Source organism: Streptomyces sp. 12E (genome assembly GCF_055633275.1).
This window is the reverse complement of record NZ_JBVNCJ010000001.1, coordinates 283,579-340,380: the sequence shown is the minus strand read 5'-3', so window position 1 is coordinate 340,380 and position 56,802 is coordinate 283,579. Positions and strand designations below refer to the sequence as shown.

The 56,802-nt window shown below is 74.1% G+C and carries 45 protein-coding genes and 4 pseudogenes (2 of these 49 cut by a window edge); 28 read left to right on the top strand and 21 right to left on the bottom strand.

All coding sequences use genetic code 11. The features are described 5' to 3' along the window. The 3 genes from ACZ8ZB_RS01610 to ACZ8ZB_RS01600 form a co-directional block, all read left to right on the top strand. Nucleotides 1-563, top strand: partial view of a SulP family inorganic anion transporter gene (locus ACZ8ZB_RS01610; RefSeq protein WP_470741396.1) — the 3' portion only. Its footprint begins 928 nt before the window's first position; only the last 563 of its 1,491 coding nucleotides appear in the window; the start codon falls outside the window, past its left edge; its stop codon occupies nt 561-563. Nucleotides 564-1,042: 479 nt separating this feature from the next. Then, nucleotides 1,043-1,285, top strand: a complete 243-nt coding sequence (locus ACZ8ZB_RS01605; RefSeq protein WP_470735917.1) for a hypothetical protein — start codon at nt 1,043-1,045, stop codon at nt 1,283-1,285. A 445-nt stretch (nt 1,286-1,730) separates the two neighbouring features. Next, nucleotides 1,731-1,898 (top strand): hypothetical protein, encoded by a 168-nt coding sequence (locus tag ACZ8ZB_RS01600; protein WP_179167568.1) that lies wholly within the window; start codon nt 1,731-1,733, stop codon nt 1,896-1,898. Nucleotides 1,899-1,991: 93 nt separating this feature from the next. On the opposite strand, the gene ACZ8ZB_RS01595 is transcribed toward ACZ8ZB_RS01600, so the two are convergent. Further along, complete coding sequence (locus tag ACZ8ZB_RS01595; RefSeq protein ID WP_470735916.1) at nt 1,992-2,867, bottom strand: PhzF family phenazine biosynthesis isomerase; 876 nt, start codon at nt 2,865-2,867, stop codon at nt 1,992-1,994. A 273-nt stretch (nt 2,868-3,140) separates the two neighbouring features. On the opposite strand from ACZ8ZB_RS01595, the gene ACZ8ZB_RS01590 reads away from it, so the two are divergent. The 3 genes and pseudogenes from ACZ8ZB_RS01590 to ACZ8ZB_RS01580 form a co-directional block, all read left to right on the top strand. After that, nucleotides 3,141-3,977: an endonuclease/exonuclease/phosphatase family protein gene (locus ACZ8ZB_RS01590; protein ID WP_470735915.1), complete on the top strand. Its 837-nt coding sequence runs from the start codon at nt 3,141-3,143 to the stop codon at nt 3,975-3,977. Between the two features lie 146 nt (nt 3,978-4,123). Next, nucleotides 4,124-5,563 carry a cytochrome P450 gene (locus tag ACZ8ZB_RS01585; protein WP_470735914.1) on the top strand — a complete coding sequence of 480 codons (1,440 nt, stop codon included), beginning with the start codon at nt 4,124-4,126 and terminating at the stop codon, nt 5,561-5,563. 456 nt (nt 5,564-6,019) lie between these two features. Beyond that, nucleotides 6,020-6,139: pseudogene (locus ACZ8ZB_RS01580) on the top strand (IMP dehydrogenase); the annotation flags it as partial. A gap of 27 nt (nt 6,140-6,166) precedes the next feature. Here ACZ8ZB_RS01580 and ACZ8ZB_RS01575 read toward each other — a convergent pair. Together ACZ8ZB_RS01575 and ACZ8ZB_RS01570 are read right to left on the bottom strand one after the other, a co-directional pair. Beyond that, on the bottom strand, nt 6,167-6,721 hold the full coding sequence (locus ACZ8ZB_RS01575) for a GNAT family N-acetyltransferase (RefSeq protein WP_470735913.1): 555 nt from the start codon (nt 6,719-6,721) through the stop codon (nt 6,167-6,169). Between the two features lie 203 nt (nt 6,722-6,924). Then, nucleotides 6,925-7,221 (bottom strand): GlsB/YeaQ/YmgE family stress response membrane protein, encoded by a 297-nt coding sequence (locus tag ACZ8ZB_RS01570; protein WP_470735912.1) that lies wholly within the window; start codon nt 7,219-7,221, stop codon nt 6,925-6,927. A 276-nt stretch (nt 7,222-7,497) separates the two neighbouring features. Here ACZ8ZB_RS01570 and ACZ8ZB_RS01565 point away from each other — a divergent pair, with 276 nt between their 5' ends. Continuing rightward, complete coding sequence (locus ACZ8ZB_RS01565) at nt 7,498-8,367, top strand: SCO4651 family lipoprotein (RefSeq protein ID WP_470735911.1); 870 nt, start codon at nt 7,498-7,500, stop codon at nt 8,365-8,367. Between the two features lie 60 nt (nt 8,368-8,427). Here ACZ8ZB_RS01565 and ACZ8ZB_RS01560 read toward each other — a convergent pair whose 3' ends face one another. After that, a complete protein-coding gene (locus tag ACZ8ZB_RS01560; protein WP_470735910.1) occupies nt 8,428-8,961 on the bottom strand; it encodes a hypothetical protein in 534 nt (177 codons plus the stop codon). Between the two features lie 136 nt (nt 8,962-9,097). Between ACZ8ZB_RS01560 and ACZ8ZB_RS01555 the strand changes: the two genes are divergently transcribed. The 3 genes from ACZ8ZB_RS01555 to ACZ8ZB_RS01545 are packed head-to-tail and all read left to right on the top strand — an operon-like array spanning nt 9,098 to nt 11,455. Beyond that, nucleotides 9,098-9,562: a hypothetical protein gene (locus tag ACZ8ZB_RS01555; protein ID WP_470735909.1), complete on the top strand. Its 465-nt coding sequence runs from the start codon at nt 9,098-9,100 to the stop codon at nt 9,560-9,562. After that, nucleotides 9,559-10,734 carry a zinc-dependent alcohol dehydrogenase gene (locus ACZ8ZB_RS01550; protein WP_470735908.1) on the top strand — a complete coding sequence of 392 codons (1,176 nt, stop codon included), beginning with the start codon at nt 9,559-9,561 and terminating at the stop codon, nt 10,732-10,734. The genes ACZ8ZB_RS01555 and ACZ8ZB_RS01550 overlap by 4 nt, the downstream gene beginning before the upstream one ends. Nucleotides 10,735-10,747: 13 nt before the next feature. Beyond that, the gene (locus ACZ8ZB_RS01545; protein ID WP_470735907.1) at nt 10,748-11,455 is read left to right on the top strand and encodes a phosphodiesterase; all 708 of its coding nucleotides are present in this window, start codon (nt 10,748-10,750) and stop codon (nt 11,453-11,455) included. Nucleotides 11,456-11,581: 126 nt separating this feature from the next. On the opposite strand, the gene ACZ8ZB_RS01540 is transcribed toward ACZ8ZB_RS01545, so the two are convergent. The 3 genes from ACZ8ZB_RS01540 to ACZ8ZB_RS01530 form a co-directional block, all read right to left on the bottom strand. Beyond that, nucleotides 11,582-12,268 (bottom strand): hemerythrin domain-containing protein, encoded by a 687-nt coding sequence (locus ACZ8ZB_RS01540; RefSeq protein WP_470735906.1) that lies wholly within the window; start codon nt 12,266-12,268, stop codon nt 11,582-11,584. Next, nucleotides 12,265-12,432, bottom strand: a complete 168-nt coding sequence (locus ACZ8ZB_RS01535; protein WP_470735905.1) for a hypothetical protein — start codon at nt 12,430-12,432, stop codon at nt 12,265-12,267. Before ACZ8ZB_RS01535 ends, ACZ8ZB_RS01540 begins: the two co-directional genes overlap by 4 nt. A gap of 294 nt (nt 12,433-12,726) precedes the next feature. Beyond that, entirely contained in the window at nt 12,727-13,245 is a 519-nt protein-coding gene (locus ACZ8ZB_RS01530) for an SRPBCC family protein (protein ID WP_470735904.1), read from the bottom strand. Between the two features lie 347 nt (nt 13,246-13,592). Here ACZ8ZB_RS01530 and ACZ8ZB_RS01525 point away from each other — a divergent pair, with 347 nt between their 5' ends. The 4 genes from ACZ8ZB_RS01525 (at nt 13,593) to ACZ8ZB_RS01510 (ending at nt 20,375) form a co-directional block, all read left to right on the top strand. Next, a complete protein-coding gene (locus tag ACZ8ZB_RS01525) occupies nt 13,593-15,905 on the top strand; it encodes an FdhF/YdeP family oxidoreductase (RefSeq protein ID WP_470735903.1) in 2,313 nt (770 codons plus the stop codon). Between the two features lie 326 nt (nt 15,906-16,231). Continuing rightward, entirely contained in the window at nt 16,232-17,200 is a 969-nt protein-coding gene (locus ACZ8ZB_RS01520) for a DUF1152 domain-containing protein (RefSeq protein ID WP_470735902.1), read from the top strand. Nucleotides 17,201-17,638: 438 nt separating this feature from the next. Beyond that, a complete protein-coding gene (locus ACZ8ZB_RS01515) occupies nt 17,639-19,048 on the top strand; it encodes a DEAD/DEAH box helicase (RefSeq protein WP_470735901.1) in 1,410 nt (469 codons plus the stop codon). A 523-nt stretch (nt 19,049-19,571) separates the two neighbouring features. Next, nucleotides 19,572-20,375, top strand: a complete 804-nt coding sequence (locus tag ACZ8ZB_RS01510; protein WP_470735900.1) for an SAM-dependent methyltransferase — start codon at nt 19,572-19,574, stop codon at nt 20,373-20,375. Nucleotides 20,376-20,454: 79 nt separating this feature from the next. On the opposite strand, the pseudogene ACZ8ZB_RS01505 reads toward ACZ8ZB_RS01510, so the two are convergent. Beyond that, nucleotides 20,455-20,858 (bottom strand): annotated as a pseudogene (locus ACZ8ZB_RS01505) (transcriptional regulator); the annotation flags it as partial. A gap of 133 nt (nt 20,859-20,991) precedes the next feature. Between ACZ8ZB_RS01505 and ACZ8ZB_RS01500 the strand changes: the two are divergent. Both ACZ8ZB_RS01500 and ACZ8ZB_RS01495 read left to right on the top strand, forming a co-directional pair. Further along, nucleotides 20,992-21,600, top strand: a complete 609-nt coding sequence (locus ACZ8ZB_RS01500) for a TetR/AcrR family transcriptional regulator (protein WP_470735899.1) — start codon at nt 20,992-20,994, stop codon at nt 21,598-21,600. Beyond that, entirely contained in the window at nt 21,597-22,604 is a 1,008-nt protein-coding gene (locus tag ACZ8ZB_RS01495; RefSeq protein WP_470735898.1) for a DMT family transporter, read from the top strand. Before ACZ8ZB_RS01500 ends, ACZ8ZB_RS01495 begins: the two co-directional genes overlap by 4 nt. 96 nt (nt 22,605-22,700) lie before the next feature. Here ACZ8ZB_RS01495 and ACZ8ZB_RS01490 read toward each other — a convergent pair. Then, nucleotides 22,701-23,064 (bottom strand): annotated as a pseudogene (locus ACZ8ZB_RS01490) (helix-turn-helix domain-containing protein); the annotation flags it as partial. Between the two features lie 132 nt (nt 23,065-23,196). On the opposite strand from ACZ8ZB_RS01490, the gene ACZ8ZB_RS01485 reads away from it, so the two are divergent. Continuing rightward, nucleotides 23,197-24,441, top strand: coding sequence for an MFS transporter (locus ACZ8ZB_RS01485; protein ID WP_470735897.1), 1,245 nt, complete (start codon nt 23,197-23,199; stop codon nt 24,439-24,441). Nucleotides 24,442-24,665: 224 nt separating this feature from the next. Here the strand turns inward: ACZ8ZB_RS01485 and ACZ8ZB_RS01480 are convergent, their stop codons facing one another. Beyond that, nucleotides 24,666-27,488 (bottom strand): SpoIIE family protein phosphatase, encoded by a 2,823-nt coding sequence (locus ACZ8ZB_RS01480; protein ID WP_470735896.1) that lies wholly within the window; start codon nt 27,486-27,488, stop codon nt 24,666-24,668. Between the two features lie 420 nt (nt 27,489-27,908). Between ACZ8ZB_RS01480 and ACZ8ZB_RS01475 the strand changes: the two genes are divergently transcribed. Together ACZ8ZB_RS01475 and ACZ8ZB_RS01470 are read left to right on the top strand one after the other, a co-directional pair. Next, on the top strand, nt 27,909-28,166 hold the full coding sequence (locus ACZ8ZB_RS01475) for an HU family DNA-binding protein (protein ID WP_470735895.1): 258 nt from the start codon (nt 27,909-27,911) through the stop codon (nt 28,164-28,166). Between the two features lie 71 nt (nt 28,167-28,237). Further along, on the top strand, nt 28,238-28,771 hold the full coding sequence (locus ACZ8ZB_RS01470) for a 2'-5' RNA ligase family protein (protein ID WP_470741395.1): 534 nt from the start codon (nt 28,238-28,240) through the stop codon (nt 28,769-28,771). Between the two features lie 127 nt (nt 28,772-28,898). Here the strand turns inward: ACZ8ZB_RS01470 and ACZ8ZB_RS01465 are convergent, their stop codons facing one another. The 4 genes from ACZ8ZB_RS01465 to ACZ8ZB_RS01450 all read right to left on the bottom strand — a co-directional run bounded on the left by ACZ8ZB_RS01465 (nt 28,899) and on the right by ACZ8ZB_RS01450 (nt 33,073). After that, nucleotides 28,899-29,105 carry a hypothetical protein gene (locus ACZ8ZB_RS01465; RefSeq protein WP_470735894.1) on the bottom strand — a complete coding sequence of 69 codons (207 nt, stop codon included), beginning with the start codon at nt 29,103-29,105 and terminating at the stop codon, nt 28,899-28,901. Nucleotides 29,106-29,554: 449 nt separating this feature from the next. Then, complete coding sequence (locus tag ACZ8ZB_RS01460; RefSeq protein WP_470735893.1) at nt 29,555-30,400, bottom strand: cytochrome c oxidase assembly protein; 846 nt, start codon at nt 30,398-30,400, stop codon at nt 29,555-29,557. Next, complete coding sequence (locus tag ACZ8ZB_RS01455; RefSeq protein WP_470735892.1) at nt 30,397-30,885, bottom strand: DUF2243 domain-containing protein; 489 nt, start codon at nt 30,883-30,885, stop codon at nt 30,397-30,399. Before ACZ8ZB_RS01455 ends, ACZ8ZB_RS01460 begins: the two co-directional genes overlap by 4 nt. A 289-nt stretch (nt 30,886-31,174) precedes the next feature. Next, complete coding sequence (locus ACZ8ZB_RS01450) at nt 31,175-33,073, bottom strand: CASTOR/POLLUX-related putative ion channel (protein ID WP_470735891.1); 1,899 nt, start codon at nt 33,071-33,073, stop codon at nt 31,175-31,177. Nucleotides 33,074-33,365: 292 nt separating this feature from the next. Here ACZ8ZB_RS01450 and ACZ8ZB_RS01445 point away from each other — a divergent pair, with 292 nt between their 5' ends. Continuing rightward, the gene (locus ACZ8ZB_RS01445) at nt 33,366-35,360 is read left to right on the top strand and encodes a flavin monoamine oxidase family protein (protein WP_470735890.1); all 1,995 of its coding nucleotides are present in this window, start codon (nt 33,366-33,368) and stop codon (nt 35,358-35,360) included. Between the two features lie 307 nt (nt 35,361-35,667). Here the strand turns inward: ACZ8ZB_RS01445 and ACZ8ZB_RS01440 are convergent, their stop codons facing one another. Together ACZ8ZB_RS01440 and ACZ8ZB_RS01435 are read right to left on the bottom strand one after the other, a co-directional pair. Next, a complete protein-coding gene (locus tag ACZ8ZB_RS01440) occupies nt 35,668-36,009 on the bottom strand; it encodes a hypothetical protein (RefSeq protein WP_470735889.1) in 342 nt (113 codons plus the stop codon). 44 nt (nt 36,010-36,053) lie between these two features. Continuing rightward, complete coding sequence (locus ACZ8ZB_RS01435) at nt 36,054-36,218, bottom strand: hypothetical protein (protein ID WP_470735888.1); 165 nt, start codon at nt 36,216-36,218, stop codon at nt 36,054-36,056. Here ACZ8ZB_RS01435 and ACZ8ZB_RS01430 point away from each other — a divergent pair. From ACZ8ZB_RS01430 to ACZ8ZB_RS01415, 4 genes are all read left to right on the top strand, one after another. Beyond that, on the top strand, nt 36,202-36,633 hold the full coding sequence (locus ACZ8ZB_RS01430) for a hypothetical protein (RefSeq protein WP_470735887.1): 432 nt from the start codon (nt 36,202-36,204) through the stop codon (nt 36,631-36,633). The two genes, ACZ8ZB_RS01435 and ACZ8ZB_RS01430, sit on opposite strands and share 17 nt — an antisense overlap. Before the next feature lie 214 nt (nt 36,634-36,847). Beyond that, nucleotides 36,848-37,444 carry a hypothetical protein gene (locus ACZ8ZB_RS01425; RefSeq protein WP_470735886.1) on the top strand — a complete coding sequence of 199 codons (597 nt, stop codon included), beginning with the start codon at nt 36,848-36,850 and terminating at the stop codon, nt 37,442-37,444. Nucleotides 37,445-37,778: 334 nt separating this feature from the next. Continuing rightward, entirely contained in the window at nt 37,779-38,450 is a 672-nt protein-coding gene (locus tag ACZ8ZB_RS01420; RefSeq protein ID WP_470735885.1) for a HEAT repeat domain-containing protein, read from the top strand. Nucleotides 38,451-38,453: 3 nt separating this feature from the next. Further along, nucleotides 38,454-39,458, top strand: coding sequence for a MerR family transcriptional regulator (locus ACZ8ZB_RS01415; RefSeq protein WP_470735884.1), 1,005 nt, complete (start codon nt 38,454-38,456; stop codon nt 39,456-39,458). Nucleotides 39,459-39,668: 210 nt separating this feature from the next. Here ACZ8ZB_RS01415 and ACZ8ZB_RS01410 read toward each other — a convergent pair whose 3' ends face one another. Beyond that, nucleotides 39,669-41,021, bottom strand: coding sequence for a DUF5933 domain-containing protein (locus ACZ8ZB_RS01410; RefSeq protein WP_470741394.1), 1,353 nt, complete (start codon nt 41,019-41,021; stop codon nt 39,669-39,671). Nucleotides 41,022-41,678: 657 nt separating this feature from the next. Then, nucleotides 41,679-50,039, bottom strand: a complete 8,361-nt coding sequence (locus tag ACZ8ZB_RS01405) for a type I polyketide synthase (RefSeq protein ID WP_470735883.1) — start codon at nt 50,037-50,039, stop codon at nt 41,679-41,681. 264 nt (nt 50,040-50,303) lie between these two features. On the opposite strand from ACZ8ZB_RS01405, the pseudogene ACZ8ZB_RS01400 reads away from it, so the two are divergent. From ACZ8ZB_RS01400 to gap, 3 genes and pseudogenes are all read left to right on the top strand, one after another. Continuing rightward, a pseudogene (locus tag ACZ8ZB_RS01400) lies at nt 50,304-50,565 on the top strand (helix-turn-helix domain-containing protein); the annotation flags it as partial. A gap of 141 nt (nt 50,566-50,706) precedes the next feature. After that, complete coding sequence (locus ACZ8ZB_RS01395; protein WP_470735882.1) at nt 50,707-51,663, top strand: GlxA family transcriptional regulator; 957 nt, start codon at nt 50,707-50,709, stop codon at nt 51,661-51,663. Between the two features lie 96 nt (nt 51,664-51,759). Beyond that, nucleotides 51,760-52,758, top strand: a complete 999-nt coding sequence (gap, locus tag ACZ8ZB_RS01390; protein WP_470735881.1) for a type I glyceraldehyde-3-phosphate dehydrogenase — start codon at nt 51,760-51,762, stop codon at nt 52,756-52,758. A gap of 228 nt (nt 52,759-52,986) precedes the next feature. Here gap and ACZ8ZB_RS01385 read toward each other — a convergent pair whose 3' ends face one another. Further along, nucleotides 52,987-54,255 (bottom strand): helix-turn-helix domain-containing protein, encoded by a 1,269-nt coding sequence (locus tag ACZ8ZB_RS01385; protein WP_470735880.1) that lies wholly within the window; start codon nt 54,253-54,255, stop codon nt 52,987-52,989. Nucleotides 54,256-54,936: 681 nt separating this feature from the next. Between ACZ8ZB_RS01385 and ACZ8ZB_RS01380 the strand changes: the two genes are divergently transcribed. Beyond that, complete coding sequence (locus tag ACZ8ZB_RS01380) at nt 54,937-55,626, top strand: PAS domain-containing protein (RefSeq protein WP_470735879.1); 690 nt, start codon at nt 54,937-54,939, stop codon at nt 55,624-55,626. A gap of 92 nt (nt 55,627-55,718) precedes the next feature. Here the strand turns inward: ACZ8ZB_RS01380 and ACZ8ZB_RS01375 are convergent, their stop codons facing one another. Both ACZ8ZB_RS01375 and ACZ8ZB_RS01370 read right to left on the bottom strand, forming a co-directional pair. Beyond that, nucleotides 55,719-56,237, bottom strand: coding sequence for an RNA polymerase sigma factor (locus tag ACZ8ZB_RS01375; RefSeq protein WP_470735878.1), 519 nt, complete (start codon nt 56,235-56,237; stop codon nt 55,719-55,721). Between the two features lie 64 nt (nt 56,238-56,301). Beyond that, nucleotides 56,302-56,802 carry the final stretch of a phthiocerol/phthiodiolone dimycocerosyl transferase family protein gene (locus tag ACZ8ZB_RS01370; protein WP_470735877.1) on the bottom strand. The gene runs 807 nt beyond the window's last position, so 501 of the gene's 1,308 nt are visible here — the last part of the coding sequence; the start codon falls outside the window, past its right edge; its stop codon occupies nt 56,302-56,304.

Sequence of the window (56,802 nt, the reverse complement as noted above, 5' to 3'; positions counted from 1 at the left end):
TGATGGTGCTCTGCATCGTCTTCGGCCCCGTGGTCTCCGACATCCCCATGGCCGCCCTGGTCGCCGTCATGATCATGGTGTCGTTCGCGACGTTCGACTGGCACTCCATCGCCCCGAGGACGCTGAAGCGGATGCCGGCCGGGGAGATCACCGTCATGGTGATCACCGTCACCTGTGTGGTCGCCACCCACAACCTCGCCGTCGGCGTCGTCGCCGGCTCGGTCACCGCCATGGTCGTCTTCGCCAAGCGCGTCGCCCACCTCGCCGAGGTCACCGCCGTCACCGACCCCGACGGCGCCACCGTGGTCTACCGGGTCACCGGCGAGCTGTTCTTCGCCTCCGTGGACGACCTCGTCGGCCGGTTCGACTACGCGGGCGACCCGACGAAGGTCGTCATCGACCTGAGCTCGGCGCACATCTGGGACGCCTCCTCCGTCGCGGCCCTGGACGCGATCGGGGCCAAGTACGCCCAGCGCGGCAAGAGCGTCGAGATCATCGGCCTCAACGATCCGAGCGCCCGGCTCCACGGCAGGCTCAGCGGCGAACTGGCCGTCGGCCACTGACCGCGCACGGCCGACGGGCCGAACCGGAAGCGCGGCGGAACAAGACCGTCATGGACATGCGACGACGGGCGCGGAAGCGGGCCGGGGAAACGGCATCACCCCCGGCCCGGTTCCCGTCGCTCCGTGGCCCCGGCCTCAAGGCGCCGGGGAACGCGCCACGTCCACCACCGAGCGCCCTGCTCCGGACGGCCGGGCCACGGAATCGCCGCACGGCGGCAGCGGTCGTCGGCTTCACGCGGCCATCGTCCACCGGCGTACCGGCCTCGTGCCGTCGGACCCGCGGGGACGTCCGCTCGCCGTGGACGGCACGGTCGTCGTGCGGGCGATCGCGCCCCCGCCGTGAACCACCGTCCACGACGCACGAGTCGGGACGACGGCCGACCGGGAGACCGGCCGCGATCGCGTGCGGTGAAGCCGCGTGACGGGGGTACCGGCAGGGTGACGTGTGACGGAGCGGTTCAGGAGGGACGATGGAAGCGATGAGTCAGTTGCGACAGCTCAGGGCCGTGTACGCGGGCGGTGTGGTCGCCTGGTCCTTCTGCCTGTTGCTGACACTGATTCAGGACAACGGGTCGGCACGGCAGGCCGTGGTGCTGCTGGGCCTGCTCGCCGTCTTCCTCGTCCTGCTGCTGTGGGCGACCTGGTGCCTCTGGGAGGCCGGGACGCGACGCCCGGTGGACCGGGCCGCGGGCACGGCGAACGCGCGGCCCGAGCAGTCGTAACGGCCGCCCGTCCGAGTGGTCGCGTCGCTTCCCGTGGCGCACGCCCGCGGGCGGGGCGGCCCGGGCCGCCCCGCCCGCGGTCTCCCGGAACCCGAGCAGGGCGGTGACGAGTGCCTCGGGCGCTTCCTCGTCGCGTCCGGCCGCGGATGGCCGTGGAGGAGCGGTACGGGTGGACCGTCGCCCCCGTACCGCACGCGGAGTCCAGCCCGGTCCCCCGCACGGCGTGCCGGTGTGAAACCGTCGAACATCCCGCCTCCTGCGCTCGGTTGCCGCGGTTCGCCTGCCCCGGATCACTTCGTCCACACGCCGTGGCGCGCGGCTGCCGCCGGTCGCCGACGCCACGCGGGAGCGACCGGCAGCGGGATGCCGCCCGCGCCGTCATTCCCGCGTCTGTGAGCGCGACGGCCGGGCATACGGGCCTCATCCCTATGAGAGGAGCTCGCTCATGCTCGGTATGGTCGCGGCGGTGCTTTTCTTCATCGCGTTCCTGATCAACGCGGCGGAGATCGGCACCAACGACGTGTTCTCTTCGGTGAACGTCATGCTGCTGGGGCTGACCGCCCTGGCCCTGCACGTGGCGGGAGTCGGGACCGGCTGGTCCCGTCGACGCTGACGCGGGCTCGCGCGGGTCCGGCACACGTGCCGACGGGCCCGCGCGCTGCCCCGTCCGCCGCCGCCCACGGCGACGCCGCGGCAGAACGGCCGCTCAGCCGATGCGCGTTCCCGCGCCGCCGACCCGGACGCGTGGGTCACCCGCCCGCAGCGTCACCGTGAGCCGGCCCGGGCGTCCGAGGTCCTCGCCCTGGTGCAGGGTGAGCACGGCGTCCTCGGACACGAGGCCGAGCTCGCGGGCGTACGCCCCGAACGCGGCCGCCGCGGCGCCGGTCGCCGGGTCCTCGACGACGCCGCCGACGGGGAACGGGGCACGGACGTGGAAGACGGTGGCCGACTCCCGCCACACCAGCTGGAGGGTGGTCAGCTCCAAGCGGTGCATGAGGGCTTCGAGACGCGCGAAGTCGTAGGAGAGGTCCGCGAGACGGGCACGCGTGGCCGCCGCGAGCACCAGATGACGGGCGCCGGCGAACGCGATGCGGGGCGGGAAGGCCGGATCGAGGTCGCCGGCCGGCCAGTCCAGCGCGGCGAGTGCCTCCGCGAGGTCGGCGTCGGAGACCTCCACGACGTGCGGCTCGACGCTGGTGAGCGTGGCCCTGAGCGTCCCGTCCTCCTCGGTCACCTCCACCGGCACGATGCCGGCCCGCGTCGCGAACACCAGTTCCCCGGGGCCCGTCCGCTCGGCGAGCGCGACGGCGGTCGCGACGGTGGCGTGCCCGCAGAACGGCACCTCGGCCTTGGGGCTGAAGTAGCGGATGCCGTACGCCCGTCGCTGCGGACCGCCGAGGCCCTCCGGGGGCGCGGTGAGGAACGCGGACTCCGAGTATCCGAGGCCGGCGGCGACGGCCAGCATGTCCCCGTCGTCCAGAGCGCCGGCGTCCAGCACGACGCCGGCGGGGTTTCCGCCGTCGGGACTGCTGGAGAAGGCGGTGTAGCGCAGTACTTCGGGCCGCGGCGCGTTCGTCGTCATGCCCGCGGCAACGTCGGGCGGGACCGCGGCTATTCCCGGACGGGACACGGAGGAGACGGCCGCTCGCACAGGGTCCGTGCGACGGGACAAGAGGGCGGGCGGCGGGGAGGGCGCGGCTCGCACGCCATCGGTTGCCGGGGGAGGACGGCGCCGCCGTTCCGCTCCTGCGCCACCCGCCCGGGCCCGGCCGGGCACGCGGGCCGGCAACGCCGTCCCATAAGCTCGTGCACGGAAGCGCCGGACGTCAGGCGCACGCACGTCGAGGAGGCGGCAGTGATCGGAAGGAGCGCGCGGTTGCTCGCGGGCGCCGTGGTGGTGGCCTGCATGGTGCTCCTCGGCCCCAGCGCACCGAGCGGGGCCCCCTCCGCCAGGCCCCTGCCCGCCGACGCCGCCAGGGACGTCGTACCGAACCGGGTCATGACGTGGAACATCTGCAACCCCTGCGAGACGGGCGATGTCGACCGGGCGGCGGAGATCGCCACCTACGCGCCCCAGGTCGTCGGTCTGCAAGAAGCGTGCGTGCGGGACGTCGAGAGGATCCGGGACCATCTGGAGCGCCTTTACGGGCTGGTGTACCACGTCGAGTACGGGACGGTCCTGCGGAACTGGGGCCGTTGCGGGGGAGTGCCGTGGAGTCCGGGAGCCTTCGGACAGGCGATCCTCTCGGCGGCGCCGATGACGGACCACGTCAACGTGGAGTACCCCGACGGAGGATCCGAGGACCGCGGGTACATGGCGGTCACCACCGTGGTGGACGGCCGGTCCGTGCGGGTGTTCAACACGCACCTCGCCGAACGGCGTCAGGAAGCGGTGAGGGCGGGCCAGACCGGCGTACTCGCCGCAGCCGTCGCCCGGCACGACCGCGCCATCGTTCTCGGAGACTTCAACGCCGTGCCGGACGCCGCCGAACTCTCCCCGATCTGGGCGCTGGCCGAGGACACCGATCCCCAGTGCCTTCCCTCGAACGGCGGCACCTGCGAACCGACCACCGACTGGCACAGCAAGTTCGACTACGTCTTCCTGCGAGGCGTCACCCCGCTCGAGCACCACGTGGAACGCACCCCGTACTCGGACCACCACATGCTGCACACCGATGTGGACATGACCTAGCCGGAGCCGGCGGCCGGCGCCCGTTCCCCCTGACCGATGCGCGGGGCGGGATGTGAAACACACATCGTGGAGCAGCCGCATCGCACACCGCGTTCCCGGGCAGACATCGGCCACCCCCCACGGACTCACGTGAGGAGCCCACGGCCATGACCGACCCACCCGTCATACCCGCCCCCGCGCCGACCGCACCCGGAGCCCTGCCCTTCCTGGGCCATGCCCACCGCCTCGCACGCGACCCCCTCCCCTTCATCACGTCCCTCCGCCGGCACGGCGGTGTCGTACGCATAAGGATCGGGCCGACCGCCGCCTATGTCGTGACCGATCCCGAGCTGACCCGCAGGGTCCTGGTCACCGAGGCCGGCCACTACGCCAAGGGCGGCAGGATCATCGAAGCGTTGCGCGTCTTCTTCGGCGACGGCCTGGCCACCGTCGCCGACGGCGACACGCACCTGCGCAACCGGCGCCTCGTGCAGCCCATGTTCAACAAGGCGCACATCGCCACGCGCGGCAGCGCCATGATCGATCAGGTCCGGTCGATGGTCGAGGGGTGGCGGGAGAACGAGAGGCGTGACGTCTTCGCCGACATGAACGACCTCGCCCTGGCCGCGTTCCTCGTCGCCCTCTTCGGCACCGATCTGCCCGGGCGCCTGCGGGCCGAGTTCACCGCCCTGATGCCGGCCGTCATGAAAGGCGCCATCCGGCAGACCGTCCTGCCGCCCTGGGCCACCCGCCTGCCGCTGCCCGCCAACCGGGCGCACGCCGAACGCGTCGCACGACTCCGCGACCTCGTCGACCGGGCCATCGACCACCACGGCACGTCCCCGCCGAGCACGCCGCCCGACGACGCGGACACCGGCCCCACGTGCCCGCACGCGCCACCGGCCCAGGGCGGTCTGTTCACCGCACTCCTCACCGCGGACCGGCCGTTGACGCGCCGACAACTGCAGGACGAGGCCATCACCCTGCTGACCGGCGCCATCGAGACCACCGGCACGACCCTGGCCTGGACCCTCTACGAGATCAGCCGGCACCCCGACGTCGAGCAACGGCTGCGCGCCGAACTGGCCGACGCCTGCGGCAACCGTCCCCTGCTCCCCACGGACCTCGAGAACCTCCCTTACGCCCGCCAGGTGCTGCAGGAAGCCATCCGCAAGTACGGGCCGGCCTGGATGGTCACACGCACCGCCACCCGCGACGTGGAGCTCGGGGGCCACCGCATCCCCGAAGGAGCCGACGTGATCTGGAGCCCGTACCTCCACCAGCATGATCCGGCGTACTTCCCCGACCCGGACGTCTTCGACCCCGACCGCTGGGCCCCCCATCGCGCCCCGGCCGCCCGCGGCTCCTTCCTCGCCTTCGGCGACGGCCGCCGCAAGTGCATCGGGGAGAACTTCGCCCGGACCGAACTGCAGATCGTCCTGGCGGTGATCCTTCAGTGCTGGACACGCATCGAGCTCGTGTCCCGCGCCCCACGGCCCCAAGCGGTGGTGACGGTCAGACCCGACACGATGTCGATGAGGTACGGCCACAGTGACACCGCCACCGCCACCGCCACCGCGTCCGTGGACGATCCTCCGCGCTCCTAGGCCGTTCCTCTCGCGGGGCATCGCCGGAAGCGGTCCGGGAACGCGGTGGCAGGGGCCGAGGGCGCGGACCGTCCGCGGACGCGGTCTCAGGCGGCGGGGCGCCGGCCCGCCGGGCCGGCGTCCTCGGTGGCGGCCGGGAGGCGAGCGGACGCGGCCCCTCCGCCGCGGGGGCCGGGCTCCGCGGTGCGGACGGTCATGCGGAGTCCGGGTTTGGCGGCCGGGTCCGGCGATTCGCGGACGAGGGTGAGGTCACCGACGGCCGGTCGCCGGTGACTCGCCGGCCGCGGGGATCGGCGGTCACCCGGAACGGAGGCACTCCTCCAGGGGTACCCGGCCGGACGGCGTACGGGAGACGACGGCGCTTTCCCGCGCCTTCGCGCCGTACCCGCCCACGGCCACGGCGGCCCGAGGACCGCCCCGGGCCCCGCCCCCTCACCGAACGGAAGGACCTTCCTGATGCGCGGAGCAGTGATCCACGCCCCCGGCGACGTGCGCTTCGAGCCCCTCGACGACCCCAGGATCCTCAGGCCGACCGACGCGGTCATCCGTACGGCCGTCACCTGCGTGTGCGGCTCCCGCCGGACTGCCCCGAGCCCTGGACCGTCAGGTGACGGCCCGGCCCTTCGGCTCCGGCTTCCAGTCCTGGACGAGGAGCCCGAGCAGCACCTCGTCCAGGAACTCGCCCCTCACCCAGGCCGAGGAGCGCAGCACGCCCTCGCGGACGAAGCCGTCGCGCTCGGCGGAGCGCAGCATCGCGGTGTCGTCCGCCAACGTCTCGACCTGCAGCCGCTGCAGGCCGCGGACGACGAAACCGTAGTGGCACAGCACCGCGACCACATGAGTGCCGTAGCCCTTGCCGCAGCAGGCCGGCAGCAGCCCGAGGCCTATGTGCGCGGACCGGTTGTGGTCGTCGATGCCCCACAGCGTCGCGGTGCCGACCAGCGTGCCGCCCTCCAGCTCCACCACGGAGAACGGGACGCGCCCCTGTTCCTGGCCGTCCGCCACGAGCCGCGGGTCCTTCGAGCCGGGCGCGACCGGCCGCCACGGCCCGCTCTCGGCCCGCGAGGCGCTGACCACGTCGTTGTAGAGCTCGGCCCGCAGGACCGGGATGTCGTCCTCGTGCCGGGCCCTGAGCCCGACCTTGTCGCCCTTCAGCATGCAGGCTTCCTACCGGACCGGACCGGGCCGCGGCACACGAAAAGGGAGGCGAGGGCCGCGGCGTCCCGGGCCGGGAGGGGTTCCGCGCGTCCGAGCCCGCCGAATCATGACATGTTCATGGGGGTGCCCCCGTCCGAAGACGGGGGCACCCCCATGAACATGTCCGGTCTGTCCCGCGTCAGCTCGCGTCGACCGTCGGGCTGTCATGCGTGGGCGTGCCCGCGGTGGTGGCCGCGCCCGTGCCCGCGGCCGGCGAACACCCGGTACAGCGCCAGCAGAATGACGGATCCGACGACGGCCGCGATCCAGGTGGACAGATCGAAGAAACCGTCAATGGAGTCGACCCCGAAGATCACCTTGCCGAGGAATCCCCCGAGGAGCCCTCCGGCGATACCGATGAGCATGGTGATGATGATTCCGCCCGGGTCCTTGCCCGGCATGAGCGCCTTGGCAATGGCTCCGGCGAGCAGGCCGATGACTATCCACGCGATGATGCCCATCACAGACTCTCCTTGCTGTCGGTTCGTCGTACGTGTGTCCTCGGATCGCTTCTCCTAACTGACCCGTGCGCAATTGGCGCGGAGAACCCCGTGGCGACGGCTCGTTGGCGGTACAGCGCCTTTCCGCATCGTCGGCGAGAATTGTTCGAATCGAGTGCCGAATCCCCAACCCCCGCTGAAAAAAGGCGTTTTCGCGTTTCCGCCAGGGGCACACGGGTCGCCAGTCCGCCCTCGTTCAGGGGACGGACGGCAAGAACCGAGGAGATGGGGATTCACATGCGTCGCAGGGGGACGAAGGTCGCCGCGATCACGGTCGCCGCGGTCATGGGAAGTGTGCTGACGGGGTGCGGGGACGACAGTGAGCCGACGGGCGCGAAGGACGGCCCGTCGTCGAGCGCGAGCAGGAGCGACGGGGCCCGGGAACAGGGCACGACGGCGGTGCGGGCGGCCTACGACAAGACGGCCGATGCCGAGTCGGCCCGGATGACGATCAGGACGGAGCTCGCCGCGGAGGGCGAGACGGTCACGTCGGACGGCGAGGGCGTCCTCGATCTGGCCGAGGGCGACAGCGTCATGACCGTCACCGCGCAGGGCGAGAGCATCGAGCAGCGCGTGGTCGACGAGGTCCTCTACCAGAAGGCCCCGGGCCGGAAGGCTCCGGGGGGCAAGCCCTGGGTCAAGATCGACCTGCGGAGGGTCGCCGACCGGCAGGGCTTGAACAACCAGGGGATCGGCGACCCGGCCCAGACCGCGGCCTACGCCAAGGCGATCACCGACAAGGACGTCACGGAGGCCGGCACCGAGGAGATCGACGGCGTGAACACCACGCGCTACCGGGTTTCGGTGGACGTGGCCAAGCTGCCGGGCGGTGACCGGATGCGCGAGCAGCTCGGCCCGACGCTGCCGATGCAGGTCTGGATCGACGACGAGGGCCGGCTCCGCCGCCAGCAGATGGACATGACTCTCAAGGCCCCGGCCTCCGCCTCGGCGAAGCCGGACACCGGCACGGCGCCGCAGCGGCTCAAGATGAGCACCGTGATGGAGTTCTCGGACTTCGGCACCGAGGTCGACGCCGAGGCTCCGCCGGCCGAACAGGTGGCCGACATGACGGACAAGACGCTCCAGGAAAGCCGACAGCGGAGCTGAGCCGCGAAGACCCGGTCGGCGGGCCTCACCTGCTGGCCCGCCGGTGTCCGTGCGCGGTGTTCACCGCCCTCCGGCCCGGCCGCGGGGCGAGGGCCCCACGTCCGCGTGCCGGCCGGGGCGCACCGCGGCGTGGCGCTGCCCCGGACCAGGCCCTTCACGGGAGGCCAGGACGTCGGCGACGGCCCCCGTGGCGAAGGCGTACACCGCCTTGTGCGCCAGGTCGACGACGAGCTCGCCGCGGGGCCAGGTGGACGGCGGGGCGCCGACGCCGGTGGCGTTCTCCAGGATCTGGTCGCTGGTGAGGCGTACGACGGCGAACTGCGCCGACGGCCATCCCCCGCGCAGCCCGGCGTGCGACATCACCGACCGCAGGACGCCGAGGAGGGCGCCCTGACCCACGTGCATGGCCAGGTTGACCGGCAGGGGCTGACGGCCCGGGCGCTCCGGCAGGCCGCTCAGGCGTTCCAGGGTGCGTGCGGGCACATGGGAGTCGGGACGACGGGTGAGCCGTTGCTCCGCCTTCTCCCCCAGGGTCATCACCAGCACCCCGGCCGTGCTGGCGACCAGCCCCTGCCACAGTGCGCTCTTCATCATGGGCCCCGGGTACCCGCACCGTCCGCCCTCACCTCGGCGGGCGGATCCCGGTGCTCTCGATCGCCGCCGTTTCGCTTCGGCGGCCGCGGAAACCCAACTCACGACGGTGACGGCCAGTGCGAGCGGGAGGCAGCCCATGAAGAAGGCGTTGTGGATGGTTCCGGTCGCCGCCGCGGGCGTCGCGGCGGCGCGGAAGGCCGGGGCGGCGCGTCACAGCGACGACCGGGCGGGCGACCGATGGCTCACGGTGACGGTCAACCGCCCGCCGGCGGACGTGAGGCAGGACGGGAAACTGCCCGGTGCCCTTCAGCGGCTCGCGGAGGAGATCGACGTGCGGGTACGCCCGGCGCCGGGCGACCGCGGCACGGAGCTGGCCGCCCGGTTCAAGGAGCCGGTTCCCGTCGCGTCCGCCTCCGTACCCGGGCGTCTGGCCGGACAGGACCCGCGTCAGGAACTGCGGCGCGCGTTGCGTGACGCGAAGTCCCTGCTGGAGGCGGGTGAGGTGCTGCGGCCGGACGCACCGCCGACGACCCGCCCGACACCGGGCGGCAGGCTGGTCGAACTGTTCACCCGTCGTTCCGGTGGGGAGGGAGTGCTGTGAAGGCGCTGTGCTGGGAAGGCGTGAACAAGCTGTCCGTCGAACAGGTCCCGGACCCGGAACTGCGCAACGACCAGGACATCATCGTGCGGCTGATCGCGGGCACCACCTGCGGCTCCGACCTGCACCTCATCGGCGGCTACATCCCGGCGATGCGTGCCGGGGACGTGATCGGCCACGAGTTCGTCGGGGAGGTCGTGGAGACCGGGCCCGCCGTGCGCAGGCACAAGGCCGGAGACCGGGTCGTCGTCTGTTCCTTCGTCGGCTGCGGGCGCTGCTGGTACTGCGCCAACGACCTGTGGTCCCTGTGCGACAACACCAACACCAACCCCGGCATCGGCCAGGCGCTGTTCGGCTACGAGACCGCCGGCATCTTCGGCTACTCGCACGCCATGGGCGGCCTGCGCGGCAGCCACGCCGAATACGTGCGCGTCCCCTTCGCCGACTACGGCGCCTTCAAGATCCCCGAGGGCATCGACGACACCAGCGCCCTGTTCCTCTCGGACTCCGTGCCCACCGGGTGGATGGGCGCCGACCTCGCCGGCGTCGAACCCGGCGACGTGGTGGCGGTCTGGGGCTGCGGGGCCGTGGGGCAGATGGCCGCCAGGGCGGCGATCCTCAAGGGCGCGGAACGGGTCGTCTCCATCGACCGCATCCCCGAGCGGCTGGCCATGACCGAGCGGTACGTCGGCTCGGAGACCATCGACTACACCACCACGGACGTCGCCGCCGAGCTGCGCGAACGCACCGGCGGACGCGGCCCCGACGTGTGCATCGAAGCCGTCGGCATGGAAGCGCACAGCGACGGCCCGATGCACCTGTACGACCAGGCCAAACAGCAGCTCCGGCTGCAGACCGACCGGCCGACCGCCGTGCGCCAGGCCATCCACGCCTGCCGCAAGGGCGGCACGGTGTTCATCCTGGGCGTCTTCGCGGGTGCCGTCGACAAGTTCCCGCTCGGCGCCGTCGTCAACAAGGGGCTCACCGTGCGCGGAGCCCAGATGCACGGACAGCGCTACGTCCCGATGCTCCTGGAGCGGCTGGCCGCCGGCGAGATCGAGACGGCCCACCTGGCGACCCACACCCTCTCGCTCGACCAGGCCCCCACGGCGTACGACATGTTCAAGCACAAGACCGACGGCTGCGTGCGTGCCGTCATCCGCCCCGAGCACTGAGGCGCCTCCCGTGATGCTCGACGCGACCGCGCACCGCGCCGCCGAACGGCTGGCCCGCCTGCGTGCGGCACCGGCCCTGCACCCCTACGGAGTATTGTGCTCGGGCACCCTGGACGTGACCGGCCGCGCCGGCGCGCAGTGGGGCGTGCCGTGGCTGGACCGGCCCCGCTCCTGCGCGGCGACCGTGCGGTGGTCCCGCGCGCTCGGCCTGCCCCGGCGCCTGCCGGACGCCCTGGGACTGGCCCTCCGGATCACGGACGCCGATGACTCGGGCAACGAGCTCGACCTGCTGTTCACGTCGAGCGGTTCCGGCCGGATCGGCCGCCATCTGCCCCTCCCACGGCCCGACGCCCTGACCGGACCGTACTCCACCCTGCTCTCCTACCGGGTGGGTGATCGCGAACGCGTACTGGCCGCCTTCCCCGTCCCCGCCCCCGGCGTCCCCCCGGAAGCCGCCCTGCCGACGCTCTGGCAGGAGCTGGCCCGCCGGCCCGTCCGCTTCGACCTGCGCGCGGCGGCGCCCGACGAACCCTGGCTCACCTTCGCCTCGCTGTCCCTCGAAGAGGCGCACGCCGCCTCCGCCACCACCACGGTCTCCTACGACCCCTACGCCCACAGCCTGCCCGGTCTGCGTCCCACCCGACGCCTGAGCCGTCTGCGCGACGCCGCGTACGCCGGCTCCCGCCGCGGGCGCGGCGCGGGCGAGCGCGACGGACGGTGATGCCCACCCGTCCGGGGCCGTCGTTCCGGGCGTGGGCGGGGACGACGGCCGGCACTTCGGCGGCCCCGCGGAACACGTGCCCCGGAGCCCTTTCGGGCTCCGGGTTCCGCGGACGCCCGCTTCACCTCAGGCGCACGTCCGACGGCGGGCGAAGCGGACGAGCAGGACGACGGCGCCCGCGGCCACAGCCGCGCCGGTGAGCGCCAGGGAAGCGCGCCGGGCGCGAGGGCCGGTGCCCGGCGCGAGGTCGCGCAGGCGGTCGAAGACACTGAGGGGGACCCCTCGCAGGGCGTTCCCCGGCGGGCGCCGGGGGACACCGGGATGGGGGCGGGTCGGAGCGGTCGCCCGTACGGCCTCCCACGCGGCGCCGACGCGCCGCAGCGTGCGGTCGTCGAAGGCGCCCCGCAGGCGGGGCAGCAGTTCGTCCTCCTCGTCGCGGATGTCCTGACGGATGAGAGCGAACGCCTGCTGTATCCACTCGGCGCGCCGGGGATCGTCCGGGGACCGCTCGACCCGCGCGATCAGCTCGTTGATCGCCTGGTGCTCCTCTTCCACCCGGCCGGTGAGCTCCTCGCCGTCGGGGACCGCGCGGCGCAGCACCGGCCACAGAACGGTTTCCTCCGCGAAGGCGTGACTGAACACCAACTGGACGATGTCCCGCCACAAGGCGTCCGGTCCGCCCTCCGCGGCGTCGCCGGCCGACCACCGGTTCATCATCGCGTCGAGCCGCGCGTGGTCCCGGCGCTGGCGCATCAGGATGCTGTCACTTCCTCCGAGCGCGCCGGCGTCCTGGCGAGTGATCGAGACGGTCACCGTCGCTCACGCTCCTCGGGCGGGTCCACCGTGTCGGGGTCGGCGTCCTCGTCCTGTGCGCCGGCGGCGCCGGCCTGTCGTCCTTCCTCCTCTGGAGGGACGTCCTTCTCACCGGTGACCTGCTCCAGCGGATGGGACGGATCGTTGTCGTGAGGGGTGCTCATGAGGTCTCCTCCTTCGGTTCCGGCCGCCGGGTTCCCCGGAAGCACGTGAGCTCACGGCGCGGTCCGCGTTTCCCGCGGAGCGGAAGCCGCGACGGACACCGCAAGCCCTCCGCCGCGCCGGCCGGGGTGCCGGAAGCCGTCGGCGCCTGCGCCGTCGACGGACAGGACCGGGTCATCGCCGCCGACCGTCCGGTCGTCCGGGCAGGCTCCTCACGCCGGACGCGCAGCCCAGCCGCTCAGGACGCCCCGCCCGGGCTTTTGCGGCGTACCGGTTCCGCCCCGGGCTGGGCGCGTTCAGCCGACGGGCCACCCGGCGACCCGGCTTCTGGGCGGATCGGGTTCCACAGGCCGGACCTGCCCGTTGCGAATGACGCCCCGCCAAGCGCCGCATTCCTGCCCGAGCCCCTCGATGAACTCCTTGAAGCGGCCGAGTTCGGCCCGGACCACACGGGGCGTCGCCCCGGCCCGGTCCGCGATGCGGCCTTTGAACCCGTGCGACTCCCCGCGCACGCGCACGACGACCCGGGTACGGTCCGGGGCCAGGCTCCGGAACGACACCTCGCCCCGATGACCGGCCTGCCGGCCGAGACCGCGCCATGCGATCAGGGAGTCCGGCCGCTGTTCCACGATCTCCGCCGTGAACTCGTGGCGCACCGGACCCGCTCCGATGACCCAGCGTGTGAGATTGGGCCGGAGCTGCTCGACCTCCTTCACCGTGCGCATGAAGCGGGGGAAGGTCTTGAACTGCGTCCACTGGTTGTAGGCGGTGTGGACGGGAACCGCGACGTCGATCGTCTCTTCAACGGAATTCATGGCTGCTGCGTGCATGGTCCCGCCTGTCGTTGGGCACCGCTCTCCCCAGTCTCACCGGCCGTCCGGGGATCCGCCACCAGAGGGCCCGGTCGGCGCCGGCCCGCGTGCCCCCGGCCTCCGGCGGGTACCACCGATGGCGGCACCGGCCGTCCCGGGAAAGGCCGGAGACCGGAGACGGCCCGGTAAGGAGGACAGGCCCCCGGCCGCGGACCCGCCCCTGCCACCACCTCGTGCCCGAGCAGCCGGGAGACGGGACGCCGGGGCCCCGTCGGCGGAAGATCGTGTGGCCGCATCCGGGCGGGGGCGTGAGACTGGGAGGCCCCGAGTGTCCGGTGAGAGGGAGTCCGATGCCGAAGCGGCCCGACGACGGTTCCAAGACCCCGCTCACCGTGACGCCGCCCAAGAAGTGGGCGGCGGGAGTGCCGGCGGTGGTGCACGCGCTGGAGTACTCACTCGCGCGGACCTCGCCCCTGCGCACCGGGGAGACACTGCTGACGATGAATCAGGTGGACGGGATCGACTGTCCCGGCTGCGCCTGGGCCGATCCCTCTCCGGGGCACCGGCACCGCAACGAGTACTGCGAGAACGGCGCCAAGCACATCAACGACGAGGCGACCACGCGGCGCATCACGTCCGACTTCTTCCGCAGGCACCCGGTCTCCGACCTCGTCCGGCGGTCCGACACGTGGCTGAACGAGCAGGGACGGCTCACGGAACCGATGGTCAAGCGGCCCGGCTCCGACACCTACGAGCCGATCGGCTGGCACGACGCCTTCGGACTGCTCTCCTCGGAGCTCACCTCCCTCGGCTCACCCGACGAGGCGGTCTTCTACACCTCGGGCCGCGCCGGCAACGAGGCCGCCTTCGTCTTCCAGCTCTTCGCCAGGGCGTTCGGCACCAACAACCTGCCCGACTGCAGCAACATGTGCCACGAGTCCAGCGGCTTCGCCCTGCACGAGACCCTGGGCACCGGCAAGGGAACGGTCAGCCTGGAGGACCTCCACCACGCCGACCTGATCTTCGTGGTGGGGCAGAATCCCGGGTCGAACCACCCCCGGCAGCTCTCCGCGCTGGAACAGGCCAAACGCAACGGCGCCCGCATCATCGCGGTGAACCCGCTGCCCGAGGCCGGACTGCTGCGGTTCAAGAACCCGCAGACGGCGCGCGGGGTGATCGGGCACGGCACCCCGATCGCCGACCGGTTCCTGCACATCCGCGGCGGCGGGGACCTGGCGCTGTTCCAGGGCCTGAACCGGCTGCTGCTGGAGGCCGAGGACGCCCGGCCCGGTCACGTCCTGGACCACGACTTCATCCGCACGCGCACCGACGGGTTCGAGGACTTCGCGCGCCATGCCCGCACCGTCGGGTGGGAGGACATCCTCAGGGCGACCGGTCTGACCCGCGAGGAGATCGAGCACGTCCGTGACGACGTGCTGCGCAGCGAACGCGTCATCGTCTGCTGGGCGATGGGCATCACCCAGCACAAGCACGGAGTCCCCACCATCCGGGAGATCGTGAACTTCCTGATGCTGCGCGGAAATCTCGGCAGAGCGGGCGCCGGCGCCTGCCCGGTGCGCGGCCACAGCAATGTGCAGGGCGACCGGACGATGGGCATCTGGGAGCAGATGCCGGACTCCTTCCTGGACGCCCTCCAAAAGGAGTTCGGCTTCGATCCGCCCCGTGCCCACGGGCTGGACTCGGTGAACGCGATCAGGGCGATGCGCGAGGGCCGCGTCAAGGTCTTCCTCGCCCTGGCCGGAAACTTCGTCCGGGCCGCACCCGACAGCGCGGTCACCGAGGAGGCGATGCGCTCGTGCCGCCTGACCGCCCACATCTCCACCAAGCTCAACCGCTCGCACACCGTCTGCGGCGACACCGCGCTGATCCTGCCGACCCTGGGCCGCACCGAGCGGGACCTCCAGGCCGGCGGGGAGCAGTTCGTCACCGTCGAGAACTCCATGAGCGAGGTGCACACCTCGCGCGGACGGCTGGAGCCGGCCTCCCCCCTCCTGCTCAGCGAGGTCGCCATCGTGTGCCGGCTCGCCCGCCGCACGCTCGACGGCACGGGGAACATCCCGTGGAAGGAGTTCGAGGCCGACTACGGGGAGATCCGGGACCGTGTCTCCCGCATCGTCCCGGGACTGCACGACTTCAACCGGCGGGTGGTGCGTCCCGGCGGCATCAGGCTGCCCAACGCGGTCAACGAGGGCGTGTTCCACACGCCGGTCGGCAAGGCACGGTTCACCTGCAACGCCTGGGACATGCCCCACGTCCCCGAGGGACACCTGCTGCTGCAGACCCTGCGCTCGCACGACCAGTGGAACACCGTCCCCTACACGGCCGACGACCGCTACCGAGGCATCCACGGCAGCCGCCGGGTCGTCCTCGTCGACCGCGGCGACCTGACCCGGCTGGGGCTCGGCGACGGAGACCACGTCGACCTGGTCAGTGTGTGGGCGGACGGTACCGAACGGCGCGCGGAGGACTTCCAGGTCGTCGCGTACCCCGTCAAGTCCGGTTGCGCCGCCGCGTACTACCCCGAGACCAACGTCCTGGTGCCGCTCGACAGCGTGGCCGAGACCAGCAACCAGCCCGCGTACAAGGGCGTCGTCGTCCGCCTGGAGCCCGTCTTCGGCGGCCGTGTCCCGGCATCGGGCTGACGGCGGCCTGACAGCGGGATCCCGCTGTTCCGCCGCGGTCCTCGCCGGTCGCCGTCAGCGGGACGTGGTGGACGGTGGTGTGTCAGGCGGGGGCCAGGAGTTCCGGAGCTCCGCGAGGGCCGTGTTGACGGCGTCCGGCTGCTGGGTGCGGGGGTGGAAACCCGGAACACGCAGCAGCCGGGCGCCGAGGACGCCGGCACAGGCTGTGAGGGCTTCGCCGACATGCGCGCGGGCACCTGGAACGCGGGGCAACGCCCCTGCCGCGACGGCCTGTTGCACACCTGTGCCCCGCCTGGTGGGGCACGACCGGAGGGCGCCGGACGACAATGATCGTCGTGACGTCCCTCCTCACCAACCCGCTCCTCACCCGGCTCGCCGATTCCCGACGGATCCTCGTCGCGGGCGCGGGCGGCGGTTTCGACATCTACTCCGGCCTGCCGGTGGCGCTCTCCCTCCTTCACCAGGGAAAGGAGGTGTATCTCGCGAACCTCTCCTTCAGCGCACTGGCCGGTCTCCCCGCCGACGACTGGGCCGCCGACGACCTCGCCGTCGTCACTCCCGACTCCGCCCCGCACCAGACCTACTTCCCGGAGCGGACCCTCGCCCAGTGGCTGCGCCTGCACGGCTACCCGCCCACCGTGTACGCCTTCCCGCAAACCGGCGTGCGCCCGCTGCGCGCCGCTTACCGGGCGCTGACCGAACTGCACGGCATCGACGCCGTGGTGCTGGTCGACGGCGGCACCGACATCCTGATGCGCGGTGACGAAGCCGGCCTCGGCACCCCGGAGGAGGACCTGACCAGCGTGGCGGCGCTCGCCGCGCTGGACGGCATACCGAACCGGCTCGTGGTGTCGGTCGGGTTCGGCGTGGACGCCCACCACGGCGTGAACCACGTACAGGTCCTGGAGAACATCGCCGCGCTGGAGCGCGACGGCGCGTACCTCGGCGCGTTCTCCATATCGCGCGCCACCCGCGAAGGCGCCCTGTACCTGGACGCGGTGGAACACGCCCAGCACCACACGCCCGAGCGCCCCAGCATCGTGAACGGCTCGATCGCGGCAGCGGTACGCGGCTCGTTCGGCGACGTCCGGTTCACCGACCGCACTCGGGGCAGCGAGTTGTTCGTCAACCCGCTGATGTCCCTGTACTTCGCCTTCGACCTGCCGGGCCTGGCCGCCCGCTGCCTGTACCTGGACCGGATCGAGGAGACCTCTCTGATGCGCCAGGTCCACTCCAGGATCGCCGAGTTCCGCGAATCCACGGTGACCCGCCCGCCCCGCGCCTTCCCCCACTGACGCCCGGACCGGCCGCGTTCCGGGCGCCGGGGCGACCGACGAGGCAACCGCAGGCCCCGCTCGCCGGCTTCACCCCGGCCGCCCCGCTTCGGCGCACGGTGACGGGGACGGCGAAACCGGGCGCGAGGACCGCGATGCGACCGGCATGGCCCGCAGCCGGTGCGGCCCCCTGCGCCGGGCCGCCTGAACGCAGGGCCCGGTGTCCTTGGGCCCGGTGCGCGCGACGCCTCGTTCCGGGAGCCACCGGGACGGACCCGGGAGACCGGGCGCACGCCGGTCGGCAGTCGTGGGGAGGCCGGGGGAGTCCTGCGACGTGCCTCGTGCTAGCGTGGGCTGTTTGCGGCTTCGCTGTGCCGGTGCTCCCTTCGGTGTCCCCGGCCGGTGACCGCGTTCCCGTCGTGCCTTCCTCGGTACGGTCCCTTCGGAGGAAGGCTTTCTGTGAGCGAACCAGTACGTGCCGGTGCCCGGCGGCAGGACGGCGGGTCCGAGGCGTCGGACGCCCCCTCGGTGGCGTCCTTCGCGCAGCTGGGGCTGCCGGCCGGAGTTCTGCGGGTGCTCGACGAGCACGGTGTGACGGTGCCCTCTCCCATCCAGGCCGCGGCGCTGCCGGACACGCTCGCGGGGCGGGACGTCCTGGGCCGGGGCCGTACGGGATCCGGCAAGACGCTCGCCTTCGGTCTGGGGATGCTCGCCAGGACGGCCGGGCGGCGCGCCCGGCCCAAGGAGCCGCTGGCGCTCGTCCTGGTGCCCACCAGGGAGCTGGCGCAGCAGGTCGGTGAGGCGCTCACCCCGTACGCCGAGGCGCTGCGGCTGCGGCTCGCGACGGTGGTGGGCGGAGTGTCCGTCGGACGGCAGGCCGCCGTGCTGCGGGACGGCGCCGAGGTCGTCGTCGCCACGCCCGGCCGGCTGCACGACCTCGTCGAGCGCAAGGACTGCCGACTGGGACGGGTGCGCATCGTGGTCCTGGACGAGGCCGACCGGATGTGTGACATGGGGTTCCTGCCGCAGGTCACCGAGGTCCTGGACCAGGTGGGTTCCGACGGGCAGCGGATGCTGTTCTCCGCCACCCTCGACCGCGACGTCGACCGGTTGGCGCAGCGCTACCTGCGCGACCCCGCCGTCCACTCCGTGGACCCCCCGTCCGCCGCGGTTCCCGCGATCGAGCACCACGTCCTCGTCGTGCACGGCCCGGACCGGTACGCCGTGACCACGGAGATCGCCGCCCGGGACGGCCGCGTCCTGTTGTTCCTGGACACCAGGCACGGCGTCGACCGGCTCACGCGGCACCTGCGGGCCAGCGGCGTGGCCGCCGCCGCCCTGCACAGCGGGAAGTCCCAGCCGCAGCGCACCCGGACCCTGGACCGGTTCAGGAACGGGCAGGTCACCTCGCTGGTGGCGACGAACGTCGCCGCACGCGGCCTGCACGTCGACGACCTCGACCTCGTGGTCAACGTCGACCCGGCCACCGACCCGAAGGACTATCTGCACCGCGCGGGCCGCACGGCCCGGGCCGGCCGCTCCGGCACCGTCGTGACACTCGTCCTGCCGGGGCAGCGCCGCGAGGCGAGCCGGGTCATGGCGGACGCCGACGTCGCTCCCGAGGTCACCGAGGTGCGGTCCGGCGAGGCGGAGCTGAGCCGGATCACCGGTGCCAAGGCCCCCTCGGGGGAACCGCTGGACGGCGGGGCGGCCGTATCGCGCCCCAAGAACCACAACGCCCCGTTCCGCGGCCTGGGCAGCGTCAAGGACGCGAAGAGCGGCTCCGGCGGCAGGCCGTCCCGCAGGAGCAGCGAGGCCCGCAAGCTCGCGGAGGCCCGCAGGGCGGCCCGAGTGCGGCGCGGCGGCTGAGCCCGTCCTCCATCCGTCGGCCGGGTTCCCACCCGCCCGCCCGGGACCGCCCGACACGCTTTGCCAGGCTGCCGGGAACTCCCGAGGGCGCTGACGGCCGCGTCGGCGAGGGCTCCCGGCCGCAGGGCGCCTCGCACCCGGCGGGCCTGTCCGTCGGACGGGAGTGACCCGACCCGGCGGGCCGTGCGGTCCTCGGCCAGGACGATCCCGGACCCGGTGCTCCGGTCACTGCGACCGCACCGAACCTCCTCCGGACGAGAAGCCGAGCCGAAAGCTCCGACCGGCTCCCTCGCCCGCACGGGAGCCGACGCCACCCCGTGGCCGCTCGACAGCGCCGGAGCCCCGATCGCCAGGGGCGGCGCCGTTCACGTTCTCCGCCGGCGCGAGGACGACGGCGACGACGGCCGGCGCTTCGACCGACCATCGCTCCGCGGGCCGTCTCCGGAGGCTGTGGGATGATCAACAGCCAGTGAGAACACGGGAGTCGAGCGCCCGGTGGACCACTGTGTGTCATGCTTCGATCATGACTGAGCGAGACGACCGGGGCGGAAGGCTGCAGACCGATCGGCCCCACTCGGCGCGGGTGTGGGACTACCTGCTCGGCGGGAAGAACCACTATCCGGTGGACAGCCGGGCCGGCGACCTGATCCTCGAGAACTTTCCCGAGTTCGCGGCCATCGCCCGCGTGCAACGGCGCTTCCTGGTGAGAGCGGTGCGGTTCCTGGCGCGCGACGCCGGGATCCGCCAGTTCCTCGACATCGGCACCGGGCTGCCCACCGCCGACAACACCCACGAGGTCGCCCAGGGCATCGCGCCCGACAGCAGGATCGTCTACGTGGACAACGATCCCATCGTCCTCGCCCACGCCGATGCGCTGCTGTACAGCACGCCGGAAGGAAAGTGCGCCTACCTCGACGCCGACGTGCGCGATCCGCGGAAGATCCTCGCCCACGCGGCCGACACACTGGACTTCGAGCGGCCCATCGGTCTGATGCTCCTCAACATCATGGGCCAGGTCTCGGACGAGGAGCGGCCCGAGCGGATCGTGGCCGAACTGATCGACGCTCTGCCCCGGGGCAGCTACGTGGCCCTGAGCGACGGCACGGCCACCAACGAACGACTCCAGGCGGCCGTCGAGGCGTACAACGCGCAGTCCGTCAATACGTACCACCTGCGCTCACCCGAGCGCATCGGAAGCTTCCTGCAGGGACTGCGTCTGGTCGAACCGGGCTTGGTCAGGTCTGCCGACTGGCGCCCGGACCCCGAATCCGCGGGCGTCCCTCACGAACAAGGTCACGCCGTCGGGGCGGTGGGACTGAAGGAGTAGGAGTCCCTCCCGGGCGCGTCCTGGGCGAGAACCCATGAGTGCCCGGTCAGTACTCCGGAGTGGACCCGGCCGGGTGCGCCCGCCGCGCCTGCCGCAGCATCGACGCATGCCCCCCGGCCCGCAGCAGTCCGCCGCGTGCGTCGCACACCGCCAGCAGGTGCCGGCCGTCGGAGGCGAACGTGCCCGGCAACTCCCGGAACAGCGGCACCCCACGCGCCAGCGGGTGCTCGGCCCGGCAGGCCCGAGGTCACCGTCCGCCAGTTCGACGTCGGCGGCGCCGTCCGGGCGCGCCCCGGCGCGCGCCGAGCGCCGCCGCGACTCGGCGACCACGCCGCGCACCGGACGCGGCACCGTACCGGCCTCGGTGAAGGCCTCGCGCGCCCTGTGCGGCACACGTACGCGCTCGGCAGGGTCGGCTCCTGGCTCCAGGGTCACCCAGGGATCGGTCGCCACGGCCTCCCGCAGGGCGATGCGCTGGGACATCCTCGCCCGGCGCGAGGGGCGACAACCGTCCCGGCGAGCGCGGCCCCGCGGGGAAGGGCGGAGGCGGCCGCCGGAAGGGGCGCCCGCCACTTCATGGGTAGACTGATCTACCCAGTGAAGGGGAGAGAGTGCGATGAGCGAGACCGGAACGGCGGCGGAGCGCCCCGGCACGAGACGGGGAACCGCGCGCGAGAAGCTGCTCGCCGCCGCGGCGCGCCGCTTCTACGCGGACGGTGTGGCGGCGACGGGCATCGACACGATCACCGCCGAGGCGGGCGTGGCGAAGATGAGCCTGTACAACAACTTCTCCTCCAAGGCCGACCTGGTGAGGGCCTACCTCGACGCGCGGCACGAGGAGTGGCTGGACCTGTACCGGCGCCGGCTGGAGCAGGCCCGGGACGGCCGTGAGGGGGCGCTGGCCGTCTTCGACGCGTACGCCGATCACGCCGCCCGCGCCCATGAGCACGGGTTCCGGGGCTGCGGGCTGCTGAACGCGGCCGCCGAGCTGCCCGCCGGGGACGAGGGCAGGGCCGTGGTGCGCCGGCACAAGGAGGAGGTCGAGTCCCTGCTCGCCGGCCACCTCGAGGAGCTGCTGCCCGGACGGCCCGGGGAAGCGCGCGCGGTGGCGGAGCACCTGGCGTTCCTGCTGGAAGGCGCGATGGCCCGCGCGGGCCTGGAGGGCACGGGCACGCGTCTGGAGCACGCCCGGGCGATGGCGGCCGACCTGCTGGGCCGGCTGTGACCCGGCGTCGGACACGCGGCGGCACGGCGCGTGCCGGAGCGGTGTGCGTCCTGGCGGCGTCGGTGCTGTGGGGGACCACGGGCACCGCCGCGACCTTCGCCCCCGCGGTGGGACCGCTCGCGATCGGGGCCGCCGCCATGGGCCTGGGCGGTCTGCTCCAGGCCCTCGTCGCCGCCCCGCGCATCCGGAGGGAAGCCCCTCGGCTGCGCGCGAACAGGGGGGTGGTGCTGCTCGGCCTGCTGTCGGTCGGGGCCTACCCCCTGGCCTTCTACTCCTCCATGCACCTGGCCGGGGTCGCCGTCGGCACCGTGGTGTCGATCGGCTCGGCCCCGCTCGCCTCGGCGTTGATCGAGCGCGCCGTCGACGGACGCCGCCTCACGCGCCGCTGGACGACCGGCGCGGCACTGGGCCTGGCCGGGACGGTGCTGCTGTGCGCGGCCGGAGCCTCCGGCACCCACTCCGCCTCCGGGGCCCGGTCCGCGGAGGAGACCGCGTTCGGCGTGGGACTCGGCCTGGTGGCCGGGCTCACCTACGCCCTGTACTCCTGGGCGGCCCACCGTCTGATCAGCCGCGGTGTCACCTCCGGCGCGGCCATGGGGACGGTCTTCGGTCTGGGCGCACTGCTGCTGCTCCCGGTGCTGCTGGCCACCGGGGGTCCGTTCCTCGCCTCCTGGTCCGACGCGGCCGTCGGCGTCTACATGGCCCTGGTGCCGATGTTCGCCGGCTACGTCCTGTTCGGCTGGGGCCTCGCGCACGTCCCGGCGAGCACCGCGACCACCCTCTCGCTGCTGGAACCCGCCGTCGCCGCCGTCCTGGCCGTACTCGTCGTCGGCGAACGCCTGCCCCCGCCGGGATGGGCCGGCATCGCCCTGGTCGTCGGCTGTCTCGCCGTGCTCACGACGCCGGCCCGCGCCACGGCGGGGCCCCGGGCGACCGCCGCGAGGATGGACGGCGCCGCCCGGACGGACACCGCCGCACTGACAGGGCACGCCGAAAGCCCATGAGCCCAGGACACGCCCGGAATCCGGAGGCCGACCGTCCCCCGCAGGCCCCCGGGCAGCGCTGACCGCGCGTTGATCCCCGTGGCGCAGCAGAACGGACCCGGCGAGCCGGGCGGGGGGCACCGGCCGGGCGCCCGCCGGCGCGTGGCCGGTGCCGGTGGGGAGCTCGAGCGGCTCGTCGAGCACCCTGACGGACGCGATGTCCTCGGGGAGGAGCCGGCCGGGCGCGGCGACGGCACGGAAGGACGCGTCGATGGCGCCGGACCGGATGGCGGTGACGGCCTTCTCGATCTCGAACTCGGGGTGCGGGCGGTGCGGGTGAACAGCCGCACGTCGAGGTCGCGCTCCAGTGCGGCGATGCGCTTGGAGACGGCCTGCCGGGTGATCGCCGGCTCGGCGGAGACCTCCTGGACCCCCCCGCGTCCGCGGCCGCGACGAAGGTCCGTACGGCGTCGAGGTCCACGTCGGCACCCTAACGCCACAACCGGTGGTTGCGGCCCGTGATCCCGTGGTTGTTTGACCCCCGGCCACGGCCCTCGCTTGGATGCTTCCGGTCGCGGACGGGTTGTACGGGCGAAGGACGGGGGCGTCGGGCATGACGAGCGGGAACCGGCTGGGGCGGCGGTTCGGGTGGCTCTGGGCGGCGTACGGGACCAGCGCGCTCGGCACCTGGCTCGCCTTCGGCGCGTTCCCGCTGATCGCCGTCCAGGTGCTGCACGCCGGACCGGCCGAGGTCGCCGCGCTGTCCTCCGTGGGAGCCGCGGTGGGTGCGGCCGTGGCCGTGCCGCTCGGCCCGTGGGTGGAGTTCCGCCGCAAGCGGCAGGTGCTGGTCGCGATGGACCTGACGCGGTTCGCGGCGTTGCTGACGGTCCCCGCCGCGTTCGCGCTCGGCGCGCTCACCTTTCTCCAGCTCCTCCTGGTCTCGGTCGTCGTCGCGGCGGCCGAGATCACCTTCCGCGCCGCCTCCGGCGCCTACCTGAAGAGCCTGTTGCCGGCCGAGGACCTGCTCGTCGCCAACGCCCGGTTCGAGTCCACGTCCTGGACGGTCACGATCGTCGGACCGCCGCTGGGCGGCGCGGCGATCGGACTGCTCGGTCCGGTGGCGACGGTGGCGGCCGACGCGGTCAGCCACCTGCTGTCGGCCCTGTGCGTCCGCGCGACCGGCGGGCACGAGCCGCGGCCCGAGCGCCGGGAGACCGCGCGCACGCGCGCAGGGGACCTGCTCGACGGATGGCGGTACATCCTCTCCGACGCGGCCCTGCGTCCGCTGTTCTTCAACACCGCCCTGTTCAACGGCCTGGTGATGGCCGTCCAACCGTTGCTGGTCGTCCTGATGCTCGGACATCTGGGGTTCGCGCCGTGGCAGTACGGCCTGGCCTTCGCCGCGCCCTCGATCGGAGGGCTGCTCGGGTCGAGGCTGGCCCGGCCGCTCGTCACCCGCTTCGGGCGGCACCGGGTCCTGGTCGTGGCCGGGTCGCTGCGCGCGGTCTGGCCCATCGGCCTGGCCTTCCCGGGGCCGGGCGCCGACGGGCTGCTGCTGGTGATCGGCGTCGAGTTCGGGCTCATCCTCTGCTGCGGGGTCTTCAACCCCGTCCACGCCACCTACCGCCTCCAGCGCACGGTGACCGACCGGGTCTCCCGCACCCTGACCGCCTGGGCGGTGACGACCAGGGCCACGACCGCGCTCCTGACGGCCCTGTGGGGCGTGCTGGGCAGCCTGCTCGGCCCGCGCACGGCCGTCGGACTGGCCGGCGTGCTCCTGCTGGCGACCCCCCTGCTGCTCCGCGGCCTCGAGGCGGCTCCTCCCTCCGCGCCGGAGCCGGCACGCAAGCGCGCCTGAGGGGCCGTCACGCACGTCGCCACGCGTGGGTCGCGCCGCCCGTGCGCGCGGTGGCGCGGCGCCCGCTCCCACCGCCCGGGCCGACGACCCCGCAGGCGCCGGCGAACTCGTCCGGACCGCCGCCCGCTCCGCCGCCCGGCTCGGCTCCGGCGGACCGCCCGCGCTGCGGGCCCGGCCGCATCGGCGGACGGCCCCGGACCACCGTCACCGCCGGGCCCGGGCGGTCAGCCGAGGTCGTCGAACATGGCCAGCAGCGCCTGCTCGTCCGTCTCCGGCGCGGGGTGCCCCGGCTGCGGCACCTGCTCGGCCCACACCGTTTTGCCCTGCGGCATGTAGCGGGCACCCCAGCTGCTGGTGAACTGCGCCACCAGGAACAGGCCGCGCCCGCCTTCCTCGGTCATGGCCGCCCGTCGGATGCGCGGAGAGGTGTTGCTGCGGTCGGACACCTCGCAGATCAACGAGTCGTCGCGCAGCAACCGCAGACCCACGGACCCTTGGCCGCCGTACCGCACGGCATTGGTCACCAACTCGCTGACCACCAGCCCGGTGTTGAAATCCAGCTCCGACATGCCCCAGGCGGCGAGCTGGTCGCGGGTCACCGCCCTGGCCCGCGCCACGACCGAGGGGTCGGACGGAAACTCCCAGGTCGCCACCCGGTCCTCGGGCAGCGCGTGCACACGGGCCAGCAGGAGGGCCACGTCGTCGTGCGGGCTGCCGGGCCGGAGGGCGCCCGCGACCCGGTCGCAGACGTCCTCCAGCGTCGGACCGCCGCGACTCAGCGAGGCCAGCAGCTGCGCGGTGCGCGCGTCGGTGTCCCCGTAGCCGCGGTTCTCCTTGAGCAGACCGTCGGTGTACATCGCCAGCAGGCTGCCCGCGGGCAGGTCGACGGTGGCGGACTCGTACGGCTGGATCCCGCCGAGTCCGAGCGGGGGGCCGCTGGGCAGGTCGACCAGCCGCGCCCGCCCGCCCGGCGTCAGCACGGCGGGCGGCGGGTGACCGGCCCGTGCGGCCGTGCAGCGGCACGACACCGGGTCGTACACCGCGTACAGGCAGGTCGCCCCCGTCGCAGGGTCCTGTTCGTCGGCCGACTCGTCGGGAGTGCGGCTGACCAGGTCGTCCAGGTGGGCCAGCACCTCCTCGGGCAACAGGTCCAGCCCGGCCAGCGTCCGCACCGCCGTACGCAGCCGGCCCATGGTCGCCGCCGCCTGCAGACCGTTCCCGGGCACGTCCCCGACGACCAGTGCCACGCGCATCCCGGACAGCGGGATCGCGTCGAACCAGTCCCCGCCCACACCGGCCCTGGTGTCCGCGGGCAGGTAACGGGAGGCGAGTTCGGCGGCGCTCAGCCGGGGCAGGGCGTGCGGAAGCAGGCTGCGCTGCAGAGTCAGGGAGGCGTGGTGCTCCCGGCGGTAGCGACGGGCGTTGTCCACGCTGATCGCGGCACGGACCGCCAGTTCGCCCGCCAGCGTCAGGTCGTCCTGCTCGTACGGCTTCGTCCGGCCGCGGCGGTAGAAGCCCGCCAGGCCCAGGACGGAGCCCCGCGCGGACAGCGGCGCGCCCAGGTAGGAGTGCACGCCCTCGCCGAGCAGGTCGACGGGGTGCGCCCGGCCGGCCGGCGACCCGGACAGGGCGGCGGTCATCACCGAGTCCGTCACCGGCTGCCCGGTCTCCAGGCACCGGGCCTGGGGCGTGCCGGCGGGGTAGCCGGCCGGCTCGTCCACACCGCCGGCCGGGGTGTCGCGGGAGTCCTCGCCCGCCCAGACCGCCACCCGGCGCAGTGCCGTGTCCGGGCGCGGCCGCCCGGGCGGCGGCTCCTCGCCCGCCAGGACGCATTCCAGCAGATCGACGACGACCAGGTCGGCGAAGCGCGGCACGGCGATCTCCGCCAGCTCCTCGGCGGTACGCCGCATGTCCAGGGTGGTGCCGAGCCGTACGCCCGCCTCGTTCAACAGGGACAGCCGCCCGCGCGCCTCGGCGGCGAGCCGTCCCACGCCCGGCTCGCCGACCAGCAGCAGCCATGCGTCGGCCGGTGCGGCGGCCTGCGGCCCCGCCGCACCGGGCGCGTCCGCCTCCGCGGCCACGGCGGGGCGGTCCAGGAGCGGCACCTGACGGCCGTCGGGGGCGGACGCGGTGGCCGGGGCCGGTGTTTCCGTGCCGCGGGCGTTCTCGAAGCTGACCTCCACCGCCGCGCCCTCCGCGTCGCCGTGGTGCAGCTCCCGGCGGCGCAGCACGGCCACGCGGCCGCCCGCGAGCGGCACCTCGGTGAACGCCTCGCCGTCCGAGGAGATCAGCTCGACGGCACGCTCCAGCAGGATCAGCCGCTCCTGCGAGGCCAGCCGGGGCGGCGGTCCGCCGCGCCGGGACAGTTCTCCCGAGCCGAGGTCCAGTTCGGCGTGCCCGCCGCGCTCCCTGGCCCGGCGGAAGGAGCGCATCAGCTCCAGTTCGCGGGATGTGCTCAGCTCCAGCAGGCGTTCCCCGATGCGGTCGGTGGCGTTCTGCAGGATCAGCGCCATGCCGGGATCGGCCAGCGCCCGGGGGACGGAGAGGTTGACCGCGCCCCGTACGGTGCCCCCCACCGGGTCGCGCACCGGCGCGGCCACGCAGGTCAGCTCCTTGAGGCTGTGCAGGAAGTGCTCGTGGCCGACGACCATGAACGGCCCCCTGGTGCTCAGCACCATGCTGACGCTGCTGGTCCCCATGAACCGCTCGTCGACATTGGCGCCCGGTACCAGGGAGGCGGCGTCCATCAGCTCCAGCCCCGCCGGGCTGCCCCGCCGGTCCACGATGTTCGCCCGTGAGTCGACCAGTGCCACGGTCACCGGCACGCCCGAGAACCGTTCGCAGAGGCGGTCCAGCACCGGTGCGGCGGCCCTGATCAGCCGGGAGTCGGGATCCAGGTCCCGCTCGACCGGCAGAGCCGCCCCCTCGCGGTCGATGCCGAGCGACTGCGAGCGCTGCCAGGAGGCGAGGATCTCCGGACGTACTCCGGCGACCGGCTGCGTCCGGTCGCCGTGGCCACTGCCCGGGGGAGTCGGATACGGGTCCACGGGATTCAGGGTAATCGGGCAAATGGGGCACGCGCTCGGTCGCGGGTGGTGCGGGGACGAAGGTTCGGGGCCTGCCGGGACACGGACCTTCGTGCTGTCGTGCGGCCGGTCCTGCGCGGGAGCGCCGGCGCGGGGGCCGGCGCAGCCGTCGCGCCGTGCTGCTCACCCCTTCCCGTCCGTCCGCCGCCCTGCTCCGGACGCCGACGCCGGGTGGCGGTGCGCCTGCTCCATGTGGCCGTAAGCGCTGGCAGTCGTGCGGGCGGGCGACTGTGATGGCAGCGGAACCGGCGTGCCGACGGCGGTGCTCCGACACAGCGCACGGTGGCCCGGACGGGGAGGCGCGGGGTCTGCGTCCGTTCCGGCCCTGAGGTCCGGGTCCGCCGTCCCCGCGCGGCCGGACAGGAAGAACAGAGGTGTGACATGGACAAGTCCCAATTGGCCCGGGCCGGCGTGGACAAGGCCGCGCAGAGAGGCCACGAGATCCGCCAGGAAGACGCGGAGCGTCTGATCGACGCCCTGTTCGGCACGGTCGACATGGCGGGCGTGATCGCCGAGGCGCTCAAACGCGAGGAGACGGTGGTGGCCGGCAGTTTCGGCCGCTTCCACACCGACGAGGGCTCCGCCGCTTTCCAGCCGGGCAAGGCCCTGACCGAGTACCTCCACGGCACCACCCCCTGACCGGGCCCGGCACCGGTGGCCTACGCGGCCGCGGTGCCGCCCCGGCCGCGTAGGCTGGCGCCGTGCGCACCGTGGAACTGCTGCCCGACGCCGCCACCGAGACGCACGTCCGGGAGATGTGGCGCATGATGGCCGCCGCGGGACTGCCCAGCCTCGCGGAACACCGGCACCCGACCAATCGGCCCCACATGACCCTCGCGACATGCGAGGAACTCCGTCCCCCGGTCAGGGCGGAGCTCGCCGCGCTCCTCGACGGCGGACTGCCCGCGCCGTTCCGGCTGGACGGGCTGCTGCGCTTCGACGGACGTACCCGTGTGCTCGCCTGGAACGTCGCCGCGGACGCGAAGGTCCTCGAACTGCACCGACGGGTGTGGGAGGTGCTCGCCTCCACCACGGGGCACCTCAACCCGCTGCACGCTCCCGGACGCTGGATCCCGCATGTGACGCTGGCCCGGTCGCGCCGCACCTCGGCGCGGTGGCCCGATCGCCTTCTGCCCGCCGCGCTGCGCGAACCACGGGAGGCGACTTTCACCGGCGCGCGCAGCTACGACTCCACGACGCGTACGGTCGAGAGCCTCGGCGGTGAGGACTCGCCGGCCGGCTGAGCGTACCGCCGGCCCCCTGCGCACGGCGCTCCCCGCCCAGGACCACCGGATGCCGGCGCTCCGCGATGCGGTGCGGAGCCGTGCGGCGGGAAGCCGGACCCGCCGCACGCGGACGCCGACGGCGTGGTCAGCCGAGACTGTTGCGCAGCCGGATGACGGCGGTCTGCAGAGCGTCGAAGGCCTGCTGTTCGTGACGCGGAGTCGTGCGCGCCGCCGGCAACAGGCTGTCACGCGTCGCCCGGGCCCGGGCGTAGGCGTCGAAACGGATGACGACGTCGTTGACGAGATCGAGGGGCGGGGGAGGGGGGACGCGAGGTCGGTCCTGGTACGGCATGGCGGGTCATTTCGTGGCGGAGGGGCAGGGGACCCGGTCGCGGGGCGCCCGGAGACAACGGACCGGAACGCCGGGCACGGTGCCCCGCGGGTCGCTGTGGACCGTACGCGGAGGCCTTGACCCGTCGCATGCGGGCGGGTCGGCAACCTGGCGCGCTGCCACGTTGCCGGAGACCGGCAGGGTGGCGCTCACGCCCGGCTCGGCGTACGCCGAGCCGCCGCGGGAAGTGGTGGGGATCCGGCCGCGCGGGAGGGACGGCGGAACCGGACGACCCGCACCGCCGATCCCGGAACCGATGACGGTTCCGGCCGCCAGGCATCCCGCGGTGGTCGACCGCCACGGCGTCAGACCCGTGAACGCGGCGGGCCCGCACCGCACTCGGCCGGACGGAAGCAGGCGGACGACACTGCCGGGGCCGGGCAACGGCACGGACGAGTGCGTTCCTCACGTCACGCGGCACGGCCGTGCGGGCGAGCCGGGCGCGGTGTGCCGTGGGCGCCGGCCGTTCCACCGGCGCGTCCGGACCGGGCCGTGCGCCTGGCCCGGCGCCGGCCGGTGGCCGCGTACCACTGGACGGCGAGGGACAGCGCCAGGACGACTTCGACCGCGTCACCGCCGTAGTACATGACCTGCGCGCCGAGGCGCAGGTCGTGCGGTGCGAACGAGGTGCCCGGCGGGCCGGTGGCGTAGAGGCTCTTGGCGAGGACGGCGTGGGCCGCCCCCGCCAGGAACAGCGTCGCCGCCCGCAGCGGCGGGCCCCACCGGCGGCGTACGGGGTCGAGCTGGCAGACGGCGGCGGAGAAGAGCAGGCCCGCGAGCAGCATGTGCAGTTCCAGGACGGCGTTCAGGGCGGGGCGGTGGTGCGCGGCGGACCACAGCTCGGTGCGGTACAGCAGCCACAGACCACCCATGTCGACGACCGCGGCCACCGGGGGACACAGCAGCCACGCGGCGAAGGGGGAGTGGGCCGCGCGCAGCAGTCCCCGGCGGAGCACGCCCGGCGGCAGCACGCGCAGGAGCAGGGTGAGCGGGCGTGCGAGGACGAGCAGGGCAGGGCCGAGCATGGCCACGAGCAGGTGACGCGCGGAGTGGACGGTGAACGGCCCGCCCGGCAGCCCCCCGCACAGTCCCCAGACCAGAGCCGCGCCCCCGGCGAGGAAGGCGCAGTCCCGTCGCCACGGCCAGGCGTCGCCCCGGCGTCTCAGTCCGGCGGCGGCCGCGGCGTACGCCGCACAGACCAGGACGCACCCGAGGACGGCCACCGCGACGACGGCCGGCAGCGGACGGCCCGTCACGGTGACCGCCGCCCCCGTCGCGCGGCCCGGACGACGACACCCAGGCCGGTCAGGAGCAGGGCGAGGCCCGCCAGGTTCCACGCCCAGTCGTACGGGGTGACGTCGACGCCGTAGCGGATCTGGTGCAGGCGCAGCAGTTTGTGGTCGACGACGCCGTCGAAGACCTGGAAGGCGCCGAGACCGAGGAGGAAGCCGCCCCGGGCGTGCGCGGGCGACAACGCGCGGCGGCGCCGCAGGTCCGCGAAGAGGAAGAAGCCTGCCACCAGCGCCAGCAGCTCCGCGGTGTGCAGGAAGCCGTCGGACACCAGTCCCACGCCGGAGGTGGACCGGTCGTAGAAGTGGTGCCAGCGCAGGATCTGATGGAAGACGATCTCGTCCACGGCCGCCATCACGGCCGCACCGATCACGGCGCACACGAGCAGCGACCGCAGGGGATCGGCCCGCCCCGTCTCGTCTGTGTCCGCCTGCTGGTCACGGGTCCTCACGGTGTGTGTCCGCCTTTCCGAACGGGATCGTCCGCCGCTTCGCGTCTGCCCCGTGGAGCGCGGGACAGAGCCGGCCGGGTGACGAGGCCGGCGGCCCCGGTCCCCCGCACGGTGAGTGCTGAGGACCGACCGGGGATCGCGGGCCACGGCGGCCGTGTCCTTCTCCTCCGCCGGGGCCCGCGCCCAGGATCACACCGTCGTGGCGGAAGGGCTTCCCGGCGCCGGCCGCGCCGGACGATCCGCCCGTGACCCAGGGACCCGCCCTGAAGCAGCCGGGCGGAACGGCCCCTCACTCCTCGCCGATGACGACCACCTCGTCCGCGGCCGTCCACCGGCGCCGCTCGGCTTTGGGCGGATTGATCCGCACGCCGTGGCCGGGAGACGTCGAGGAGTCGTCGTGACTTCGGTAGCCGATGGCGCATTCGCCGCGGTGACGTGCCGCGGCCACGACCGTGGCGAAGGACGTCTCGCACCCGGGCAGTACGTAGTCGGTGGCCGGCCGCAGCCGGACCCCGGCGCCGTCGGCGGAGAACAGTTCCTCGAACACCGCCGCCAGATGACGGTTCTGGGAGATCTGCGCCATGAGCAGGCCGATGAGCTTGCCGCTGATGATCACGTCGGCTCCGGGACCGATGGGGGCCAGCGCCCGGTTGCGGTCGTCGATCAGTTCGGTGACGACCGGCAGTTCGCGCCCGGTGTCCTCCTCCAGCCGGCGCAGCAGCAGGAGGGTGACGAGGGTGCGGTTGTCCGGGTCGTCCGACGGTTGTCCGGGAACGGGGTCCTGGCCGAGCACGATCACGCTGTCGTAGGAGTGGACGTCCAGACGCCGCAGGGTCTCGGGGCGGGTGACGTCCCCCCGGTGCAGGGTCAGGGTCAGGCCGGTACCGCCGTCCGCGCCGGCCTCGTCCACCTGCCGGACCGTCGCCTCGTCACCGTCCGCCACCACGTCGACGGCGGATCCGGGCCGGGCGCGGCGGCGCAACTGGTCGATCATGAGCGGCGCCCGGCGGTTCCAGCCCAGCAGGAGGATCCGTTCCGCCCGCACGGGTGTCGGCGGCCCGGACGCCATCACCCCCTCCTCGACCCACTGCGCGCAGTCACCGCGCCAGGCCGTGTCGTCGTCACGGGAGACGACGATGAGCAGGTCGTCCGCGGTGAGGGGGGTCCGCCCCGGGGGGTTGAGCAGGGGGGCGCCCGAGCGCACCACCCCGACGACGCTCGACGTCGGGTAGGACAGCAGCGCGTCGCCGAACGGCCGGCCGGCCAGGGCCGGCTCGGCGACCAGGTAGAACTCGTCGCCGGCGAAGTCGAGGAGTTCCTGGTGGACGAGGGAGAGTCCGGGGCGCCGCGCGGCCTGGACGATCAGCCGGGCGGTGACGGTGTCGCTCTCCAGGACGACGCCGCCCGGTCCGGCGGCGAGACGGGCGGCCAGCCGGTAGCGGTCGTCCCGGACGGCGGCGACGACGGGCGGAAGGGCGGCCTGCCCGGGCAGGGCCGCCCTGAGCGCCAGCAGGGTCTTGACCACCTCGGCGTCGGCGTCGGGCTCGTCCTGCGGCATCACCAGTACGACACCGGCCGTCTGCGGGCTGGTCAGGCCGAGCACGGCCGGGTCGGTGGTGGGGCCGCTGCGGCAGATCAGCCGCGTACGGCCGACGGGACCCACCTTCGTGCTCAGGGCCTCCTCCATGGCGGTCTTGTCCCGGTCGGCCAGCACGGCCACCGCCGCCCGCCGCTGGTTGGCATGGGCGGCCACCAGCTCGCCCACCACCGTGAAGACCTGCTCCGACCATCCCAGGACCACGGCGTGCCCTTGTTCGAGCACCGTGGAACGCCCCCGGCGCAACGCGGTGAGCCGCTCCGTCAGCGCCGTCGTGATCAGACCGACGAGGGTCGAGACGTACAGCAGGGCGACCAGCGCGAGCAGCAGCGACATCGTCACGCGCAGCGGCGTCCCCGTCGAACCGCCCAGTCGCAGTGTCTCCCCGGTCAGGCGCCACACCTGCGCGAAACGGTCCGTCAGGGACGCCGGCGCCTCGGGGTCGGTCCACACCAGCACCGCACTGGCCGGGACGACGACGGCCAGACACAGCAGCGCCATCCAGCCGACGAGGGCGGAGGCACCGCGGGTCAGCGTGCTGTCGAACCAGTAACGGGCCCTGTCGCCGAACCGAGTGCGCGGCTGCGCCACCCTTCCCCCCTCGGTCGTCCCGTGCTCCTGGTCGGTCCGGGGCGCCGCCGCGTACGCGATGCGCCGCGCGAGCCCGCCGGAGAGCACGGATGTGGATACGCATCCGGCAGTGTGCGGGAACGATCGCGACGGCACCGTGGAGTCGTCCTGCATTCATTCCTTCGGGTTCCCCGCGCCGTCCGCGCCGGCGGCCCCGCCGCACCGTCAAGGCCCGCCGCCGTTTTCGCTCCTTCGGGTCAACCGCGGAGCGAAAGGCGGACGCCCGGTCACGGCCGCCAGTACAAAGACCGCCATGACTGAAGATCATGCGGTGGTGCGCTCGGACGGCGGCTTCTCCCGGAGGAGCTTCGCGGCGGCGGCCGGCACGGCCACGGTGGCGACGGCCCTGACCGGCGGTGCCGCCGCGGCCCTGCCCGCGCCGGCCGCCCCGGGCGGAAGCCGCGGCCCCGACTTCGACCGGTGCCTCGCCGTCGCCCGCGCACTGCTCGTCCTGGACTCCGACGACCGTCCCCTCGTCCCGCGTTACCGGCGCGTCCTCCGGGAGGGGCTGCCGGCCCACCGGCGGACCCGCCCCAGGGACGTCCTGGTCATCGGCGCCGGACCGGCCGGGCTGGTGGCCGCCTGGCTGCTGAAGAAGGCCGGTCACCGGGTGACGGTGCTGGAGGCCAACGGCAACCGCGCGGGCGGACGCGTCAAGACCTTCCGCACCGGCGGCCACGAAGGCGCCGCACAGCCCTTCGCCGACCCCCGTCAGTACGCCGAGGCGGGTGCGATGCGCATCCCCGGCAGCCATCCCCTGGTGATGGAGCTGATCGACCGGTTCGACCTGAAGAAGCGGCGCTTCCACTACGTCGACGTCGACACCGAGGGGCGCCCCGCCCACCGCACCTGGATCCACGTCAACGGCATCCGCGTGCGGCGCGCCGACTACGCCCGCGCGCCCCGGCGCGTGAACCGGTCCTTCGGCGTCCCCCGGGCCCACTGGGACACCCCCGCCGCCGCCATCCTGCGCTCCGCGCTGGACCCGGTGCGCGACGAGTTCAGTCGCGTCGACCGCGACGGCAAGCGGGTCGGCAAGCCGCTCCCCGAGCAGTTGCGGGGCTGGGCCCGTGTGGTGCAGCGGTTCGGTGACTGGTCGATGTTCCGTTTCCTGACCGAGCACGCCGGCTTCGACGAGCGGACCGTCGACCTGATCGGCACCCTGGAGAACCTCACCTCCCGCCTCCCCCTGTCCTTCATCCACAGCTTCATCGGCTCCTCCCTCATCAGCCCCGACACGCCCTTCTACGAACTGGAGGGCGGCACGGCCGTACTGCCGGACGCCCTGCTGGAACGCGTGCGCAAGGAGGTGCGGTTCGACCGCCGTGTCACGCGCATCGAGTACCACCACCCCGACCGCCCGTCGCCGGACACCGAGCACGTCCGGGACAAAGGCCCGCGGGTGTGGGTGGACACCGTGTCCGAGGGCCGCGACGGACCTGTCGTACGCGAGCAGTTCACCGCGGACGTCGCCGTGGTGACGGTCCCGTTCTCCGGGCTGCGCCATGTGCAGATCCAGCCGCCCCTGTCGTACGGCAAGCGCCGCGCCGTCTGCGAACTGCACTACGACAGCGCGACCAAGGTGCTGCTGGAGTTCAGCCGCCGCTGGTGGGAGTTCGGCGAGGCCGACTGGAAGCGCGAGCTGAACGCCGTCGAGCCGGGCCTGTACGACGCCTACCGCACCGGCCGCGCCGCCGCGGACGGCAGCCTGCTCGGCGCCCATCCCTCGGTGCCCGCCGGGCACATCCCGGCGGGCCAGCGCACCCATTACGCCGCCCGCCGCGCGCTGGTGCGCGACCAGCCGGAGGCGGTCGACGTCGTGGGGGGCGGATCGGTGTCGGACAACGCCAACCGGTTCATGTTCCACCCCTCCCATCCGGTCGCCGGCAGCGCGGGGGGAGTGGTCCTGGCGTCCTACAGCTGGGCGGACGACGCCCTGCGCTGGGACTCGCTGGACGACGAGGCGCGGTACCCGCACGCCTTGTGCGGCCTCCAGGAGGTCTACGGCCGGCGCATCGAGGTCTTCTACACCGGCGCGGGCCGCACGCAGAGCTGGCTGCGCGACCCCTACGCCTACGGGGAGGCGTCCGTGCTCCTGCCCGGGCAGCACACGGAGTTGCTGCCCGCCATCCCCGTGCGCGAAGGACCGTTGCACTTCGCCGGGGACCACACGTCCGTCAAACCGGCGTGGATCGAAGGGGCCGTGGAGTCCGCCGTGCGTGCCGCCTTGGAGATCCACACGGCATGAGCCGGCCGCGCGCGGGTCGCGCGCCCGCCCGGCCGGGCGGGCGTCTGCCGGACGTGGGAAGGGGTTCCGGTCTCGGACAGGGCGTTCAGCGATCACGACAGGGTCTTTGCGGCCTGCTTCGACCGCGCGGCGGTGCCGCGGCCCGCTCCGCGGCTCGGCCGGACCGTCGCCACGACGCCCTGGGCAAGGCTCCGCGGGACATGCGAGGCGCCCGCGGGCCTTCGAGGACCTTCGACGTGAAGGACGCCCGGGCGGCGACCGCCCACGAGCAGGCGAGCACCCTCCGCACCGGTGTGCCGGACGCGCCCTAGTGAAAGGTGCGGTGGGCCTGCTGCGGCGGCTCCCCGTGCTCCTGGAACCTCTTCCAGACGCCGTGGGCCGCCGCCACCATCACCCGCCACTCCCGGCTGCCCTCCCACCGGGCGTGCCTGCGCACCGACTCGTCCCCGGGGAGCGCGAAGCAGACCTCCATGCCGTCCTCCGGGACGGCTCCCGTCTCGTCGCACTCCCGGAAGAGCCGTTCCGCCGGGGTGAACAGCATCCAGCCGCACCGTCCGTCGTCGGGCACCAGCCAGGAGTACACGAACCCCTCGCCCGCGTCCTCGAAGACCTCGGCGACGAGCCGTACGCCGATCGACGCGACCCCCATGACCCACCTCCTCCGCGCCCCTTCGCCGCGGGGCGCCGGTCAGCTTACGGGGACCGGCGTCCGGCCGCCGCCGCCCCGGCCCCGGTGAGGGCGGGCCCGCGGCCGGGCATGGCGGCTCCCGTACCGGGCAGCACACAGGAGAGCTCCACCGGGTACGGCACGGTGGGGACGCGCAGGAACGGAGGAGCACCCGTGGACTGGCTGTTCATCGTGAAACCCGCGGACACCGCCTCGGACGGCGGCTCCTCGAGCAAGGACCGCATGCTGGAACTCGCCGAGACCGCGCCCCGCCGGGAGTGGTGCCTGTCCAGGTGGCGTCGCACGGCCCCCGGCGACCGCCTGTGGATCTACTTCGCCGCGCCGCTGCGGGAAATCGCCGCGGTGGCCCGCATCGAGGGCGAGCCGTACGAGGTGGCCGGCAACCCGCGCCAGCCGTGGCGCTTCACGGCGACGCTGGACCCGGCGGCGACCCGCAGGCTGCACCGTGACCCCGTCCCGCTGCACGCCCTGTCCAACAAGCACCCGCAAGGGGTCACCCGGGTGAAGGAGAGCGACCTCGGGCTCCTGCTGGAGCACGCGGGTCTTGGCGGTGACGAGGCCCTCCCCGGTCCGCAGGGTCCATGACGGACCGGACCGGAACCGGCACACCGGCGTTTCCCCGCGGAGCCGCCCCGACCGCACGGCGCAGCGCCTCGACGCCGGCCGCTGGACCGGCCGGCCCGCCGGGAGTCACCCGTTCGCACCACGTGCGATGGCGCCCGGTCCGTCCGCGGGTGAGGGTGGACACGGCCGGTGCTCGGCCGCTCCACCTGTTCACCTCCGTGCGAAGGAGTCCTCGATGTCCGAACGCAACACCCTCATGCGGAGTCTGCACGATCTGGGGCTGGCGGCGTGGTTCGGTGGTTCGCTGATGGGCGCCGTCGGCCTCAACGGCGCCGCCGAGTCCGAGGGCGGGACACGGACGGCCACCGCCCGGATCTCCTCGTCCGGCTGGGCGAAGTGGACGCCGGTCAACGCCGTGGCCATCGGCGTCCATCTGTTCGGCAGCGGCGGCATGCTGGCCGCGGACGCCCCTCGTGTCGCCACCCAGCAGGGCGCGGCCGCCGCCACGCTCGCCAAGACCGTCGTCACCGGTGCGGCACTGGCCGCCACCGCCTACTCCCGCGTCCTCGGCAAGCAGGTGGAGCTGGCCTCTTCGGACGACCCCGAGGACGTCGAGAAGGCGGCCAAGCACCCCATCGACACCGACAAGGCCCAGCGCCGCCTCACTTACGCGCAGTGGGCGGTACCGGCGCTGACCGGCTGCCTCGTGGTGCTCGGTGCCCTGCACGGCGAACAGCAGCGACACGCCGAGCATCCTCAGGGCATGTGGCGGCGGGTCCGCTCGATGTCCTCGCACATGCCGTCGGCCTCCGACTGGTACTGCACGCGCTGAGCACGTCCTCCCGCGCTGCTGCGGCGCCGGCCCCCACGAAGACCCCGCCGCCGCACCGCTCCCCGACGCCCTCACGTCACCACGGTCGTCGTCCGGCCCCGCGCTGCCGCTCGACGGCGGCCGCGGGGCCGGTCCGCGCGGTCACCACCCCGTGGGCGAGGGCGGGAATCCCGTCGCGACGGGTGCTCAGGCCGCGCATCATGGTGGGGGCTCGCCGATGCGGTGCCCGGCGGTGCTCTGCCGGCACACGGCAGGCGAGTGGTGATCGTGCAGCGGTCCGTTTGACCTTGACACGGTGACAAGGCCTTCACTGCTTGCCAAGGAGGTGGCCGCGATGACCACGACGGGACAGGACACGGATGCGGTACGAGTGCTCCAGGGGCTGGGGGACGGTCGTTCGTCCGTGCGCTTGCGGGCCGCTCTGGCGGCCGGTACGACGCCGGCGCCGTGCTTCGTCGACAAGCTCGTCGAACGATGCGCGCTCGAACCCGAGTTCTTCGTCCGCGACATGCTGACCTGGGCGCTCACCCGCCATCCCGTGTCCATGACGCTCCCCGTCCTGCTCCGAGAAGTCCGCTCGGAGCGTGCGCGGGCACGGAGCCAGGCGCTGCACACGCTGTCCAAGATCGGGGACCGGCGGGCATGGCCGGCGATCACACGGGAGCTCCTGTCCGACGCCGACGACGAGGTGGCGCGGAGCGCCTGGCGGGCCGCGGTCGTGCTCGTGCCGGAGGGTGGGGAGTCCGGGCTGGCCGCGATGCTGACGAGTCAACTCGGGCGCGGCGGAAGGGAGACGCAGCTGAGTCTCAGCCGGGCGCTGGTCGCGCTGGGCGATGCCGTTCTGCCGGCCCTGCGCGCCGCGACGACCTCCTCCGACGGGCGCGTGCGCGCGCACGCGCTCGTCACCGAACGGCTGCTGCGCGACCCGGACGCCGGATCCGGGTTCGCGATCGAGGAGGCGAAGCGCGTCGTGGCCCTCGGCGGATCCGGTCAGGAGGGACGATAGGGCGTGTTGATCGGTGAGGTGGCGCGACGGTCCGGGGTCAGTGCCCGCATGCTCAGACACTACGAGTCGCTCGGTCTGGTGCGGCCTTCGGGCCGTACGGGATCCGGTTACCGGGAGTACTCCGGTGAGGACATCCGGCGGATCTTCCATGTCGAGAGCCTGCGATCGCTGGGACTGTCGCTGCGTGAGATCGGACGCGTGCTCGACGAACCGGGCTTCACGCCCTCGGCGCTCGTCGACGACCTCATCCTCCGGACGCGTGAACGCATCGCGGCCGAGAAAGAGCTGCTCACGCGGCTCCGCCGGATCGACGCCGCGGAACCCGCCGACTGGGAGGACGTCCTCCGGAGCGTCGCACTCCTTCAGGCACTCGGGTCGAAGAGCGCCGGCGCGCGCCAGAGTGCGGCCCTCTCCTCGGCCGACGAGGTCCCGGTACCGGTGGAGGCCCTGGTCGAGGCGGTGCTGTGCGAGACGGAGCCCAATGTCGCGGGAGCCCTTCGGTGGGCGCTGGCGCGGTCCGGCGACGACGGCACGGCACTGCTGGCGGAAGGCCTGGACTCACCGGTGGCCGCAGTGCGTGAACGTGCCGCCCGGTCCCTCACCGAAATGCCCGGTGACGAGGCCGCCGCCCGGCTGCGGGACGCCCTCGCACACCCTGATGTCGTGGTCCGGCGGTACGCGGCCCTGGCGCTCGGGACACGTGGAGCGGCCGACACGGTCCCCACGCTCATCGACATGATCGCGGAGGGGAGGAACGACACCGATGCGGCCGATGCGCTGAGCGTGCTGGCGGGCGACCCCGCGACGGCGGAGCGGATCGCCGCCGGGCTCGTCGACCGCCTCGCCCACGACGGCACCGAAGCGCCCGCACGCCTGCGGCTGACCCAGGCGCTGGCGGACATCCCGGGAACCACGGCGTCACGTGCCCTCGTACGGCTGTCGGGTGAGGGGGATCGTGCCGTCGCGCTGACCGCGACGTACCTTCTCCGGTTGCGCGACGCACGATGACGGATCCCTCCCGCAGCCGCGTACGCGACACGGCTTGTGCGACCGGGAGGGCGAGGCGCCCCCGCCCGGGGCGGGGGGAGTGCGCACGCGCCCCGCACCGGCGTTCCCCGCCGCAGCGCCGGTGCGGGGCGCGGCCGTGCCGGGGACCGGCCCGTGCGGGCCACGGCGGCTTCGGGGCGGGGTGCGGCCGGCAGGCCGGTGCGGCACGCCTCAGATCGGTTCGGGTTGCGGTTCCTGTTGCCGCGCCGGTGCGGTCCTCGGCTCCCACGACGCGGTGGTCCGTACGTAGCCGTAGATCACCGAGGCCGTCGCCAGCACGAGCAGCGGCCCGGCCAGCCAGGGACGCTCGGCCATCGCCAGCGGCAGGAACCGGTAGGACAGCAGAAACGCGGCGAAGACCGTCGTGCCGTAGGCGACCAGCAGGATCCCCGATCGGTCCCAGCCCCGGTCGAACGAGCGCAGGGCCGCCTCGATCGTGAGCGTGAACACCACGCCGGCGATGAGGTCCGCGCCGTAGTGGTAACCGAATCCCAGCGTCGCGGCGAGCGTGGCGACCAGCCAGAACGTTCCCGCGAACCGGAGGACGCGGGGGCCCTTCCGGGTGTGGATGAAGATCGCGGTGGCCCACGCCGTGTGCAGGCTGGGCATGCAGTTCCGCGGGGTGATCCCGTCGAACGGCATGGGGTGCGGGGTGTCGGCCGGCGGCAGCGTCCGCGGCCACAGATCGGCCACGGCCCAGGGCTCGCTGGGCGGCATGTCCGGCGCCCACAGACTGACGTCCGCCCAGTGCTCGGCACCCGTGCCGTAGGCGAAGATCGGCCCGACCACCGGGAAGATCATGTAGAAGGCCGGCCCGACGAGGCCGATCACCAGGAACGTGCGCACCAGGTGGTGGCGCGGGAAGCGGCGCTCGACCGCCACGTGGCGCAGTTGGTACAGCGCGGCGATGACCGCGGCCACCGCGAGATTGCCGTAGACGAAGTCGAGGAAGTTGAAGCCGACGGGACCGGTGGCCGTCACGATCCGGCCCGCCAGCCACGACGGGTTGCCCAGCGCGTGATCGGCGGTGGCCACGTACTGGTCGAGCACCGTCAGGCGGGTCTTCGAGGTGATGAGCAGCCAGGTGTCACCGGTCTTGCGGCCGGCCACCAGCAGCAGGGCCAGCCCGACGCCCTTCAGGAGCAGCACCCGTTCCCGGCCGGTGCGACGGGTGACGGCGACGACCGCCCCGCCCAGGATCACCCAGAGGGCGCCGTTGCCGAAGGGGTGGCCGCCGGCCGTGTCGGCGTCGAGCGCCCACCGGACCACCAGGAAGGCGACGTCGACACCGATCGCCGTGCCCACCGCGACGAACCGTTCCCGCCAGGTGAGCACCACCATCATCAACGCCATGGCGGCGTACAGCAGGCCGCCCGACTTGGGGGCGTACACGACCTCCCGCACCTGGTTGGTGAGCGGCCCCGGCAGGCCGTAGTGACGCGCGGCGAACTCCAGCGCGACGAGGAACCCGAGGGTCACGGCACCCGCCGCGGTCCAAAGGGCGGTCCGCGGCCGACGGCCCAGGGAGAACGAGGTTCTCCGGTTCGTTCGCGGAAAGTTCTGCGGTGGTATGTGTCTCACTTTTGGCTGCTTCGTTAGATGTCGGTCATGTCAGGGCGGGTTCCGCGCGTCGCCTTCCGGCCGGAGCCGCTTCCCCCGCGCGCGGGGCGGCCCGTCGGAGCAAGACGGGGAGAAGGCGGTCCGGGTTCCGGCGCGTTCGCCCTCGACCCGCGCGTCGTCCGCCGGCTCCGGTGCGGGGCGTAGTCCCGGCGGTCCCGCCGACGGCTCCGGCGGTGCCGGGGAGCCCGTTCGGCGGACGCACGGGGGACCGGCCGGGACCCGGTGACGAGGCCGTCGTGCGGGGAGCGCCGGCCTCGTGCAGCCCGCTGCCGGGGCAGGCCCGGCCGCTTCGTCAGCGCTCCCACCGCGTCCCCCCAAGCCCCGAGGGGCCTCACGCCCTCTCGATCCGCCCCCGTGGCATGCCGCCCGTGCCCCCAGGCCCCCGCCACGCCGAGGGAAGCACAGCGAATCCGAGCAGGTCAATAGCCATGAGGGCGCACAAGCGCCGCCGCTTCCCGGACCGTGCGGGAGGGGGAACCGACACGGCGGACGGCCGGTGCGAGGAGCGGTCGCACCGCGGCCGGGCCACCACCGCCCCGCGCCGCCGCCGCGCACTGTGCGTCAGCCGGCCTCCTTCCGCGTCAGCGGACCGTCGGATACCCCTTGCCGGTGCGAGGCGTCGGGGGTCCGCCGGCCCGGATCGGCCAGCCAGCGGTGGACCGCGAGCGCAGTGGTGCGGGCATGCTCCTCCAGTACGGTGAAGTGATCCCCCGGCACGGTGACTTCGGTGTGCGGCAGACCCCAGACCGGGGCGGGCCCCGCGCCGGTCAGCGGGTCCCGGGCCCGTACGAAGAGGGTGGGGGAGACGAGCCGTGAGGGCTTCCAGCCGGTGAAGAGGTCGAAGTAACCGGCCATGGCGGTGAGCCGGTCCGGGTCCGCCGGGAGGAACTCCGCCGCCCGGCGCAGCATGTCCGACGTCATCGCGGAGAGCGCCTGCCCGGGGTCGTCATTGCTGGGATGGGTGTCCACCAGGACGACGGCGAGCGGGGCGGAGCCTTCGGCCTCCAGCCGCTCGGCCACGGCCTGGGCCACCCAGCCACCGGCCGAGCGGCCCAGCAGGACCGGCGGTCCGTCACCCGCGGCGGCGCGGACGGCGGCGGCCTGGGCGGTGACGAGGGCGTCCAGCGTGGCCGGCAGCGCCTCCCCGGGCCCGAACCCCGGGTGCCGCACCGCCGAGACCGGCAGCAGGTCCCGCAGTCCGGCGCCGAAACGCGCGTACTCCTGGGGTCCCGAGAGCGCACTGAGGGCGGGGAAGCAGATCAGCCGGGGCCCCGCGCCGCCCGGTGCGAGCAGGACGGGACCCCGCGCCGCACCGGGCGCCCCGGCGCTGTCGAAGACCGGACGCAGGCGTGCGGCGATGGTGAGCAGCGCCAGGCCGTCCCAGGTCCGCCCCCGGCCGCAGGCGGCGCGGAAGAGCGCACTCAGGGAATCCGAAGCGCCTCTGGTGTCCGGTGCGTCCCCGGCCGGGGCCCGCGGAGGAACGGCCGCCCCAGGGCCGCCGGGAACGCCGTTGTCCGCCGTCCGGCCGGATCCGCCCGGGCGGCCGACGGCATCCGGCCGTTCGGGGGCGCCGAATTCGCCGGGAGCGCCGGCGCCGTCCTCGGGAGCCGCCTTCCGGGCGTACCGCTCCGCCAGCTCGGTGGCGACCGCGCGCGGGGTCGGGAAGTCGAACAGCAGCGTGGGCGGCAGCGTCAGCCCCGTCGACGTCGCGAGCAGGTTGCGCAGGTCGACCGCGGCCAGGGAGTCGAGCCCCAGGTCCGCCAGCAGGTCGTCCCCGTCGATCGCGGCCGTCCCCTCCGGGTGGCCCAGTACCGAGGCCGCCAGGGCCCGCACCTCCGTGAGCAGCAGCCCGCCCCGCTCGGCCGGGGAAGCGGCCGCCAGCCGTCGGCCGAACAGGGCCCCGCTCCCGCCGTCCGTCCCCGGCGTGACGGGGACGGACGGCCGGGACCGGCCCGCCGCCGGATCGCCGCCGCTCAGGGCGGCCGGGCCGAGGCGGGCCGCCACCACCACCGGATCGTCACCGGACACGGCGGCGTCGAAGAGGGCCAGGCCCTCGTCCGCCTCGAGCGGGCCGAATCCCGAGCGGGCCATCCGCCGCAGGTCCGTGTCGGTGAGGTGCGCCGTCATGCCCTCGCTCTGCCGCCAGGGACCCCAGGCGATCGACGTACCGGGCAGACCGAGCCGTCTCCGGTGCCGTGCCAGGGCGTCCAGCACGCAGTTGGCGGCCGCGTAGTTGGCCTGACCGGCGGAGCCGAAGGTGCCCGCCACCGAGGAGAACAGCGCGAACATCGCCAGGTCGTACCCCCGGGTCAGCTCGTGCAGGGCGAGAGCGGCGTCCGCCTTGGGCCGCAGCACCCGCTCCAGGCGGCCGGCGGTGAGCGCCGGGACGATGCCGTCGTCCAGCACCCCCGCGGTGTGCACCACGCCGGTCAGCGGACGGTCCGCCGGCACCGAGCCGAGCAGGGCGGCGAGCGCCGTCCGGTCCGCGACGTCGCACGCCCGGACGGTCACCTCGGCACCCGACTCGCCCAGTTCCGCGACGAGTTCGTCCACCCCCGGCGCGTCCGGTCCGCGCCGGCCGGCGAGCAGCAGACGCCGGACGCCATGGGCGGTGACCAGGTGCCGTGCCACCAGCATGCCCAGGGCACCGGTACCGCCGGTGACCAGGACGGTGCCCTCCGGATCGAGCCGCAGGGACCGCCGCTCCCGTGTCGCCCCGGTGACCCGGACGAGCTTCGGCACGTACGCGGTTCCCCGTCGTACGACGGTCTCCGGTGCCGCGGCGGCCAGCAGGGCGGACAGGAGGCGCACGGAGTCGGGATGGTCGTCCATGTCGACCAGGGCGAACCGGCCCGGATTCTCCCGCAGGGCCGAGCGGACCAGCCCCCACACCGGCGCGTGGGCCGGTAAGGAAGAGCATCCGGCGGATGTGCCGGAATCCCCGGAACCGGTGCCGCCGTCGACCGGATCACCCTCGTCCGGGAGGACGGCACCGGAGGTGACGAGAACGAGGCGGGAGTCCGCCGTGCGGGGCTCGGCGAGCCACTGCCGTACCAGCTTCAGCGCCCAGCTCGCCGCCCACCGTGTCCGCGCCGCCGGATCCTGCGCGCCGCCGGCCGTCCTGGGCGGTGGCGGGCACGGCGCGACGAGGACGGCCGGCGGCGCGCCGTCCGCCGCCGGGCCGGGGTACACCGGAACGCCGGAGCCCCGGGGCGCGAGCACGTCCACCGCCCGTGTGCCCGCCGTGCCCAGGACGCCCCACGGGGGCGCCGCCGGGAACACGGGCGGCTCGGGCAGCGGCACCCAGTCCATCCGGTGGAGCCCGGCGGCCGGCCCCGCCGCGCCCGCTCCGGCTTCCGGGAGGGGCCGGAGCGTCAGCGAACGCACCACGGCCACCGGCGTGCCCGCCGCGTCGGTCAGCTCCACCCCGGTCCGCCCGTCCGGCCCGGGAGCGATCCGCACCCGCAACCGCCGCGCGCCGGCCGTGTGCAGGCGCACCCCGCCGAAGGCGAACGGCAGGAGGACCCCGTCACCGTCCGTCCCGCTCTTCCCGGCACGGCCCGCCGCCTGCCCGTCGAGCGCCAGGGCGTGCAGCGCCGCGTCCAGCAGCGCCGGATGCAGGGCGAACCCCGGGACGCCCGCGTCCGGCAGCGGAGCCCCGGCGGCCTCGGGCAGCTCGACCTCGGCGTACAGCTCCTCCCCGAGCCGCCAGGCGGCGCGCAGGCCCCGGAAGGCGGGGCCGTAACCCAGCCCGCTTTCGGCCAGCCGCTCGTAGGGGCCGGCATCCGGGCCGCCGGCGTGCAGCGGCACCGCGCCCGGCGGCGGCCAGAGCGTGGCCCCGGTCACGGCCGCTCCGCGGTCCGCCGGCCGGTCCGGCACGAGCGTCCCGGACGCGTGCCGCTGCCAGGGCAGGTCACCCGCCGGGGCGTGCGGCCGGGCATGGAAGAGCACGGTCCGGCCTCCGGCGCCGTCCGGCGCCGACACCTTCGCCTGCAGCTCGACCGTGCCGTCCGCGGACAGCGACAGCGGCACGGTCAGGGCGAGTTCGTCCAGGACAGGGGTGCCCGCCGACTCACCGGCGTGCAGGGCCATCTCCACGAAGGCGGCCGCCGGCAGCAGTACCGTCCCCGCCACCACGTGGTCGGCCAGCCAGGGCTGGTCGCGCACCGAGAGCAGCCCGCTCAGCAACAGCCCGTCGTCGTCGGCCGTCACGGTGCGGGACGACAGCAGCGGATGGGCCGGGGCGCCCGATGGGGGAGCGGTCCGGTGCCGCGGGGTGGCGTCCAGCCAGTACCGGCGGCGCTGGAAGGCGTACGTGGGCAGGGCGACGCGCCGTCCGCCGCGCCCGGCGAAGACGGCCGGCCAGTCGACGGGCACGCCGTGGGCGTGCAGCGCGGCCACGGTGCCGAGCAGGGCGTCCGCCTCCGGCCGCGCCTTGCGCAGGGTCGGCAGGACCAGCGGCCCCGGGGTCCGTCCGCCGGCGGGCGCTCCGTCCGTTCCCGGGCCCGCCGGGGCCGTTCCGGTCGCGGCGAGGCAGCTTCGGACCAGACCGGTGAGCACCCCGTCCGGCCCCAGCTCGACATAGTGTGCCGCGCCCCGGTCCCGGAGGTACGCCACCGAATCGGCGAAGCGGACCGGGCGGCGGACATGCCTCACCCAGAACTCCGGTGAACTCAGCTCCTCCTCGGTGGCGGCCCGGCCGGACACGGCGCTCACCAGGGGAATCCGCGGCGCGGCGAAGGAGAGGCCCCGCACCGCGTCCGCGAAGTCGGTCAGCACGGGTTCCATCCGCGCGGAGTGGAAGGCATGGCTCACCCGCAGGGGCGTCGCGGACCGGCCCCGCTCCCGGAAGTGCGCGACGGTCTCCCGCACCGCGGCCTCGTCCCCGGACACGACCACCGAGGCGGGCCCGTTGACGGCGGCGATCTCCACCGTGCGCCCCGTCCCGGCGAGCCGGGCGGTCACGTCGGTCACCTCGTCCGCGCCGGCTGCCACGGCGGCCATCGCGCCTCCCGCGGGCAGCGCGTCCATCAGCCGGCCCCGGGCCGCCACCAGGGCGCAGGCGTCCGCGAGGGACAGCACCCCGGCGACGTGCGCCGCGGTCACCTCGCCCACCGAGTGTCCGGCCACCAGGTCAGGGCGCACACCCCAGGCCTCGAGCAGCCGGAACAGGGCCGTCTCCAGGGCGAAGAGCGCCGGCTGCGCGAACCGGGTCGTGTGCAGGAGCGCGCCCGTCTCCGTGTCGGGGCCGGCGAACACGACGTCCCGCAGCGGCACCGGCAGCAGCGGATCGAGCAGGGAGCAGCTCTCGTCGAACGACCGGGCGAAGCTCGGATGCAGCTCCCGGGACTCGTACAGCTCACGTCCCATGCCCGCCCGTTGGCTGCCCTGACCGGTGAAGAGCAGGGCCAGCGGGCCCTGGCGGCGGGACGTGCCCGTCCGCACCCGGGGCCGGCTCCCGCCCTCCGCCACCGCCCGCAGGGAGGCGAGCAGTTCCGCACGGTCCCGGGCCACCACCACGGCCCGGTGCTCGAAGGCCGCGCGGGTGGTGGCGAGCGAGTACCCGATGTCCGCCGGGGCCGCGTCCGGGTCGGCGGCCACCCGGTCGTACAGCCGCCGCGCCTGGGCCCGCAGCCCCGGCCCGCTCCTCGCCGACACCGGAACGGCCGCGGACGCCGGCACCGGAACCGGCGGCGGGACGTCCCGGTCCACCGGGGGCTCCTCCAGCACCACATGGGCGTTGGTGCCGCTGATGCCGAAGGAGGAGACCCCCGCCCGGCGCGGGCGGTCCGTCCGCGGCCACTCCACCTCCCGGGTCAGCAGCGCCAGCCGCCCCGAGGACCAGTCGACCCGTCCGGTCGGTTCGTCGGCGTGCAGCGTACGCGGCAGCACACCGTGCGCCATCGCCTGCACCGTCTTGATCACACCCGCCACCCCGGCGGCGGCCTGGGTGTGGCCGATGTTCGACTTCACCGAGCCCAGCCGGAGCGGACGCTCCCGCGGCTGGCTCCCGTACGTCGCCAGGAACGCCTCCGCCTCGATGACGTCGCCCAGCCGGGTGCCGGTGCCGTGCGCCTCCACCGCGTCGATGTCCCCGGGGGCCAGCCCCGCGTCCGCGAGGGCCTGCCGGATCGCCCGCTGCTGCGCCGGGCCGTGCGGTGCCGTCAGCCCGTTGCTCGCCCCGTCCTGGTTCACCGCCGAGCCACGCACCACGGCCAGCACCGGAAGCCCGGCGCGGCGCGCCTCGGACAGCCGGCTCAGCAACAGCATGCCGGCGCCCTCGGCCCATCCCGTGCCGTCGGCGGACGCGCCGAACGCCTTGCAGCGGCCGTCCGGGGCCAGCGCCCGCTGCCGGCTGAACTCCACGAACGACGAGGGCCCCGACATCACCGTGACCCCGCCGGCCAGCGCGAAGGAACACTCGCCCCGGCGCAGCGCCTGGGCCGCCAGGTGCAGGGCCACCAGGGAGGACGAGCACGCCGTGTCCACCGTGACGGCCGGGCCCTCCAGGCCGAAGGTGTAGGCGATGCGGCCCGAGGCGACGCTTCCGGCGCTGCCGAGGCCGAGGTAGCCCTCGACGTGCTCGGGCACCTCCGTGAGGCGGCCGGCGTAGTCGCTGTACATCAGCCCGACGTACACCCCGGCCGACGTGCCGCGCAGGGTGCGGGGGACGAGGCCGGCGTGCTCGAAGGCCTCCCACGCCACCTCGAGCAGCAGCCGGTGCTGCGGGTCCATGGCCAAGGCCTCACGGGGGGAGATGCCGAAGAAGCCGGGGTCGAAGCGGTCCACACCGGAGAGGAAGCCGCCCTCACGCACATACGTCCGGCCCGGCCGCCCGGGGTCCGGGTCGTACAGCGCCTCCGTGTCCCAGCCCCGGTCGGCGGGGAACGGACCGATGGCGTCCGTCCCGTCGGCCACCAGCCGCCACAGCTCCTCGGGGGAGGTCACGCCCCCGGGATAGCGGCAGGCCATTCCCACGATCACCACCGGGTCGTCGTCCGACCGGGCCGCGCCCCGGTGCGCGAGCCCGGGGCCCGGCGGTGCGGCGGTGCTCCGCGAACGGAGGTGGGCGGCGAGCGCGGCGGCCGTGGGGAAGTCGAAGGCGACGGCCTCGGAGAGGGGGAGGCCGGTCGCCGCCGAAAGCCGTTCCCGCAGTACCGTCGCCGTCAGCGAGTCCATGCCCAGATCGCGGAGCGCCGTTCCGGGCTCCACCGCCTCCGCCGTACAGCCGAGCACGGCCGCCGCCTCGCCGCGCACCAGGGCCAGCAGGTCCGCCGCGGGCTCCCCGGCCGTCCCCGTGCCCGGCGTCCGCGCGGGCAGGCCGGCGAGGGCGTGCCGCCGCACCTTCCCGGAGGCGGTACGGGGTATGCCCTCCACCTCGTACAGCTCGGCGGGCACCTTGAAAGCGGACAGTTCCGCACGACAGGCGGCGAGGACCGCCGCCCTGTCCAGCGCACCGCTGCCCGGCTCGGGGACCAGGTAGCCGACCGGCACCTCGCCGAAGACCGGGTGCGGGCGTCCGGCCACGGCGGCGTCCGCCACCCCGGGCAGCCCTCGCAGCACCGCCTCCACCTCCGAGGGGTGGATGTTCGCCCCGCCCCGGATGATCAGCTCACTCGCCCGGCCGGTGATCACGAGCTCGCCGGAGGCCTCGATCCTGGCCAGGTCGTCGGTGCGGAACCAGCCGTCGCGCAACACCTCGGCGGTGGCCTCCGGCCTGCCGTGGTAGCCGGCCATGACTCCGGGCCCGCTCACCCACAACTCGCCCTCGCCGGCGTCCTGCCCGTCCGCGCCGCCGCCGACCCGGACCCGGGTGCCGGGCAGCACCCGGCCGCACGACCCGGCCACCGACGTGCCGCCCGGTGCCGCCATGGTGACCGGGCCCGCCTCGGTACTGCCGTAGTGCTCCAGGTAGGGGACCCGGCAGACCGCCTCGAAGGACCTCCGGAACCCGGACCCCGCCGGGGCGCCCGCGCTGATGCAGCCGCGCAGCGCGGGCGCCCCGAGCCCGCCGCCGTCCCCGTCGCCCTCCTCGCTCCGCACCGCGTCGAGCAGGGCCGAGTACGTCGTCGGGACCCCGCCGAGGAGGGTGTAAGGAGTGTCCGTACGACGCAGCTCGCCGAGCACCTCCGCCACCGAGAACCGGGGCGGGAGCACGGCGCTCGCCCCGGTCACGGTCACTCCGAGGACGCAGACCACCTGACTCATGGCGTGGTGGAGGGGTAACGGCCACAGCAGCCGGTCCCGTTCCGACAGACCGAGGACGCCGACGAGGCCCGCCGCGACCGGCGCGAGGCGGTTGCGCTGGGTGGACAGCACTCCCTTGGGGGCGCCGGAGGACCCGGAGGTGTAGAGCAGCCATGCCGTCTCGTCCAGTCCGAGATCGTCCCGGGCGGGCGTGGCCGGGTCCGTGCACGCCAGCTCCTCGTACCGCAGGGCGCCGCCCGCCGCCCCGGCCCCGTCCGCCTGCGCTCCGAAGCCCCCGGGCGGCGGAGCGTCCCCGTCCTCCTCACCCCCCTCGGCCACCACCACGGTCAGCCCGGGACGGGCCGGCAGCTCCCGCCCACGCGTCAGCCGGGCCTCGTCGGTGATGAGCACGCGCGCGCCGCAGTCGTCCAGCAGACGGGCCACCTCCGCCCCCGGACTCCCGGGATCCAGCGGCACGCCCACCCCGCTCGCCCGGGTGACGGCGAGCAGGCTCTCGACCGCCTCGACGCGGTTGCCGAGCAGGACGGCCACCCGTTCGCCCCGCGCCAGGCCGAGCCCCGCCAGGTGGCCGGCCAGTCGCCTGGTCCTGCGTTCCAGGTCCCGGTAGGACCGCCGGGTACGGCGGTCCTGGAAGGCGGCCTTCTCCCCGAGGCGCCGGGCGTGCTCCCGGAGCGACTCCGGCAGCGGCCTGATGATGTCCGTCTCTGTGCCCACTCGTTCGAACCCTCTCCTCGTGCTTCTGGGGGAGGATGGCGGCGCGGTCCGCCCGGTTCCCTCTGCGGCGACGCCGCCGCACGGTACCGGCACGGCCGGAGCACGAGGGGGGGGCGGTTTTCGGACGCGCGGCTCGTCGAACCGGGCGGCTGGGGGCGGCCGAGGGCCGAATGAGAGCGGATCGCGCGTTCCGTACGCCATGCGTACGGTGAATGCGCGATGTCCGTACGGCGTGGGGATGGGGTGTCGGGCAGGAGGCGCTCCATGTCCGAGTTGTTCGACGCGGTCGACGCACTGGTCGCCTCCCGTGCTCCGCTGCCGCCCGCGGAGGAGCGCAAGCGGCTGCGTCAGGCCCACGGACCGACACCGGACGATGTGGCCGGCGCACTGAAGGTGCGCCGGGCGACGGTGTCCGGCTGGGAGTCGCTCAAGAAGACGACCGAGCCGCGCGGCCCGGAGCGCGAGGCGTACGCACGGCTGCTGGACAAGCTCGCGGAGCTCTGCCCCGCGCCCGCCGCCGCACCCGGACAGCCCAGGGCCGAAGCACGACAGCCGTACGGCGGATCACGGAGACGGACCACGCCTCCCAGGAGGCGGCGGGCCGCCGGCCGCACGCCCGACGCAGCGCCGGCACGGCCGTCATGACGCCCCCCGTAGCCTCTCTCCCATGCCAGCCTCCCGCCTGCATCGCGTCGCCGTCCTCGTGCTCGAAGGCGCGAAGCCGCTCGACGTCGGAATTCCCGCCCAGGTCTTCACGACCCGCGCGAGCATGCCCTACGAGGTACGGGTGTGCGGGGCGGCCCCCGGTCCCGTGACCGGGGGCGACGGCCTCGCGTACCACGTGGCCCACGGCCTCGACGCGCTCGCGTGGGCCGACATCGTCTTCGTCCCCGGCTACCGGTTCCCGGACCGTGACGACCCGCCGCGGCCCGTCGTCGACGCACTGATCGCCGCCCACGCCCGGGGTGCGCGGCTCGCCGCCATCTCGACGGGGGCCTTCGCGCTCGCCGCCACGGGCCTGCTCGACGGCAGGCGCGCCACGACGCACTGGCACTACACGCGGGCGCTCGCGGTCAGGCATCCGCTCGTCCAGGTCGACGAGAACGTGCTGTTCGTCGACGAGGGCAGCGTGCTCACCTCGGCCGGCGCCGCCTCCGGCATCGACCTGTGCCTGCACATCCTGCGCGGCGACCTCGGGGTGGCCGCGTCCAACCACGCGGCCCGCCGCCTGGTCGCGGCCCCCTACCGCAGCGGCGGCCAGGCCCAGTACGTGCCGCGCAGCGTCCCCGAACCGCTCGGCGAGCGCTTCGGCGCCACCCGCGAGTGGGCCCTGCACCGGCTCGGCGAACCCCTCACCCTCGACACGCTGGCGCGGCAGGCCGGGGTCTCGCCGCGCACCTTCTCCCGACGCTTCGTCGAGGAGACCGGCTACACGCCGATGCAATGGGTGATGCGCGCCCGTATCGACCTGGCCCGCGAACTGCTCGAGCGGTCGCAGCGCAGCGTCGAACAGATCGCCGCCGACGTCGGCCTCGGCACCGGCGCGAACCTGCGCCTGCACTTCCAGCGCGTCCTCGGCACCACGCCGAGCGAGTACCGGCGCACCTTCACCCGCGGCGAATGACACCGTGGCGCGATCCTTTCGAACCCTGGCGATCACGCCACTGTCCGCAGGGCGAGCCGCGGGCGAGCCTGGTGGCGAAGGGAAGGGACACCACTCATGACTCGCATCGCCATCAACGGATTCGGCCGCATCGGACGCAATGTGCTGCGCGCACTGCTCGAACGCGACAGCGTCCTCGAGATCGTCGCCGTCAACGACCTGACGGAGCCCGCCACGCTCGCCCGGCTGCTCGCCTACGACAGCACGGCCGGCCGGCTCGGGCGTCCGGTGACCGTCGACGGGGACGCCCTCGTCGTCGACGGCCGCCGGATCACGGTGCTGGCCGAGCGCGAACCGGCGCAGCTGCCGTGGGCCGAGCTCGGGGTCGACATCGTCCTGGAGGCCACCGGCCGCTTCACCTCGGCCGAGGCCGCCCGCGCCCACCTCGACGCGGGAGCGAGGAAGGTGCTCGTGAGCGCGCCGTCGGACGGCGCCGACGTCACGCTCGCGTTCGGGGTCAACACCGACGCCTACGACCCGGCCGCGCACACGATCGTCTCGAACGCCTCCTGCACCACCAACGCGCTCGCGCCGCTGGCCGCGGTCCTCGACGAACTCGCCGGCATCGAGCACGGGTTCATGACGACGGTGCACGCCTACACGCAGGAGCAGAACCTGCAGGACGGTCCGCACCGCGACGCCCGTCGCGCCCGGGCCGCCGGCGTCAACATCGTGCCGACCACGACCGGCGCCGCCAAGGCGATCGGCCTGGTGCTGCCGAACCTCGACGGCAAGCTGTCGGGCGACTCGATCCGCGTACCGGTGCCGGTGGGCTCGATCGTCGAGCTCAACACGACCGTCGCCCGCGACGTGACGCGCGACGACGTGCTGGCGGCCTACCGCGCCGCGGCGCAGGGGCCGCTCGCCGGCGTCCTCGAGTACTCGGACGACCCGCTGGTGTCGTCCGACATCACGGGCAATCCCGCCTCGTCGATCTTCGACTCGGCCCTCACCCGCGTCGACGGCCGCCACGTCAAGGTGGTCGCGTGGTACGACAACGAGTGGGGCTTCTCGAACCGCGTGATCGACACGCTCGAACTGCTCGCCGCCCGCTGACCGGACGCCGGGACGGTGCCCCTCCTCCGGCGACCGCCCCGGCGTCCAGGACCCCGTGGCCGGGCCGAGCGCCGGCCCGTCCGAGCCGGGTGGCGACGCCGGACCGCGCGGGGACGCCGGAGACCCCCTCGCCGTTCCCGTCGCGCTCGACCGGGACCGCGTCCTCCTCGTACGCGGCCTTCGGGGCGACACCCGGCCGAAGCGGACCGCCGCACGCGCGCGGGGCGTTCAGAGGCCGGAGCCGCCCCGCTCCGGTGTCCCCGTCCGTGCCCCGGGGGAGCGGACGTCGGCCAGAGTGGTGGCCAGGGCCTGCCAGATGTGGGCCGCCAGGTCGAGGTTCCGGGACTCCGTCGCCTGCCGCCCGAGCCGTTGCAGGGCGGCGATGCCCTCGTCCACGTGGCCCCCCAGGATCATCAGCCTGCCGTCGAGGACCGACAGCCGCACCCGGTCACGGTAGGAGAGGCGCAGATCCTCCCCGGTGAGCAGGGCCCGGCTGAGGGCCCGGGCGTCGTCCAGCCGGCCCTGGTGGAAGGCGAGATGGGCCTGGAGCGCTCGCAGCTCCTGGAGCTGCAGAGGGGTTCCGATCAGGCCGAGGACGGAGGCGGCCTCGTCCAGCCAGCGCCCGGCGGCGGCCACCCGGGGCGGTGACATCTGCAGCGCCGCGGCGGCGGCGGCGGCCCGCAACCGGGTCCACAGCGTCAGGTCGTCCTTGCCCTCCAGCAGGCCCAGGGCCGTGTCCAGCCTGGCCCGGGCGGTCGCGTCGTCGCCCTGACGGTTGCTGACCACGGCGGCCGTCCACAACGCCTCGGCCGCCTGGACGGCTGTGGCCCGGGGCAGCAGATCCCGCTCCAGTTCGGCGACGTGCCGGCCGGCCGTCTCCAGGTTGCCGAGCTCCGTCTCGACGCTGATCAGCACCATCAGGGCGGCCAGCGTGTCGGACACGCACAGCTCCGCGGCGCGGGCGACGGACAGCGCCTCCACGGCCACCGGTCCGGCCGTGCGCATGTCGCCCAGGGCGCGGGTGCAGCGGGCGTATTGGACGCGCGACCGGACCCGGAGCTCCGGTGCCTCCAACAGGTCGCTCAGGTCGATGAGTTCCAGCAACCGCGCGCGCTCCAGCCCGTAGTCGCCGTCACGGCCGGCGGCGCGGCTCAGCAGCCACAGGGCCTGCCAGCGGGCGGCGGGATCCTCGCCCGCGTCCTCCTCGACCGCGCGGCTGAGAGCCGCCGTGTCGTCCGTGCCGGGCGGCGCCGAGGCCACGGCGGCCAGCACCCCGGTCAGGGACCTGCCGTCCGACGGACCGGTCAGGGCGGACGTGTCGACGCCGAGCCGGCCGGCGAGGTAGGACACGGCGCGTTCGGTGGGGCGCCGTTCACCGGACTCCAGGCGTGACAGGTATCCCGTCGACATGCCGTCACCGACGAGGCCGGCCTGGCTCAGGCCCCGTGCCAGCCGGAGCCTCTTCAACCGGCGGCCGAAAAGCGGCTGCTGAAGCATCTCCCCCCTCTGGTTCCGTGGCGCGATCAGCAGGGTGTCCGCGGTCCCCGCCTGCCCGGTCGGGCACGCGGGCCGCCCACACTCTATGGAGCGCGGCAAGGGGCGACAAGCCGTTAAGCGCAGGTCAACCGGCCGTCGCCGAGGCGTTCCCCGGCTTCGCGGGGAGTGTTTGGGTCGGTCCTCACGCTGCCCGAAAACGGCCCGGATGCAAGGCATTTGACAGGTCGTCGAGGTCACTTGGCAAACCCTTGCCGCAGGGGTTGCCGACCCTTAGTCTCAAAGGCGCCCCCTCGATGAGATCCCGTCTTCGTCATGTGGAGGTTTTCGTGCTGCGCAGCTTTCGACCGGGCTCCTCGCGAAGGCCGGACGTACGGCCCGCCGGTCCACCCGATGGCTTCCCGCCGGCATCGGACACCGAGATCGAATGGCCCTGACAACGTTATCCGCGTCAGTCGGACGCCGGCCGCCCCGGTGCTGCCCGCTCCGCTCGCCCTGACCGCCCCGGGAGTCCGGCGCCCGCCGCCGGCCGGCCCGGGACGACGCGGACACCCGGCCCGGCCACCGACGAGGTGGCGCGCCGTCACCGGACGCCCGTCGGCACCCCGGCGCGGCGCACCGGTCCGCTCCGCGTCCGCTCACCCTTCCCAGCCCCCCACGCGTAGGAAGAAGGACGGTACGTCCGTGGCGACCACGAGTTTCCCCGACGCCTCGCCCCGCAAGAAGAAGAGAGCCGCCGCTCCGGCTGTCCCCGCCCGCCGCGACCCGGCCGGGAGCGACGCACCGGGCGGCGCCGTCCCGACGGGTGTCTGCACGGCCCACGCGTCCCCCGGGGACCTGGTCATCACGGCCGCGGAACCCGAATTCGCCCGCCAATTCGGCCTGGGCGCCGACGAGATATGCGGGCACGGTCTTCTCGACCTGCTCCGTTCACCCGTTCCCGCGCGGCTGCGGGAACAGTTCGCCGCGCTTTCCTCAGGGCGTCGTCGGCGATTCGAGGAAAGGGTGACGGGCCGGGACGGCGACGGCCGGAATTTCCTGGCGGAAGTCACCGGAGTCGCCGTCGGGAAACCTTCGGGCGAGATCGTCGGCGTCGTCGTTTTCCTGCGCCGGGCCGAAGGCGCGGTTTCCGGCGGACCCGTGCTCAGCGCCCTCGACGCGCAGGTCCTGGAAGGTGTGGCGAGTGGCGAGTCCACGGTGCAGCTGGCCTCCCGTCTCTATCTGAGCCGTCAGGGGATCGAGTACCGCGTCGGGCAGATGCTGCGGCGCTTCGAGGCGCCCAACCGGCCCGCCCTGGTGGCGCGGGCGCACGCGCTCGGGATGTTCGCCGCGGGCCAGTGGCCTCCGCGCGTCCTCCCGGACCGCGTGCGGTAGCGCGCGGCGGGGCCCGCCGGGCCCGGGCGGCGGCCGTGACGGGGAGTCACCGTCACGGCCGCCTCCGTACGGGCCCGGCCCCGAGGCGCCCCTCACGCCGCCGAGGGCTGCCACGCCTCCTGGAACCGACGGCGGGCACGGAAGAGACGGGAGCGGACCGTGCCCACGGGCAGGGCGAGCACCTCGGCCATCTCCTCCTCGTTGAGCCCGTAGGCGCGCAGGGTGAGGACCTGCCGGTGCGCCCGGGACAGCCTCTCCAGCACGTCGCTGATGTGCACCGCGTCCAGCGGGTTCACCTCCTGCCGCGCCTCCACCTGCGAACAGCAGCGCTCCGCGCCGTAACGTCTGGCGGTGCGGAGGGCCTCGCGGACCGTCACCGAGCGCACCCAGCCGTAGAACGCCGCCGGTTCGCGCAGGGAACCCAGTCCGCGGTAGACGGCGAGCAGCGCCTCCTGCGTGGCGTCGGCGCCGTCGTCGTGGGTGATGGACCGGCAGATGCGCGCGACATAGGGCGTGATGCCGGTGAGCAGGTGGTTCATCGCGTGCTCGTCGCCCGCCTGGGCTCGGGGGAGCAGCGTCAGGGGAGAGGGGAGTTCGCTGACGGTGGTCATGTCGGACAGGGGTTCCTCACGGCAGCCGGACGGGCGGGGGACGGGAAGGGCGAAGGGGCGGTGCTCAGCCCGTGACGGCACGGGCGCGCCCGGGCTCCGCCGCGGTCGCGAAGCGCAGGAGCCCGGCACGCACGTCGTCGCGGAACGCCCGCATGAAGGACGGGCTGTAACAGGCGGTGAAGTGCGGGAACTCGATGGAGAGCCGGCCCTCGAAGGAGACGACGCACGCCATGACGGGGCTGCGTCCCGCCTGCGGGAAGTACTGCTCGCGGGCCGGCACCAGGCGCACGTCGACCGCCCGCAGTCCGTCCGGCAGCCGCGGGCCGGGGACGACGCCCATGTTGGTGGCGATCACCGTGGCCAGCTGCAGAGCGGGGTTGCGGGGGATCTCCGGCGTGATGCGCACCTCGTGGAAGTGGTCGCCGCGGGAGAGGAAGTCGCTCAGCCGGGCGTGCACGGCACGCGCCAGTTCCAGCGGCTCGGATGCCTCGGACACGCCCAGGGTCTGCAGGTGGGTGGTGACCGCGGGCACCGGGGCGGAGGCGGGCAGCGGAGGGGAGAGCCG

Bases quoted from the DNA above. Each gene is read 5' to 3' on its own strand.
- ACZ8ZB_RS01605 (WP_470735917.1), top strand. From the start codon at position 1,043: ATGAGTCAGTTGCGACAGCTCAGGGCCGTGTACGCGGGCGGTGTGGTC.
- ACZ8ZB_RS01600 (WP_179167568.1), top strand. From the start codon at position 1,731: ATGCTCGGTATGGTCGCGGCGGTGCTTTTCTTCATCGCGTTCCTGATC.
- ACZ8ZB_RS01595 (WP_470735916.1), bottom strand. From the start codon at position 2,867: ATGACGACGAACGCGCCGCGGCCCGAAGTACTGCGCTACACCGCCTTC.
- ACZ8ZB_RS01585 (WP_470735914.1), top strand. From the start codon at position 4,124: ATGACCGACCCACCCGTCATACCCGCCCCCGCGCCGACCGCACCCGGA.
- ACZ8ZB_RS01575 (WP_470735913.1), bottom strand. From the start codon at position 6,721: ATGCTGAAGGGCGACAAGGTCGGGCTCAGGGCCCGGCACGAGGACGAC.
- ACZ8ZB_RS01570 (WP_470735912.1), bottom strand. From the start codon at position 7,221: ATGGGCATCATCGCGTGGATAGTCATCGGCCTGCTCGCCGGAGCCATT.
- ACZ8ZB_RS01565 (WP_470735911.1), top strand. From the start codon at position 7,498: ATGCGTCGCAGGGGGACGAAGGTCGCCGCGATCACGGTCGCCGCGGTC.
- ACZ8ZB_RS01560 (WP_470735910.1), bottom strand. From the start codon at position 8,961: ATGATGAAGAGCGCACTGTGGCAGGGGCTGGTCGCCAGCACGGCCGGG.
- ACZ8ZB_RS01555 (WP_470735909.1), top strand. From the start codon at position 9,098: ATGAAGAAGGCGTTGTGGATGGTTCCGGTCGCCGCCGCGGGCGTCGCG.
- ACZ8ZB_RS01545 (WP_470735907.1), top strand. From the start codon at position 10,748: ATGCTCGACGCGACCGCGCACCGCGCCGCCGAACGGCTGGCCCGCCTG.
- ACZ8ZB_RS01535 (WP_470735905.1), bottom strand. From the start codon at position 12,432: ATGAGCACCCCTCACGACAACGATCCGTCCCATCCGCTGGAGCAGGTC.
- ACZ8ZB_RS01530 (WP_470735904.1), bottom strand. From the start codon at position 13,245: ATGAATTCCGTTGAAGAGACGATCGACGTCGCGGTTCCCGTCCACACC.
- ACZ8ZB_RS01525 (WP_470735903.1), top strand. From the start codon at position 13,593: ATGCCGAAGCGGCCCGACGACGGTTCCAAGACCCCGCTCACCGTGACG.
- ACZ8ZB_RS01520 (WP_470735902.1), top strand. From the start codon at position 16,232: ATGATCGTCGTGACGTCCCTCCTCACCAACCCGCTCCTCACCCGGCTC.
- ACZ8ZB_RS01510 (WP_470735900.1), top strand. From the start codon at position 19,572: ATGACTGAGCGAGACGACCGGGGCGGAAGGCTGCAGACCGATCGGCCC.
- ACZ8ZB_RS01500 (WP_470735899.1), top strand. From the start codon at position 20,992: ATGAGCGAGACCGGAACGGCGGCGGAGCGCCCCGGCACGAGACGGGGA.
- ACZ8ZB_RS01485 (WP_470735897.1), top strand. From the start codon at position 23,197: ATGACGAGCGGGAACCGGCTGGGGCGGCGGTTCGGGTGGCTCTGGGCG.
- ACZ8ZB_RS01475 (WP_470735895.1), top strand. From the start codon at position 27,909: ATGGACAAGTCCCAATTGGCCCGGGCCGGCGTGGACAAGGCCGCGCAG.
- ACZ8ZB_RS01465 (WP_470735894.1), bottom strand. From the start codon at position 29,105: ATGCCGTACCAGGACCGACCTCGCGTCCCCCCTCCCCCGCCCCTCGAT.
- ACZ8ZB_RS01445 (WP_470735890.1), top strand. From the start codon at position 33,366: ATGACTGAAGATCATGCGGTGGTGCGCTCGGACGGCGGCTTCTCCCGG.
- ACZ8ZB_RS01440 (WP_470735889.1), bottom strand. From the start codon at position 36,009: ATGGGGGTCGCGTCGATCGGCGTACGGCTCGTCGCCGAGGTCTTCGAG.
- ACZ8ZB_RS01435 (WP_470735888.1), bottom strand. From the start codon at position 36,218: ATGAACAGCCAGTCCACGGGTGCTCCTCCGTTCCTGCGCGTCCCCACC.
- ACZ8ZB_RS01425 (WP_470735886.1), top strand. From the start codon at position 36,848: ATGTCCGAACGCAACACCCTCATGCGGAGTCTGCACGATCTGGGGCTG.
- ACZ8ZB_RS01420 (WP_470735885.1), top strand. From the start codon at position 37,779: ATGACCACGACGGGACAGGACACGGATGCGGTACGAGTGCTCCAGGGG.
- ACZ8ZB_RS01395 (WP_470735882.1), top strand. From the start codon at position 50,707: ATGCCAGCCTCCCGCCTGCATCGCGTCGCCGTCCTCGTGCTCGAAGGC.
- gap (WP_470735881.1), top strand. From the start codon at position 51,760: ATGACTCGCATCGCCATCAACGGATTCGGCCGCATCGGACGCAATGTG.
- ACZ8ZB_RS01385 (WP_470735880.1), bottom strand. From the start codon at position 54,255: ATGCTTCAGCAGCCGCTTTTCGGCCGCCGGTTGAAGAGGCTCCGGCTG.
- ACZ8ZB_RS01375 (WP_470735878.1), bottom strand. From the start codon at position 56,237: ATGACCACCGTCAGCGAACTCCCCTCTCCCCTGACGCTGCTCCCCCGA.